Annotated in this window: 37 protein-coding genes and 3 pseudogenes; 21 read left to right on the top strand and 19 right to left on the bottom strand. The window is 72.4% G+C overall.

The window, feature by feature from the left end; all coding sequences use genetic code 11:
- Nucleotides 1–607: 607 nt before the first annotated feature.
- A complete protein-coding gene (locus tag AB0I73_RS18435) occupies nt 608–1750 on the top strand; it encodes a Vms1/Ankzf1 family peptidyl-tRNA hydrolase (protein WP_363038553.1) in 1143 nt (380 codons plus the stop codon).
- 82 nt (nt 1751–1832) lie between these two features.
- Here AB0I73_RS18435 and AB0I73_RS18430 read toward each other — a convergent pair whose 3' ends face one another.
- The 3 genes from AB0I73_RS18430 to ppk2 form a co-directional block, all read right to left on the bottom strand.
- On the bottom strand, nt 1833–2981 hold the full coding sequence (locus AB0I73_RS18430) for an aromatic ring-hydroxylating dioxygenase subunit alpha (protein ID WP_363038551.1): 1149 nt from the start codon (nt 2979–2981) through the stop codon (nt 1833–1835).
- Nucleotides 2982–3137: 156 nt separating this feature from the next.
- Nucleotides 3138–3905, bottom strand: a complete 768-nt coding sequence (locus AB0I73_RS18425; RefSeq protein WP_363038548.1) for a sulfite exporter TauE/SafE family protein — start codon at nt 3903–3905, stop codon at nt 3138–3140.
- A gap of 103 nt (nt 3906–4008) precedes the next feature.
- A complete protein-coding gene (gene ppk2, locus AB0I73_RS18420) occupies nt 4009–4812 on the bottom strand; it encodes a polyphosphate kinase 2 (RefSeq protein WP_363038546.1) in 804 nt (267 codons plus the stop codon).
- Between the two features lie 361 nt (nt 4813–5173).
- On the opposite strand from ppk2, the gene AB0I73_RS18415 reads away from it, so the two are divergent.
- Together AB0I73_RS18415 and AB0I73_RS18410 are read left to right on the top strand one after the other, a co-directional pair.
- Nucleotides 5174–5812 carry a DUF6629 family protein gene (locus tag AB0I73_RS18415; RefSeq protein WP_363038544.1) on the top strand — a complete coding sequence of 213 codons (639 nt, stop codon included), beginning with the start codon at nt 5174–5176 and terminating at the stop codon, nt 5810–5812.
- 60 nt (nt 5813–5872) lie between these two features.
- Nucleotides 5873–6850: a pyridoxal-phosphate dependent enzyme gene (locus AB0I73_RS18410; protein WP_363038542.1), complete on the top strand. Its 978-nt coding sequence runs from the start codon at nt 5873–5875 to the stop codon at nt 6848–6850.
- A 189-nt stretch (nt 6851–7039) separates the two neighbouring features.
- On the opposite strand, the gene AB0I73_RS18405 is transcribed toward AB0I73_RS18410, so the two are convergent.
- From AB0I73_RS18405 to rhaD, 5 genes and pseudogenes are all read right to left on the bottom strand, one after another.
- Entirely contained in the window at nt 7040–7678 is a 639-nt protein-coding gene (locus tag AB0I73_RS18405; RefSeq protein WP_363038540.1) for a lactate utilization protein C, read from the bottom strand.
- On the bottom strand, nt 7675–9171 hold the full coding sequence (locus tag AB0I73_RS18400) for a LutB/LldF family L-lactate oxidation iron-sulfur protein (RefSeq protein ID WP_363038538.1): 1497 nt from the start codon (nt 9169–9171) through the stop codon (nt 7675–7677). The genes AB0I73_RS18405 and AB0I73_RS18400 overlap by 4 nt, the downstream gene beginning before the upstream one ends.
- Nucleotides 9168–9923, bottom strand: coding sequence for a (Fe-S)-binding protein (locus AB0I73_RS18395; protein WP_363038536.1), 756 nt, complete (start codon nt 9921–9923; stop codon nt 9168–9170). The genes AB0I73_RS18400 and AB0I73_RS18395 overlap by 4 nt, the downstream gene beginning before the upstream one ends.
- 72 nt (nt 9924–9995) lie before the next feature.
- Nucleotides 9996–11448, bottom strand: a pseudogene (locus tag AB0I73_RS18390) (rhamnulokinase family protein).
- Nucleotides 11445–13140, bottom strand: a pseudogene (rhaD, locus tag AB0I73_RS18385) (bifunctional rhamnulose-1-phosphate aldolase/short-chain dehydrogenase); the annotation flags it as partial. The pseudogenes AB0I73_RS18390 and rhaD, both read right to left, overlap by 4 nt.
- Between rhaD and AB0I73_RS18380 the strand changes: the two are divergent.
- The 5 genes and pseudogenes from AB0I73_RS18380 to AB0I73_RS18360 form a co-directional block, all read left to right on the top strand.
- A pseudogene (locus tag AB0I73_RS18380) lies at nt 13135–13557 on the top strand (substrate-binding domain-containing protein); the annotation flags it as partial. The pseudogenes rhaD and AB0I73_RS18380 overlap by 6 nt on opposite strands.
- A gap of 111 nt (nt 13558–13668) precedes the next feature.
- Nucleotides 13669–14970, top strand: coding sequence for an alpha/beta fold hydrolase (locus tag AB0I73_RS18375; RefSeq protein ID WP_363038534.1), 1302 nt, complete (start codon nt 13669–13671; stop codon nt 14968–14970).
- 78 nt (nt 14971–15048) lie between these two features.
- Nucleotides 15049–15792: a PIG-L deacetylase family protein gene (locus AB0I73_RS18370; protein ID WP_363038532.1), complete on the top strand. Its 744-nt coding sequence runs from the start codon at nt 15049–15051 to the stop codon at nt 15790–15792.
- A gap of 11 nt (nt 15793–15803) precedes the next feature.
- Nucleotides 15804–16781, top strand: coding sequence for a sigma-70 family RNA polymerase sigma factor (locus tag AB0I73_RS18365; protein ID WP_363038530.1), 978 nt, complete (start codon nt 15804–15806; stop codon nt 16779–16781).
- A 43-nt stretch (nt 16782–16824) separates the two neighbouring features.
- Complete coding sequence (locus tag AB0I73_RS18360; protein WP_363038528.1) at nt 16825–17655, top strand: pentapeptide repeat-containing protein; 831 nt, start codon at nt 16825–16827, stop codon at nt 17653–17655.
- Here AB0I73_RS18360 and AB0I73_RS18355 read toward each other — a convergent pair.
- On the bottom strand, nt 17617–19155 hold the full coding sequence (locus AB0I73_RS18355; RefSeq protein WP_363038526.1) for a cytochrome P450: 1539 nt from the start codon (nt 19153–19155) through the stop codon (nt 17617–17619). The genes AB0I73_RS18360 and AB0I73_RS18355 overlap by 39 nt on opposite strands.
- Nucleotides 19156–19328: 173 nt before the next feature.
- Between AB0I73_RS18355 and AB0I73_RS18350 the strand changes: the two genes are divergently transcribed.
- Nucleotides 19329–19943, top strand: coding sequence for a TetR/AcrR family transcriptional regulator (locus AB0I73_RS18350; RefSeq protein WP_363038524.1), 615 nt, complete (start codon nt 19329–19331; stop codon nt 19941–19943).
- Between the two features lie 99 nt (nt 19944–20042).
- Complete coding sequence (locus tag AB0I73_RS18345) at nt 20043–20771, top strand: DUF2470 domain-containing protein (protein WP_363038522.1); 729 nt, start codon at nt 20043–20045, stop codon at nt 20769–20771.
- 20 nt (nt 20772–20791) lie between these two features.
- On the opposite strand, the gene AB0I73_RS18340 is transcribed toward AB0I73_RS18345, so the two are convergent.
- The 3 genes from AB0I73_RS18340 to AB0I73_RS18330 form a co-directional block, all read right to left on the bottom strand.
- Nucleotides 20792–21844: a hypothetical protein gene (locus tag AB0I73_RS18340; RefSeq protein WP_363038520.1), complete on the bottom strand. Its 1053-nt coding sequence runs from the start codon at nt 21842–21844 to the stop codon at nt 20792–20794.
- A 56-nt stretch (nt 21845–21900) separates the two neighbouring features.
- On the bottom strand, nt 21901–23154 hold the full coding sequence (locus tag AB0I73_RS18335) for an aromatic acid exporter family protein (protein WP_363038518.1): 1254 nt from the start codon (nt 23152–23154) through the stop codon (nt 21901–21903).
- Nucleotides 23155–23270: 116 nt separating this feature from the next.
- Nucleotides 23271–23765: an FBP domain-containing protein gene (locus AB0I73_RS18330; RefSeq protein WP_109378675.1), complete on the bottom strand. Its 495-nt coding sequence runs from the start codon at nt 23763–23765 to the stop codon at nt 23271–23273.
- A 262-nt stretch (nt 23766–24027) separates the two neighbouring features.
- Between AB0I73_RS18330 and AB0I73_RS18325 the strand changes: the two genes are divergently transcribed.
- The 3 genes from AB0I73_RS18325 (at nt 24028) to AB0I73_RS18315 (ending at nt 26396) form a co-directional block, all read left to right on the top strand.
- Nucleotides 24028–25317, top strand: a complete 1290-nt coding sequence (locus tag AB0I73_RS18325) for an ROK family protein (protein ID WP_363038516.1) — start codon at nt 24028–24030, stop codon at nt 25315–25317.
- Between the two features lie 109 nt (nt 25318–25426).
- Entirely contained in the window at nt 25427–25690 is a 264-nt protein-coding gene (locus tag AB0I73_RS18320) for a hypothetical protein (protein ID WP_363038514.1), read from the top strand.
- A gap of 466 nt (nt 25691–26156) precedes the next feature.
- Nucleotides 26157–26396, top strand: coding sequence for a hypothetical protein (locus AB0I73_RS18315; protein WP_363038512.1), 240 nt, complete (start codon nt 26157–26159; stop codon nt 26394–26396).
- 52 nt (nt 26397–26448) lie between these two features.
- Here AB0I73_RS18315 and AB0I73_RS18310 read toward each other — a convergent pair whose 3' ends face one another.
- Both AB0I73_RS18310 and AB0I73_RS18305 read right to left on the bottom strand, forming a co-directional pair.
- Nucleotides 26449–27072, bottom strand: a complete 624-nt coding sequence (locus tag AB0I73_RS18310) for a VanZ family protein (protein WP_363038510.1) — start codon at nt 27070–27072, stop codon at nt 26449–26451.
- 85 nt (nt 27073–27157) lie between these two features.
- Nucleotides 27158–27820 (bottom strand): DUF4230 domain-containing protein, encoded by a 663-nt coding sequence (locus AB0I73_RS18305; RefSeq protein WP_363038508.1) that lies wholly within the window; start codon nt 27818–27820, stop codon nt 27158–27160.
- Nucleotides 27821–28005: 185 nt separating this feature from the next.
- On the opposite strand from AB0I73_RS18305, the gene AB0I73_RS18300 reads away from it, so the two are divergent.
- Entirely contained in the window at nt 28006–28959 is a 954-nt protein-coding gene (locus tag AB0I73_RS18300) for a ribose-phosphate pyrophosphokinase (RefSeq protein WP_363038506.1), read from the top strand.
- A gap of 12 nt (nt 28960–28971) precedes the next feature.
- Here the strand turns inward: AB0I73_RS18300 and AB0I73_RS18295 are convergent, their stop codons facing one another.
- Complete coding sequence (locus AB0I73_RS18295; protein ID WP_363038557.1) at nt 28972–29352, bottom strand: anti-sigma factor antagonist; 381 nt, start codon at nt 29350–29352, stop codon at nt 28972–28974.
- 391 nt (nt 29353–29743) lie between these two features.
- On the opposite strand from AB0I73_RS18295, the gene AB0I73_RS18290 reads away from it, so the two are divergent.
- From AB0I73_RS18290 to AB0I73_RS18270, 5 genes are read left to right on the top strand one after another with little or no spacing between them, the layout of a single operon-like run.
- Nucleotides 29744–31546, top strand: coding sequence for an ATP-binding protein (locus AB0I73_RS18290; protein ID WP_363038504.1), 1803 nt, complete (start codon nt 29744–29746; stop codon nt 31544–31546).
- On the top strand, nt 31543–31953 hold the full coding sequence (locus tag AB0I73_RS18285; RefSeq protein ID WP_109378666.1) for a roadblock/LC7 domain-containing protein: 411 nt from the start codon (nt 31543–31545) through the stop codon (nt 31951–31953). Before AB0I73_RS18290 ends, AB0I73_RS18285 begins: the two co-directional genes overlap by 4 nt.
- Nucleotides 31950–32321, top strand: a complete 372-nt coding sequence (locus AB0I73_RS18280) for a DUF742 domain-containing protein (RefSeq protein WP_109378665.1) — start codon at nt 31950–31952, stop codon at nt 32319–32321. The genes AB0I73_RS18285 and AB0I73_RS18280 overlap by 4 nt, the downstream gene beginning before the upstream one ends.
- Nucleotides 32302–32907, top strand: coding sequence for an ATP/GTP-binding protein (locus AB0I73_RS18275; protein ID WP_363038501.1), 606 nt, complete (start codon nt 32302–32304; stop codon nt 32905–32907). Before AB0I73_RS18280 ends, AB0I73_RS18275 begins: the two co-directional genes overlap by 20 nt.
- A complete protein-coding gene (locus AB0I73_RS18270; protein ID WP_363038499.1) occupies nt 32904–34154 on the top strand; it encodes a cytochrome P450 in 1251 nt (416 codons plus the stop codon). Before AB0I73_RS18275 ends, AB0I73_RS18270 begins: the two co-directional genes overlap by 4 nt.
- A 96-nt stretch (nt 34155–34250) precedes the next feature.
- On the opposite strand, the gene AB0I73_RS18265 is transcribed toward AB0I73_RS18270, so the two are convergent.
- Nucleotides 34251–35282, bottom strand: coding sequence for a 7-epi-alpha-eudesmol synthase (locus AB0I73_RS18265; protein ID WP_363038497.1), 1032 nt, complete (start codon nt 35280–35282; stop codon nt 34251–34253).
- Between the two features lie 329 nt (nt 35283–35611).
- On the opposite strand from AB0I73_RS18265, the gene AB0I73_RS18260 reads away from it, so the two are divergent.
- Nucleotides 35612–36004, top strand: a complete 393-nt coding sequence (locus AB0I73_RS18260) for a VOC family protein (RefSeq protein ID WP_109378661.1) — start codon at nt 35612–35614, stop codon at nt 36002–36004.
- A gap of 96 nt (nt 36005–36100) precedes the next feature.
- Here AB0I73_RS18260 and AB0I73_RS18255 read toward each other — a convergent pair whose 3' ends face one another.
- Nucleotides 36101–36406 carry a DUF4235 domain-containing protein gene (locus tag AB0I73_RS18255; protein ID WP_363038495.1) on the bottom strand — a complete coding sequence of 102 codons (306 nt, stop codon included), beginning with the start codon at nt 36404–36406 and terminating at the stop codon, nt 36101–36103.
- A gap of 733 nt (nt 36407–37139) precedes the next feature.
- Here AB0I73_RS18255 and AB0I73_RS18250 point away from each other — a divergent pair.
- Nucleotides 37140–38969 (top strand): ricin-type beta-trefoil lectin domain protein, encoded by a 1830-nt coding sequence (locus AB0I73_RS18250; protein WP_363038493.1) that lies wholly within the window; start codon nt 37140–37142, stop codon nt 38967–38969.
- Between the two features lie 39 nt (nt 38970–39008).
- On the opposite strand, the gene AB0I73_RS18245 is transcribed toward AB0I73_RS18250, so the two are convergent.
- Together AB0I73_RS18245 and AB0I73_RS18240 are read right to left on the bottom strand one after the other, a co-directional pair.
- Nucleotides 39009–39623: a DUF4232 domain-containing protein gene (locus tag AB0I73_RS18245; protein WP_363038491.1), complete on the bottom strand. Its 615-nt coding sequence runs from the start codon at nt 39621–39623 to the stop codon at nt 39009–39011.
- A complete protein-coding gene (locus AB0I73_RS18240) occupies nt 39620–42040 on the bottom strand; it encodes a SpoIIE family protein phosphatase (RefSeq protein WP_363038489.1) in 2421 nt (806 codons plus the stop codon). Before AB0I73_RS18240 ends, AB0I73_RS18245 begins: the two co-directional genes overlap by 4 nt.
- Nucleotides 42041–42055: the final 15 nt, after the last annotated feature.

Genomic DNA, 42055 nt, shown 5'->3' with positions numbered 1-42055 from the left:
CGCATGGTTGCTCCCTCCCGCGCCGTCTCCTGTCCACCGTCGCCCTCCCGGGGCTCCCCGGCAACACGGGACGCCCGCACCGCCCCGGATCCGTCGGTCCGGCCGCGGATGCGGGACGACGGCGACGGGACAGCGGCGTGCGGGGCGGCCGACCTGGCGACGGGGCCCGGGCGAGATGCCGGAGCGCGGCGGCGCCGGCGTCGACCGACGCTCACGAGCGGTGGCAGGGATGATCGGTGGCCGAGAGCGTCGATCACGACGGCTTCGGCGGTGCTCCGGTCCCAGCACCGTGGAACCGCTCTCGACGGGCATGGGCCGAGCGGGCACCGCATCGGGCCGACCGGCCCTCAGCACCGGCACGGAGACTCCTCCTTCGGCGAAGTGGGGTGACGAACGACGCCGGTCTCGTACCGTCACGGGGCACGGTGTCCGATCGATGAGCAAAGGAGCCTGAACGCGGAGCCCCCGCGGTGCGCACGTGACGGTGGAAACGTCGCCCGAGGCCCGGGCCCGCGGTGCGCGGTGCGCGGTCCGGCGGAGCCTGCCGGGTGTCCCCGCCGGTCCTTCGGGCACCCGGTCCGAGAACAGGGACGAACGAGGAGAGAGCATGCAGTTGTCATTCCTGGGACCGCTTTTCGACCGCCCCGGCCCCTGGGCCACGGTGTACTTCGACGCCGCACAGAACGACGAAGCGGGGGCGAAGCGGCGTGAGCTGTCCGTACGGGAAGCCTGCCGGGCCCTGGAGGAGGAGGGCGCCGACGCGGCCACCGTCCAGGCGGTGCGCGAGGCCCTGACCGACATCGGGCCCGCGGAGGACCCGGCGGGCCGAGTGGTCTTCGCCGCCGGAGGGGAGGTGGTGCTCAGCCGTCGTCTCTCCCGGTCGCCGCAGAGCCAGATCGCCTGCTGGGCCGCGCTGCCCCGGCTGACGCCGCTGCTGGAGCTGGCCGGCCAGGATCCGGACTGCCTGGTGGCCTACATCGACCGGACCGGCGCCGACTTCCAGCTGCGCGGGGACACCGGAGCACAGCATGTCGGGCAGACCGAGGGGCGGCAGTGGCCGGTTCACCGTACGGCCTCCTCGGACTGGTCCGAGCGGCACTTCCAGCTCAAGGTCGAGAACACCTGGGAGCACAATGCCGGGGAGATCGCTGAAGCGCTGACCTCGGCGTACGAGGAGTGCGGCGCCGACCTGGTGGTGCTGGTCGGTGACCCCCGTGAGCGGCCCGCGGTGCACGAAAAGCTCCCTGAGGCGGTCCGCGAGGTCACGGTGGAGACGGAGCACGGCGGCAGGGCCGCCGGTTCGTCCTCCCCCGTCCTGGAGGAGGCCATCGAGCGGGCGCGGCGGCAGTACACCCGCCGTCGCCTGGACGAGGCACTCGACCGCTTCCACGCCGGACGGGTGGGCACCGACCGGCCGACGGACGCGGTCGAAGGTGTCCCGGCCCTGGTCGAAGCCGCCCGGGAGCACCGCATCGACACACTGCTGATCCGGCCCGACGGGCCGGATCTGGGCCGTGAGACGTGGGTGGGCGATGAGCCCGACCAGCTGGCGGTACGCCGGACCGACGCGCGCAGCCTGGGCGAGGACGCCCCGATCCCCGTACGCGCCGACGACGCGCTGCTGCGGTCGACCGCGGTCACGGCCGCCGACGTGCTGGTCGTCCCGCCCTCGGACGAGGACGGCCCCGACGCACCGGCAGGCGGCCTCGGCGCCCTGTTGCGCTGGACGTACGAGCCGACCCCGGCCTGACGAGAGCCGGAGTGACCCGGGCCCCGGAGGCGTCCCGCAGGGCCGGTGCCCGCCCTTTCGCCGCCGGCCGTGTCCATCCGGTTCACCCTCCCGGAGCCGGGCCGTCGTCGGGGCGGGACCCGCATGCGGCGGGCCGGGGCCGGAGCGGGACGCCGTTGGCGCGCAGCACCTCGCGGACGTCCAGGATCAGGGGGAAGACCTCGTGGTTGCGGTCCTCGCCCTGTTCGTCCCACGCCCGCTGCTCGGCTTCGACGGCCATGCGGTCCTCGGCGAAGACGCGTTCGGCGAAGCGTCTGATGAACGGCCAGGCCAGGTGGAGCGCACCGGGGATCCCGGGCTTCTCGATCATGAGCAGACCGTAGGCGTGACACGTGCGCTGCGCGGCGTCCTCGGGCACGTACGCGACCCAGAGGCGGAAGGACGGCCGCTCGGCGTCCTCCGGGACCAGGTCGAGCGTCTGGTACGGGTACTCGGTGCGGATGGTCATGAGGTCGCAGGAGTCGCGACCCGTGAAGCCCTCGGCGGCCAGCAGGTTGGCACCCCGGTTCCGCTTCCCCCCGGCGTGGCTGAACAGGTACCGGGCCTCCACCGAGCGCGCGTCGGTCCGGCGGTCCAGCAGCTCGGGGCGGAGCCTGCCGACGACTCCGCGGTGGAGGAACTGGTGGTTCATGTCGAGCAGATTCTCGTGCATGAACGAGTAGTGGCAGCGCACGGTCCGGGAGAAGGTCATGGTCCGGTACCGCGGTGAGCCGAAGGCCGGCAGCTCGGGCACCGGAGTGGCCGCCGCTTTCTCCGGGTTGCCGGGGAAGACGAACACCAGGCCGTACGCCTCGCGGACGGGGTAGCCGTGCACGCCGCGCGGCGGCCGGCCGTCACCCTTCGACAGGTACGGGATCTGCGAGATGCGGCCGTCGCCGCGATAGGCCCACGCGTGGTAGCAGCAGCGGAGTGTCTCGCCCTCCACGACGCCCATGCTCAGCGGCACCTGCCGGTGGGCGCACCGGTCCTCCAACGCGTAGACGGCACCGCTTCGCCCGCGGTAGAGCGCGATGCGCTCACCGGCGAACGAGGTCGCGGCCACCCGTCCGGCGCGTACCTTCCTGGAGAGCGCGACGGGATACCAGAAATCCGGGTTCGCCCCGACCCGCCGGAGGTCGCTCGTGCCGGAGCGTGGATCGCGGTGCCCCGCGGACCGGTCGCTCCCAGCCCTGTCGAAGCCGGTGTCGGTCATACCTCTCCCTCGGACTCGGGCCATGCCATGGGGCAGCACCTCCATCCTGGTGGCGGTCCCGCCCCCGAGCCGCGCCCGGCGCGTCCGGACGGGTGAGGAGGCCGACGGTCCCGGGAGGGGGGCGGGAGGTCGGCGAAGGCGCCGATGGCGGAGGGCTCAGCGCAGAAGCAGTTGGGCGATGGCGAAGGTGCCGACGACGACGATGAAGGTCCGCAGGGCGGGTGCGGGGAGCCGGCGCCCGACCTTCGCACCGATCTGCCCGCCGATCGCCGAGCCCACGGCGATGAGGAGGACGGCTGTCCAGTCGTAGTCGGCGACGAAGAGGAAGAACAGGGCCGCAATGCTGTTGACGACGGCGGCGAGGACGTTCTTGACGGCGTTCAGACGTTGGAGGGAGTCATCGAGCAGCATGCCCATCAAGGAGAGGTAGATGATCCCCTGAGCCGCCGTGAAGTAGCCGCCGTAGACACTGGCGAGGAGGATCCCGCCGAGGAGGACGGGACCGCCGTCGGTCTTGGTGATCGTGCCCGTGCGCGCACGGCGCCGTTGGACGGCGGCGGATATGCGGGGCTGCAGCACCACGAGGACCAGCGCCAGCGCGACGAGAACGGGGACGATCGTCTCGAAGGCGGTCGCGGGGAGGGTGAGCAGCAACACCGCTCCGGTGAACCCGCCGACCGACGCGGCGACGCCCAGCCTCAGCACGAGGCGGCGCTGGCCCTCGAGCTCCTTCCGGTAGCCTATGGCGCCGCTGATGGACCCGGGGATCAGCCCGAGGGCGTTGGACACGGTGGCGGTCACCGGTGGCAGCCCGGTGGCGAGCAGCACCGGGAACGTGATCAACGTTCCCGAGCCGACGATCGTGTTGATGGTGCCGGCGCCGACCCCGGCGACGAAGACCGCCAGTGCCTCCCAGATGGACAAGGCCGTCTCCTTCACGATCGGTGAGCCGCCTCCCCGCCCGGAAGGTCGGGGGGCCACACCGATCATGCACGAAGGGCACTCGCCCCCGGTCGACGGGGGCAGTTCAAAGGCCCGCCGCGTGATCGGGGACGTAGATCTGGAGGTCACGTGGCGGGCGTTGGTATCCGGTGGACGGCGGGCGCTCCGGCAGCTCGATGACCGGGGGCGCCACCTCCTGGTAGGGCACGGTGCTCAGCAGGTGGGCGATCATGTTCAGCCGCGCACTGCGCTTGTCGTCGCTCTCCACGATGTACCACGGCGCCTCGGCGATGTCGGTGTGCACCAGCATCGTGTCCTTGGCACGGGAATAGGCCTCCCAGCGGGTGAGCGACTCCAGGTCCATGGGAGACAGCTTCCAGCGCCGCAGCGGATCCTCCAGCCGTTTGCGGAAGCGCGCCTGCTGCTCGGTGTCGCTCACCGAGAACCAGTACTTGCGCAGCAGGATCCCGTCCTCCACCAGCATCCGCTCGAAGATCGGGCACTGGCGGAGGAAGAGCCGGTACTCCTGCTCCGTGCAGAAGCCCATGACGTGCTCGATGCCTGCGCGGTTGTACCAGGACCGGTCGAACAGAACGATCTCGCCGGCGGCCGGCAGATGTTCGACGTAGCGCTGGAAGTACCACTGGCCGCGCTGGCGTTCGGTCGGTTTGGGCAGGGCCGCGATCCGCGCCACGCGCGGGTTGAGGTGCTCCGATATCCGTTTGATGGTGCCGCCCTTGCCCGCCGCGTCCCGCCCCTCGAAGACGACGACCAGCCGGGCGCCTTCCGTCCGCACCCACTCCTGGAGCTTGACCAGTTCCGTCTGCAGCCGCAGCAGCTCGCTCTCGTACACCGCACGGGACAGCTTCACCGTCTTCTTGTCGGCCATGCCGCCTCCACCGTCCGGTGACCCGTGCCGTCGACGGTCAGGTCACCTCGTCCAGGTCGAGCACCGGAGAACCAGAGCACCAGAGCGCCACCGTACTGACCGTCGGCGGAGCGTGCATCCGGCAGGTCGGCCCGGCTGTGGGCCGCGCCCCGTCCGACCCGGCGTTCCCGCGCACGCGACCCGCAAGGGCTCCCGCGCTCGCGGTCCTCAGCACCGAACAGCGGCCCTCGGCACCCGCACACCACGCCGGGGGTGGACACCGGGTCGGCACGGGGAGCGCGTACCGATCCGTGTCGTTGCCCTCCGGTCGTTCCGGGCCCGCGAAGATGGTTCTTCCGGCGGGTGACGCGAGGGCGGAGCGATGTGCTGGAGTGCGGAGGCCGACCTCGTGGCGGGCGTCGGTGTCGCGGCGGTCGGCGCGGCCTGCGTGGCGCGGGCGGACCGCGGCCTCGACCTTCCGCTGGCCGCGCTGCCGCTGCTGCTGGGTGCGCACCAGATGATCGAGGCGGCGGTCTGGGCCTCGGACGGAGGGACGGGTCCGGCCGTCCTGCTCTGGGCGGTCGTCGCCCTGCCGCTCCTGGCGCTCTGGGTACCGGTGGGCGTGTGGTGCGCCGCCCCGCGCCCCGCGCGGCGCGCACTGATCGTGCCGCTCGCCGCCGGTGCGGTGACGGCGCCGGCCCTCGGGTACGTACTCGCCACGCGTCCGGTGCGGGCGGAGGTCCGCGGGCACACCATCGGATACGTCCTGGACCTGCCGCACGCTCCACTGGCGGCCGCGGGCTACCTGGTGGCCACGGTCGGCGCGCTGCTGCTGTCCGGCGACCGCGGTCTGCGGATGCTGGGCGCCCTGGCCGCCGCGGGCGCGCTCGTCTGCTGGGCCCTGTGGCGGCTGGAGTTCGTCTCGACCTGGTGCGCGTTCGCCGCCCTGTGCTCGTTGGCCCTCTTCGGCTGGGTACGCGGACGCCACCCGGCGCGGACCGGCCCGGGTGAGCCCCGGTGAAGCCCACCGCGCCCAGCCCGCCCCCTCCCGTTCGACGGCGGCGGGACGTACAGTCACCGCGTGACGACCACCACCCCGCCGGTCACCCTCGACGACGTCCGTGCCGCCGCCGAACGGCTCGAAGGCGTCGCCCACCGCACGCCGGTCCTGCGCTCCCGCACCCTGGACGCGCTCGTCGGTGCCGAGGTCCACCTGAAGTGCGAGAACTTCCAGCGGGTGGGCGCCTTCAAGTTCCGCGGCGCCTACAACGCGGCCTCCCGCCTCACCCCCGAGCAGCTGTCCCGGGGCATCGCCGCCTACTCCTCGGGCAACCACGCCCAGGCCGTCGCCCTGGCCGCCAGGGAACTCGGCACCACCGCCGTCATCGTCATGCCCGAGGACGCCCCGCCCTCGAAGCGGGCGGCCACCGAGGCGTACGGCGCTCGGATCGTCACCTACGACCGGTACACCGGTGACCGGGTCGCCGTCGCCGAGGCCCTGGCCGCGGAGCGCGGCCTGGCGATCGTCCCGCCCTACGACCACCCGCACGTCATCGCGGGACAGGGCACGGCTGCGCTCGAACTCTTGGAAGAAGTGGGGGAGTTGGATGTGCTGCTCGCGCCGGTCGGTGGCGGTGGGCTGATCGCCGGAAGCGCCACCGCGGTCAAGGGCCTGTACCCCGGGGCGCGGGTGATCGGTGTGGAGCCGGAGGCCGGGGACGACACCAAGCGGTCCCTGGAGGCGGGACATCGCGTGAGCGTCCCGGTACCGCGCACCATCGCCGACGGCCAGGCGCTGCACACACCGGGTGAACTGACGTTCTCCGTCAACCGGCGGCTCCTCGACGGAATCGTCCTGGTCGGTGACGACGAGATCAGGGACGCCATGCGGTTCGCCTTCGAGCGGCTGAAGATCGTCCTTGAGCCGAGCGGCGCCACCCCCCTGGCCGCACTGCTCACCGGCCGCGCGGGTTCCCTCCCGCACCGGGTCGGCCTGATCCTCTCCGGCGGCAACGTCGACACCGCGCGCTTCGCCCGGCTCTGCGGCTCTCACTCCTGACCCCCGGCGCCCGAACGGCGTCCCCGGGGGGGCCGTGTTCGAGCCGAGGTGGCGCCGGTCCAAGTCCGTCGGCACGACCGGGGAACGGTCGGGAGCCGTCTGGTCATGGCATGGGAGTACCTGCTGTACACCGCGCGCCGCGCAGCCGCCTGAGCACGAGGGCGTCACCCGAGCCGTGTCCCACCGGCGTCAGTCGACCAGGACGACCTCCAGGGTGCGTGGGCCGTGGACGCCCTCCACCCGGTCGAGTTCGATGTCGCTGGTCGCCGACGGGCCGGAGATCCAGGTGAGCGGGCGGGTCGGGTCGAGGCGTTCGAGGGCGTACGGGACGGAGGGGACGACCTGGGCGGCGCGGACGACACAGATGTGGTGGTCGGGAACGAGGGTGATACGGCGGCGGCCCTGGTCGGGCGAGCCGTCCAGCACGATCGTGCCGGTCTCGGCGACGGCGACCGCGCAGGCGGTGATCACGCTGTCGACCCGGTCCAGCTCGTGCGGGGTGCTCTCCGCCCGGTCCGCGACCCGCGTCACGCCGGTCCGCGCGAGCCAGGCCTCGTCCAGTCCCGGCGGGACGAGGACCGACGACGCGCCGCGCGAGGACAGGAGCCCGGCGACGACCCCGGCCAGACCGGCGGCGTCGGTGCGGTGCACGACCGCCCGGTAGTCGGCCAGGTTCTCGGCGAGGAGGTCCAGCGTCTCCGCGACGGTCCGCTGCCCGTGCTCGCGCAGATACTCCCGGGCGACCGCCTGCTCGTACGGGGTGTCGTCCTTCGGTACGTCCGCCAGGGCGCGCCGCACCCGGCCCAGAATCCGCTCCCTGCTGCTCATTCGGCGGCTCCCTTCACGTCGTTCCCGCCCCGCGTACGCTGCCACCAGTCCCGGAACGGCTCGGCGGGGACCGGTGGCAGGTCCCGGGTCCCGCTCCACGCCCGGCCGGGGCCCGGCAGGGTGCGCGGGTGGAGGCGGCGGGTGCGGGAGGCGAGGCGCTGGCCGGTGCGCAGCGCACCCGGATACGTGAACGCCCAGCGCGCCGCGCGCATCGCCGCACGCTCGGCGGCGTGCCCCTTCGCGGGCCTGAGCACCACCTTGTTGCCGCCCCGGGTGACCTCGCCGCCCTCCACGACCCGTTCCCGCAGGTGCACCAGCACCTCGGGGATGTCGATGGCGACCGGGCACACCTCGTAGCAGGCCCCGCACAGCGACGAGGCGTACGGCAGGGACGCGTCGATCTCGCTCGCCGTGCCCCGCAGTTGGGGGCTGAGGATGGCACCGATCGGACCCGGATAGACGGAGCCGTAGGCGTGGCCGCCGGCCCGCTCGTAGACCGGGCAGACGTTGAGGCAGGCCGAGCAGCGGATGCAGCGCAGGGCCTGGCGGCCGACCTCGTCGGCGAGGGCGTCGGTGCGGCCGTTGTCCAGCAGCACGAGGTGGAAGGCGCGCGGGCCGTCCGCGTCGCTGGTACCGGTCCACATGGACGTGTACGGGTTCATCCGCTCGGCCGTCGAGGAGCGCGGGAGGGTCTGCAGGAACACCTCCAGGTCCCGCCAGGTCGGCACGACCTTCTCGATGCCGACGACCGAGATCAGGGTCTCGGGCAGGGTCAGGCACATCCGCCCGTTGCCCTCGGACTCCACCACCACCAGCGTGCCGGTCTCGGCGACCATGAAGTTGGCTCCGGAGATGCCCACCTTGGCGCGCAGGAACTTCTCCCGCAGGTGCAGCCGCGCGGCTTCGGCGAGTTCGGCGGGTGTGTCCGTCAGGCCCTCGGGCGCGGGACGGCCCCATGCACCCATCTCGGAGCGGAAGACGTCCCGGATCTCACCGCGATTGCGGTGGATCGCCGGGACGAGGATGTGCGAGGGCCGGTCCCCGCCCAACTGCACGATCAGCTCGGCCAGGTCGGTCTCGTAGGCGCGGATGCCCGCGGCCTCGAGGGCCTCGTTGAGCTCGATCTCCTGGGTGGCCATCGACTTGACCTTGACGACCTCCGACTCGCCCGTCTCCTTGACGAGTCCGGTCACGATCCGGTTGGCCTCGTCGGCGTCGGCGGCCCAGTGGATGGTGCCGCCCGCGGCGGTCACCGACTCCTCCAACCGCACGAGATGGCGGTCGAGGTGACGGAGCGTGTGGTCCTTGATCCGCTTGCCGGCCTCCCGCAGCTCCGCCCAGTCGGACACCTCCGCGACGGCCTTGGCCCGCTTGGCGCGGATGGTGTGCGTGGCGTGCCGGAGATTGCCGCGCAGGGTGGTGTCGCGCACGGCCTTTCGGGCGGCGCTCGGAAACGCGGGAAACGCAGGCATTCCGACGAACGTTCCACTCATACGGCCGGTTCCTCCTCCGTGCTCGCCAGGATCTCCGCGAGGTGCACCGGCCGCATACCGGTGCGCAGCCTGGTCATCGTCCCCCCGATGTGCATCAGGCAGGAGTTGTCCGCCGCGCACAGCACCTCGGCGCCCGTCGACTCGGCGTTGCGCACCTTGTCGGCGCCCATCGCCGCGGAGACGTCGGGGTTCTTCAGCGCGAACGTGCCGCCGAAGCCGCAGCACTCCTCCGCTGCCGGCAGCTCGACCAGCTCCAGCCCCCGTACGGCCTCCAGGAGGCGCCGGGGCCGCTCGCCGAGCCCCAGGGAGCGCAGCCCGTGGCAGGTGGGGTGATAGGTCACCGTGTGCGGGTAGTACGCGCCGACATCCGTCACACCCAGCACGTCCACGAGGAATTCCGTGAGTTCGTACGTCTTCGGCACCACGGGCGCCAGCGTGGCCGCGAGGGCGTCCCCGCGTCCCTGGGCACGGGCCCGCTCACCCATCCGCGGATACAGCTCCCGCACCATCGCCCCGCACGACCCGGACGGCGTCACGATCGCCTCGTAGTCCCGGAAGACGTCGGAGAAGTGCTCGGCGAGGGGTTCCGCATCGTGCCGGTATCCGGTGTTGTAGTGCGCCTGCCCGCAGCAGGTCTGCGCCATCGGGAAGTCGACCTCGACGCCCAGCCTGGTCAGCAGCTTCACGACGGCGCGCCCGGTGTCCGGATACAGCGTGTCGTTGACGCAGGTCAGGAACAGGGCGACACGCATCGCGGCTCCTTGTGGATCGATCATCGGGTGGATGCAGGGTAGTGCGCGGGCGCCGCTCGGGGGAGACCCCGGTCAGCCCCGGGCGAGCCGGGCGCGAGCGGCCTCCCACCGCCGCGTTCCGCCGCGCGGTTCGTACCGCGTCAGCAGCTGGGTGCGGGTGAGCAGGCGCCGCATCCCGGCCAGGGCGCCGGCCGGTCCGCGCACACCGGCCTGGACGAGGACGTTGCCCAGCGCGGCCGCCTCGGTCGGGCCGGCCACCACCGGCAGCCCACAGGCGTCGGCGGTCAGCTGGCACAGCAGGGCGTTGCGGGTCCCGCCGCCCACGATGTGCACGACGTCGACCGACCGCCCGGCGAGCCGCTGGGCGTCCTCGACCGCGCCGCGGTGCGCGAGGGCGAGCGAGTCGAGGATGCAACGGGTGATCTCGGCGGGGGAGCCGGGCACCGGCTGCCCCGAGACACGGCAGGCCCCGGCGATCCGCTCCGGCATCCGGCCCGGCGCCAGGAACGCCGCGTCCCCCGCGTCCACCACGGACCGCAGCGCCGGCACCTTCGCCGCCTCCGGGAGCAGCGCCCCCAGGTCCGGATCGCCCCAGGCCCGTACGCACTCCTGGAGCAGCCACAGGCCCATGATGTTGCGCAGGTACCGGACGGTGCCGTCCAGTCCCAGCTCGTTGGTGAAGTTGGCGGCGCGGCTCTCCTCGGTCAGGACCGGCGCGTCCAGTTCGAGACCGGCCAGCGACCAGGTGCCCGTGCAGATGTAGGCGAACCGCTCACCGGTGGCGGGCACGGCGGCCACCGCGGAGGCGGTGTCGTGCGAGCCGACCGCCGTCACCGGGACGGGGCCGGCCAGCCCGGTCTCCTCCAGTACCTCGGGCCGCAGCGCTCCTGCTGGATCGCCGGGGTGACGCAGCGGGGCGAACAGGGAGAGATCGACGCCCAGCCGCTGTGCGACTCCGTGGGACCAGTCGCGGGTGCGCGGGTCGATCAGCTGCGTGGTCGAGGCGTTGGTCAGCTCCGTTCCCTGCTCACCGGTGAGCCAGTACGTCAGCAGGTCCGGGATCAGCAGCAGCCGTCTGGCCTGTGCCAGTTGGGCCGTACCGCGGGCCGCCGTCAGCTGGTACAGGGTGTTGAACGGCGCGTACTGCAGACCGGTCGCCGCGTACAGCTCCTCGGCGGGCACGCTCGCCCACACCTTCTCCGCGACCCCCTCCGTACGGCGGTCGCGGTAGTGCACCGGGTTGCCCAGCAGCGCCCCGTCCGCGTCGAGCAGGCCGTAGTCCACGGCCCAGCTGTCGATGCCGACGGACGCCGGCCCGTCGCCCGCCGCCCGCAGCCCGTCCAGCACTCCGGCGTACAGCCCGAGGATGTCCCAGCGCAGCCCCTCGGGCATCCGCACGGGCCGGTTGGGGGAAGCGGTGGACCTCGGTCAGCTCCAGGCTGTCGGGGCCGACGCGGCCGACCATGACACGCCCGCTGGACGCGCCGAGGTCGACCGCCGCGTACGGCCGCACGGCGGCGCTCACCGCAGGAACGCGGCGGCGACGCCGGCGTCGACCGGGACGTGCAGGCCCGTGGTGTGCGTGAGGTCCCCGCCGGTCAACGCGAAGACGGCGGCCGCGACATGCTCGGGCAGCACCTCCCGCTTCAACAGTGTGCGCTGTGCGTAGAACTCGCCCAGCTTCTCCTCGGGCACCCCGTACACGGCCGCCCGCTGCGCGCCCCAGCCGCCGGCGAAGATGCCCGAGCCGCGCACCACACCGTCCGGGTTGACCCCGTTGACGCGGATGCCGTGCTCACCCAACTCGGCGGCGAGGAGCCGTACCTGATGGGCCTGGTCGGCCTTGGTGGCCGCATAGGCGATGTTGTTCGGACCGGCGAACACGGCGTTCTTGGACGCGATGTAGACGATGTCCCCGCCCAGCCCCTGCGCGATCATCACCCGGGCCGCCTCACGGGAGACGAGGAAGGAACCGCGGGCCATGATGTCGTGCTGGAGGTCCCAGTCGCTCGCGGACGTCTCCAGCAGCGGTTTGGAGATGGAGATCCCGGCGTTGTTCACCACCAGGTCGACCCCGCCGAAGGCGAGCACCGCCGCCCGGAAGGCCTCGGCGATCCGCTCCTCCGAGGTGACGTCGACGGTCACGGCGACGGCCTTGTCGGATCCGCCCAACTCCTCTGCCACCGCGGCCGCGTTGTCCCCGTTCAGGTCCGCCACGACGACACAGGCGCCCTCGGCCGCCAGGCGTCGCGCGATCGCCTTCCCGATGCCGCTGCCGGCGCCGGTCACCAGCGCCACCCGGGTGGCGAGCGGCTTCGGCTCCGGCATCCGCCGCAACTTGGCCTCCTCCAGGGCCCAGTACTCGATGCGGAACTTCTCCGACTCCTCGATCGGTGCGTAGGTGGAGACCGCCTCGGCGCCGCGCATCACGTTGATCGCGTTGACGTAGAACTCGCCGGCCACGCGCGCGGTCTGCTTGTCCTTGCCGAAGCTGAACATGCCCACGCCGGGGACCAGCACGATCGCCGGGTCGGCCCCGCGCATGGCGGGGGAGTCGGGCAGGGCGTGGCGCTCGTAGGAGGCGGCGTACTCCTCGCGGTAGGCGGCGTGCAGTTCCGCCAGTCGGGCCACGGCCTCGTCGAGGGGGGCCGCCGGCGGCAGGTCGAGGACGAGCGGCCGGACCTTGGTGCGCAGGAAGTGGTCGGGGCAGGAGGTGCCCAGCGCGGCCAGCCGCGGGTGCTCGGCACGGGCCAGGAAGTCCAGTACGGCCTCGGAGTCGTCGAAGTACCCGACCTGCGGCCGGGTCCTGCGAGGCGACGGCACGGACGTGCGGCGCGAGGGCGGCGGCCCGCTCCCGCCGTTCACCCTCGGGCAGGGCCTCGTACCCGTCGAGCACCGGTCCGAACGGCTCCGGTCCGCCACGCTCGGCGAGGAACCGTTCGGCGGTGCGGATGATGTGCAGCGAGTTGCGCTCGCACTCCTCGGAGGAGTCGCCCCACGCGGTGATCCCGTGTCCGCCGAGCACGCATCCGACGGCCTGCGGGTTGGCCTCCTTCACGGCGGCGATGTCCAGCCCGAGCTGGAAACCGGGCCGCCGCCACGGCACCCATACGACGGTGTCGCCGAAGCACTCGGCGGTCAGCTCCTCCCCGTCGGCGGCGCAGGCGAGCGCGATCCCGGAGTCGGGATGCAGATGGTCCACGTGGGCGGCGTCGACGCCCTCGCCGAGGCCGGACTCGGCCCGGAGCGGCTGCGCGAGCTGCCCACCGACCGCCTCGACGTCGCCGCCGGACGGGACGCGGGCGCCAGGCTGCTCGGCCTCGCCGACCGCCCCACCGCCGTGTTCTGCGCCAACGACCTGCTCGCCCTCGGCGTGCTCCAGGCCATGTACGCGGCCGGCGTCGGCGTCCCGGACGACCTGGCGATCGTGGGCTACGACGACATCGAGTTCGCCGCCGCCGCGGCCGTCCCCCTCACCTCGGTACGGCAGCCCGCCGTCACCATGGGCGCCCTGGCGGCGGAGCTGCTGCTGGAGGAGACGGAGGCCGGGACCGCGGCCGCGCCCCACGAGCACCGGAGGGTCGTCCTGCGCCCGGAACTCGTGGTCCGGCGTTCCAGCCTGTCGGCGCGTTGACCGATGCACGGAAAGACGCGGAAAGAACTGCCTGGTCCCGGGCTCGAAGGCCGGACGGACATGTGTTGGACTGGGTCGCGAACCGACCATCCGTTCGTCCCGGGAGTCCCGTTGACCGTCAGCTACCGCCAGCCCGGCGTCGTCCTCACCGACCGCTGCTTCACCGTGCCCCTCGACCACGACGCCCCCTCCGGGGAGACGATCGAGCTGTACGCGCGTGAGGCCGTCGCCGCGGACAAGGCGGGCCAGGACCTGCCGTGGCTGATCTACCTCCAGGGCGGCCCCGGCTTCGGGGCGAACCGTTTCATCGGGCAGCAGGCCTGGCTCGGCCGGGCCCTGAAGGACTACCGGGTCCTGCTGCTCGACCAGCGCGGCACCGGCCGCTCCACCCCCGCCAACCGGCAGACGCTCCCGCTGCGCGGCGGACCGGCCGAGCAGGCCGACTACCTGGCCCGTTTCCGCGCCGACTCGATCGTCCGCGACTGCGAGGCGATCCGCCCCCAGGTCACCGGCGGCGCCCCCTGGACCGTCCTCGGCCAGAGCTTCGGCGGCTTCTGCACGGTCGCCTACCTGTCCACCGCTCCCGAGGGCCTCGCCACCGCCGTGATCACCGGCGGCCTGCCCTCCCTGGACGCCCGTCCCGAGGACGTCTACCGGGCCGCCTACCCGCGCGTCGAGCGCAAGGTCACCGCCCATTACGCCCGCTACCCGCAGGACGTCGAGCGCGCCCGCCGGATCGCCGACCACCTCCTCACCCACGAGGTCGTCCTCCCGAACGGCTACCGGCTCACCGTCGAGGCGTTCCAGTCCCTCGGCATCCTCCTCGGCAGCGGCGACGGCAGCCACCGACTGCACTACCTCCTGGAGGACGCCTTCGTCCGCACCCCGGCGGGCCCCGCGCTCTCCGACGCGTTCCAGGAGCAGGTGCAGGGCCTGCTGTCGTACGCGGGGCACCCGCTGTACGCGCTCGTCCACGAGTCGATCTACGGTCAGGACGGCCGGGCCACCGCCTGGTCGGCCGATCGGGTGCGGGCCGAGTTCCCGCAGTTCGACGCGGCGAAGGCACTCGCGGGCGACGGACCGCTGCTGTTCACCGGCGAGACCGTCCACCCCTGGATGTTCGACTGCGACCCCGCGCTGCGCCCGCTGCGCGAGACCGCCGAACTGCTCGCCGCCCGCACCGGCTGGACGCAGCTGTACGACCCGGCCCGCCTCGCCGCCAACGAGGTCCCGGTCGCGGCGGCCGTCTACCACGACGACATGTACGTCGACACGGACCACTCCCTGCGCACCGCGCGGGCGATCCGCGGCCTGCGCACCTGGGTCACCGACGAGTTCGAGCACGACGGCGTACGCGCGGGCGGCCCCCGCGTGCTGGACCGGCTCCTGGCGCTGGCCCGGGGCGAGGTGTGAGCGCGGGGTGAGGCGCGACCCCGGTGCTCCCGCGTGGGCCCCGGGAGCGATGTCGGTGGTACGGGTTAGTCTGCGGACATGACCGAGGTGACGTTCGCTCAACTCGAGCCCATGCCCGACGACTGGCGGCGCGCGCTGGCCGTGGTCGCCCACCCCGACGATCTCGAGTACGGCTGCGCCGCCGCGATCGCGACCTGGACCGACGCCGGCCGCGAAGTCGCCTATGTGCTGGCGACCCGCGGCGAGGCGGGCATCGAGACCCTGGAGCCCGCCGAGGCCGGCCCGATCCGGGAGCGGGAGCAGAGGGCGAGCGCGGCCGTGGTCGGCGTGTCGACCGTGGAGTTCCTGGACCACCGGGACGGCGTCATCGAGTACGGCACCGCCCTGCGCCGGGACATCGCCGCCGCCATTCGCCGCCACCGCCCCGAGCTGGTGATCACCCTGAACCACCGGGAGACCTGGGGCGAGACGTTCTGGAACACCCCGGACCACGTGGCGGTCGGCCGCGCGGTGCTCGACGCGGCCGGAGACGCCGGCAACCGGTGGATCTTCCCGGAACTGACCGAGCAGGGCCTCGAACCCTGGAACGGGGTCCGCTGGGTCGCCGTGGCAGGCTCCAGCATGCCCACCCATGCCGTGGACATGGCCGCCGGCCGGGAGCGGGCGGTGCGCTCCCTGCTCGAACACCGCACCTACCTCGAGGCGCTGACCGACGAGGACCCCGAGGCATACGTACGCGGCTTCCTGACGGGGGACGCCCGGGAGTCGGGCAAGCGGTTCGGGGGCCGGCCGGCGGTCACCTTCGAACTGTTCCCCCGGTGACGGGCGGCGGCATGGACGACGGAAACGCCGGGAGAGAGAAGGACAAGAAGGACGCGAAGGACGAGAAGGACGCGAAGGACGCCGAGAAGGGCGGGTTCGCCCCGGACGCGCTGGCCGGGCGCTTCGAGGCGCACCGCGGACACCTCAAGGCGGTCGCCTACCGGATGCTCGGCTCGCAGACCGAGGCGGACGACGCGGTCCAGGAGACCTGGCTGAGGCTGAGCCGGACGGAGGACGCCGCCGCCATCGGCAACCTCGGCGGTTGGCTGACCACCGTGACCGGCCGGATCTGCCTGGACCTGCTGCGGTCCCGCACCGCCCGCCGCGAGCAGCCCATCGACGAGACCTTCGTCCCGGACCCGGTGGTCAGGCCCGTCGCACCGACCGACCCGGAGCAGGAGGCGCTGCGGGCCGACTCCGTCGGTGTGGCCCTGCTGGTGGTGCTCGAGTACCTGGAACCCGACGAACGCCTCACGTTCGTGCTGCACGACATGTTCGCCGTGCCCTTCGACGACATCGCCCCGGTGGTGGAGCGCAGTCCGGCCGCCACCCGGCAGCTCGCCAGCCGCGCCCGCCGCCGGGTGCGGGACGCCGCCCCGTCGTCCGAGCCCGACCTCGGCCGGCAGAAGCAGGTGCTCGACGCCTTCATGGCGGCGGCACGCGGCGGTGACTTCGAGGCACTCGTCGCCGTCCTGCACCCGGAGGTGACCCTCAGGGCGGACGCGGGCGCCCTGGTCCGTGGCGCCGCGGGCTCGAAGGCCCTCCGAGGCGCGCGGACGGTGGCCGAGTCGGCGCTGCTGTTCGCCCGGCACACCGCGGCGGCGCGTCAGGTCATGGTCAACGACTCCCTGGGCCTGATCAGCGTCGTCGACGGCATACCCCGGTCGGTCATGGCCGTCACCATCACCGACGGTCGCATCACCGGCATGTACATCCTGGCCGACCCGGAGCGGCTCGACCGACTGGAGGTGCCCGGTCCCGGAGGGTGACCGCCGCACCGGCGCCGCTCTCCCGTTCCGTATGCTGAACGGCATGCCAGAGGAGAAGACCGGCCCGCCGGGACTGCGCGGCGACTGCGGGGAGTGTTTCGGGCTGTGCTGTGTCGCCCTGCCGTTCACCGCGTCCGCCGGCTTCGCGGTGGACAAGCAGGCCGGCGAGCCCTGCCGGAACCTGCGTGCGGACCACCGCTGCGGCATCCACGCGCGGCTGCGGCAGGAGGGATTCAGCGGCTGCACGGTCTACGACTGCTTCGGCGCCGGGCAGAAGGTCTCGCAGATCACCTTCGGCGGACAGGACTGGCGCACCGGGCCGCCGGAGCGGGCCCGCCGCATGTTCGACGTGTTCCCGGTCGTCCGGCAGCTGCACGAGCTGCTCTGGTACCTGACCGAGGCGCTCACCCTGCCCGCGGCGCGTCCGGTCCACGCCGAGCTGCGCCGGGCGCTGGAGGAGACCGAGCGGCTCACCCGCGGGACCCCTGACGAACTGGGCGCGCTGGACGTGGGCGCCCACCGGCAGGACGTCAACGTGCTGCTGCTGAGGGCGAGCGAACTGGCGCGGGCCGGGACGCGCGGGCGCAGGAAGGACCGCCGGGGCGCGGATCTGATGGGTGCCCGTCTCAAGGGGGCCGATCTGCGCGGAATCAGTCTGCGGGGCGCCTACCTCATCGCCGCCGACCTCACCGGCGCCGATCTGCGGGACGCGGACCTGATCGGCGCCGACCTGCGCGACACCGACCTCACGGACGCCGATCTGACCGGGGCGTTCTTCCTCACCCAGCCCCAGCTGAACGCGGCCCGGGGGAGCGCCGGCACCAGACTGCCCGGGTCACTCACCCGTCCCGCGCACTGGACGGCGGTGCGCTGACGGCGCGCCGGCGGGGCCGGGCGTCCCTGCCGCGTTCGACGCCCCGGACGGCCGCGCCGTCCGCCGCTCCGGGCGCAGCCGCAGTCCCTCCGGCATCAGCGTGAGCCGCTCGGTCACGCGCAGCCGGTAGTCCGGATCGGGCCGCAGTTCGTAGCGGCGCAGCAGCAGTCCGAGCACCAGCGTCGCCTCGTGCAGCGCGAACTGCCGCCCGATGCAGGCCCGCGCCCCCGTGCCGAACGGCTTGAAGGTGTGCGGGGGCCGGGACCGTACGGCCGGTGCGTCGAACCGGTCCGGGTCGAACCGCTCGGCGTCGGGTCCCCACACCCCGGGGTCCCGGTGCAGCATCGGGGTCAGCACCAGCGTCCACGCTCCTTGCCGCATCGGGTGTTCCCCGGCCAGCACCGTGTCCGCGCGGGCCTCCCGGGCGAAGGCGGGCGCGGTGGGCCACAGCCGCAGCGACTCGTCGAGCACCCGGCGGACGTACCGCAGCCTGGCCACCTGCTCGTAGTCCGGCGCGGCCGCGGAGCCCCAGACACGGTCCACCTCGGCGCGGGCACGGGCCGCGACGTCGGGGTGCCGGGAGAGGTGGTGCAGGGCGAAGGAGAGCGCGCCCGAGGTGGTCTCGTGACCGGCGATCAGGAAGGTGATGACCTGACGGCGGACGTTCTCGGGCGACAGCCGCTCGCCGGACTCGGGGTGCGCGGTGTCCAGCATCCGGTCGAGCAGATCGCCCTCCCCGCTGCCGCCGGCGGCGCGCCTGGCCCGCACCACGTCGTCGACGATGCGGTTGAGGTGGACGATGTCGGCGGCGTTGCGCCGGCTCGCGCCCCGCAGCAGCAGCGGGGCCAGCGGCGCGGGCACGGAGTTCTGCCGCTGCGCGTAGGCGAGCGTGCCGACCATCGCGGTGACGAAGGGGTGGGGACGGGACCGTTCGAACGAGCCGAAGTCGTGCCCGAACCCGGTGCGCGCGATCGTCTCCAGCGTCAGCCTGGTCATGTTGCCGGGCACGTCCACGGTCCGGCCCGCACCGGCCGCGCGGTCCCAGTGGTCGGTCAGCCGCTCCGCCACGGCCAGCATCATCGTGTGATAGCGCGCCATGGCCTCGCGGTTGAACCCGGGGGCGAGTACGTCATGGGCGAGTTGCCAGTTGGGTTCGTGGTTGTACGCGGTGAACAGGCCGTCGCCCGCGACCGGCCGCAGATTGGCCACGCCCAGCCCCACGTGCTTGGCGAAGCGCGCCTCGTCGGCCAGATCGGCCACCAGGTCCGCGCCCCACACGAACACGAACTCCTTGCCGAAGGCGTTCCGCCGGAAGATCGGTCCCAGCCGGCGGGCGTGGCGCATCGAGTCCTGCAGAGGAGTCCGCCGGTTCGAGCCGAGGACGTCCCCGAGGAGGGGGACCCGGTGGGGAGGACGGGGGATGCGGTGCAGTTCGGGCCAGCCCTGCTCGGCACTGCGAAACCCCTTCGGCAGTCCGGTCGGTGTCGTCGTTTCCGCCATGCGGTCTCCTTCGATCCGGCGAGCGCCTGCGACGCGGCGTGGCGCGTCGTCCGTGGGACGGCGTGGTGCGGTGCGCCGGGAGGTGCGGGAAGCACGAGACGTGTTGTACGCGGGTTCAATAGGGCGTCCCAGTCTGGTCCGGCGGTTGAACCGGCGTCAAGTAAGGTGCGGGGATGGCCGCGAACGAGGGCGGGGGCGGGCGCACGCGCCGCCGGCTCAGTACCGAGGAGCGCCGCGAGCAGCTTCTGTCGGTCGGGGCGCGGCTGTTCTCGGAGAGTCCGTACGACGACGTGTGGATCGAGCAGGTGGCCGAGATCGCCGGGGTGTCGCGAGGGCTGCTGTACCACTACTTCCCCACCAAGCGGGACTTCTTCGCGGCGGTCGTCGAGCGCGAGAGCGAGCGGATGCTGCGCATGACGGCGGCGGTGCCCGGCGCCCCGGTGCGCGGGCAGCTCGCCTCGGGGCTCGACACATACCTGGAGTACGTCCAGGAGCACGCGCACGGCTACCGCGCCTTCCATCGTGCCGACGCGGCGGGGGACCAGGCGGTACGCCGGGTCTACCGGCGCGCTCTGGCCGCGCAGGAGCGGCAGATCCTTCAGGCGCTGGCGGGGGACCCCGAGTTCGGTCCGCTGCTGAGAGGGCGGCCGGACACGCGCCTGGCCGTGCGCGGCTGGCTGGCCTTCACCACGGCGGTGTGCCTGGAGTGGCTGCGCGGTTCCGAGTTGAGCCGCGAGGAGGTGCGCGATCTGTGTGCCCGCGCGCTGCTCGGTGTCCTCACGTCCTGAGGAGGTGCTGAAAGGTCTCGCACAGGTCACGCCACCCGGTTGGCGTGCGCCCCGATCTTCGCTAGGTTAGGCAAGGCTTGCCTAATGGGAGGTTCGAGGATGGGTGACGACACGCACGTCTGGACGGCCGAGCCCGGCGCGGCGGAGCGGGCCCGCTCCGTGCTCGCCGCCGCATGGTCCTGCGCGGTGACCGCGGAGGGCTTCCGGGAGGAGTTCGTCGGTGCGCGCGGGGTGAGCGACGACGGCCGCGTCCTGCTGGAGGTGCCCGAGGAGAGCGCACTGCTCACCGCCGTGATCTGCGCGCCCCGCGGCGAACCGTCCGCCGTGCTGGAGTTCGCCGACGTCGCACCCGTCCCGGTTCGGAAGAGGATCCGTGCCAGGCTGTGGCTCGCGGGCCGGTTCACCGCCGAGGACGGCCGGCTCGCCTTCCGGGCCACGCGTGTGGTGCTGCGGCAGGCGTCCGGAGCCGTCGTCGTCGACCCGGACGAGTTCGCCGCGGCACGCCCCGACCCGCTCGCCACCGCCGAGGCCCGGCTGCTGACCCACCTCGCCGACTGCCACGGCGACGCGGTCGAACGGCTCACCCGTCTGGTCGACCCGGACAGCCTGCACGGCGCGGTCCGCGTGCAGCCGCTCGCCGTCGACCGGCACGGACTCACGCTGCGCATCGAGCGCGTCCGCACCGGCGGCGACGTACGGCTGCCGTTCCACCGGCCCGCCGACGACCTCGGTCGGCTCACCGAGCGCATGCGGGTACTCCTCTCCCAGGCGAACGCGGTGTCCTGCCCCCGTCCGCTGCAACGACGGCGTGCCGACGGGGACGGCTGAGGAGGGCCCCGGCCCGGCGCCTACCAGTCGCCGTCCTCGACCGGCTCGCCCTGCGCGTCCCCGAGCGGTTTCACCTGGTGCGGCGACGGGGGCTGCCAGGGCTCGTGGTCGTCCCCGAGCCAGTCGCCGACCGGTTTCACCGACTGGAGCGTGTCGGTCGGCTCGAGGTCCCGTCCGTCCTCGTCGTAGTAGTCGAACCAGGGCAGCCCCGCCCGGGTGTAGGCGGCCCGGTCCACCGGGGACGGCGGCGGTGCCTCACCCGTGATGCTCCGCCACTGAGGGGGCGTCACCAGGTGGACGAACACCCGGCCGGCGGGCCGCTCGGACCAGTCCGACAGCGGCCGGTCGTCCTGGTAGACCTCCTGCCGCATCGAACCGCCGACGCCGAGCCCCATGGCTGCGGCGGCCCGGGGCGCGCCGCCGGACGCCGCGGGTGCCGCGCCCGGCGCGGGCGGCGCCGCCATCGCCGGCGCGGCACCGAAGCCGGCGGTGTGGGCCGAGGACCGCGCCCGCTCCGCCCGCAGGCGCTCCCGCTCCTCCTCGCGCCACCGGGCCAGCGCCTGAGGGTTCAGCGGGAAGGACTGCAACTGGACACCGCCCCACACCTCCTCGCCGGTGACCTGGCCCTCGACGGTCGCGCCCAGACCCAGCGGCACGGCCACGAACTGGCGCACCGTGCCCTTTCCGGAGTTGATGCCGTCCAGCCAGGGCTGCCGGGGCAGCACCAGGTAGTTCTGCGGGGCGCGAACCGGCCGGTCGTTCCACGGGCGGCCGGAGACCGCGCACACCTTGCCGACCCCCACCTGCAGCGCGGCCGGCTCCTTGGTGCCCGCGAAGCTCAGCCACATGGCTTCCCGCAGATACACCGGGAGCATCACGCCTCCGCGCGCCCGCCAGGCCTCCGGCACCGACTCCGCGTAGTCCGCGACCCGCCGTACCGGGAACTCGCCCAGGCCCGGCGGCAGGGCGTGTGTTCCGGTCTCCGGCAGCCGCAGCGTACGGATGAACCGCACCGCCGTACCGCCAGGCAGCCGCAAGGTGTTCCCGTCGATCCGCACGGTGGTGTCGGTCATCCGCGCGCCCCCTTCGTCGCCGTGGCCGACGGCACGCACACCGTCGGCCGGTCCCGTCACGGAGAACGCCCGGCGGTACCCCGTTGGTTCCGGCGCAGCCGGTTCGGCACGCGCAGCCGCTCCCGCATCCGGGTGAGCCGCGGCAGGCGTTCACGCTGCTCGCGTGCGTGCCGGTCCAGCTCCTCCAGCAGCCGTTTCGAACGGTGCTCGATGTCCATCTCGTCGAGGATGCGGTTGACCTCGGTCAGCAGCGCGCCGTGCAACTGCCACTGACGGGCGTCCCGCCGCACCTCCTCCAGCAGCAGTCGGGCCAGCCGGTCGCGGGTCGTGGCGGCCTGGCGCAGTCCCGCGATGAGCCGCTCCTCCGCGGACTCCGCGCTCTCGCTGACGCTCGAGGTGACCAGCACCGAGAAGCTGACCACCGCGTCGGAGATCTCGGCCAGCAGCTGTTCGACAGCGGCACCCGTCTCCGGTGGGAACAGGGGGTCCGGCTCGCGTTCCTTCGCGAGGTCGGTGAAGGTGCGCGCCAGTACCCGCAGGACGACCGTGCAGATCTCCAGGGTGTCCAGGCCGGTGCGCAGCACGACCCGGTGCAGCAGACCCTCCCGCACCCGCGGGTTCAGCCGCAGGCTGTCCTCGGCCTGCCGGAGGTCCGCGTCCACCTCGGAGATGTCGTGATCGAGCCGGCGGGCCTCGTGCAGCCGGGCCGCCGCGCGGTGGTGGGGGGTGTGCTCGGAGGCCTGCTCGCCCAGGCGCAGCATCAGCTGCCGCACCCGCCGGGCCAACGACTCGATCGACTCACCGGCCTCCTCCACCCACACCGGAGGGGCCAGGAGGAGGTTGAAGGCGAGCCCGACGACGGCGCCGATCAGCGTCTCCACGATCCGCGCCCACGCGGTGTCCCCGTGGTGGGTCACCCCGAGCACCAGCATCGCGCTGATCGCCACCTCGGGTACGAACTCGTCCACGCGTACGAAGTGGCCGACGATCAGTGCCGCCAGGATGAGCAGGCCCAGACTCCACCAGCTCAGCCCCACCAGCAGACTGAAGAGGATGGCGACCACCACCCCGGTCACCACGGCGTTCACCCGGCGTACGCCGGTGGTGAGCGTGGAGAACAGGGTGACCTGGACCACGAGCAGAGCCGTCAGGGGAGCGGTGAGCGGGGCGGCTTCCGGGCTCAGCCGCAGCGCGATGACGTAGGCGATCGTCGCCGCCGCCGCCGAACGCAGCGTCTGCACGGCCACGGGATCGCGCCGCTGCTTGACGAACTGCCTGGCCGGCGACACCCACTCACGAACCACTCGCATCCTCCGACGGTTCCCCTTACCCGGACGCATCGAACGTGTTCAGGGAGGACCGCAGTCGGCAGGGTGATGAACCGGGGCGTTCGCCGACCGGTGCCGGCCGGTGCCGCGACCGGCTGTCACACCTTGTCGAGGAAGGCGTGGAGGTTGCCCAGCGTGCGGGCGATCTGCTCCTCCAGGGTGAGGGTCTCCTCGAAGCGGGGGCCCGTCTCCGGGACCTTCTTGCCCCGCAGGTAGAGGGAGCAGGCGAGGTCGGTGCACATGTAGGCGCCGACCGAGTTGCCCTCGCGCCCGGCCGTGCCCGCCCTGCGCGCGGTCATCAGGGAGACGCCTCCGCGCGGATGGGTCGTCAGGCACAGCGAGCACATGCTGCGGTGCAGGAACCCGCGCCGGGCGGGCTGGAAGCGCAGCGCCACCCCCACCAGGCGGCCCTGGTCCGCACGCTCGGTGACGAGGTAGCCGCGGTCGGGCGCACCCGGGTCCCGCCAGCCCAGGAAGTCCAGTTCGTCCCAGGTCCGCTCCCCGAGATCGTGGGGGACGAACAGGCGCTTGGCCTCACCCTTCGAACAGTTGACAAAGGAACCGCGGATGTCTTGTTCGGTGAGTGATCTCATGGGGCTCTCCCAGCCTGGCCTTTCTGAACCTGGAGGCTCTGGTTTTCCGGCCCAGGGTAAGGATCCCGAAGGAGCGCGAGCCAGTGCTTTTCCCCGAGGAGGCCTCGCCCGCGGGCCCGCGCGGGGCGGAGTGCGTGGGCTGTGGCACGGTGACGGAAGCCGGCAGCGTTAGTTCACGGCATTAAATAAGGGTGGGGGGAAGTCGCGCCGTCCCGTCCCCGACGGTATGTTGCAGGTCGGGCAGGGTTTCGGGAGGAGCCACATGGCGGGGCGGAACGGGCGCACGGTACGCGACCTCAGACGGGCCAACCGTACGGCCGTGCTGCAGCGGCTCTACTTCGACGGCCCGCTCAGTCGCTTCGAGCTCGGCCCGGCGACCGGGCTCAGTTCCGGATCGGTGAGCAATGTCGTCGCCGACCTGATCGGTGACGGCCTGGTCGAGGAGGCAGGCAGCGTCGACTCCGACGGCGGCCGCCCGCGCACCCTGCTGCGGGTGGCACCGGTCAGCGGCCACATGATCGGCGTCGATGTCGGCGAGACCCGGGTGCGGATCGAACTGTTCGACCTGACCCTCACCGAACTCGCCCGGGCCGAGCGCCCGCTGGAGCAGCAGCGCTACGAGGTCGAGGTCATCGTCGACCACATCCGCGCCGGGATCACCGAGGTGCTCGCCACCGCCGGCCTCGACCCCGAGCGGCTCCTCGGTGTCGGCATCGGCGTCCCCGGCATCGTCGAGCACACTCCCGACCGGGGTGCCGTCGTGCACGGGCAGACCATCGGCTGGGACGCCATCGAGCTGGAGTCCCTGCTGCGCGGCGGTTCGCCCCTGCCCGAGGGCGTCCGTTACTTCATCGACAACGGGGCCAAGACCCTCGGGCAGGCCGAGATGTGGTTCGGAGCCGGACGCGGCGCCCGCAACGCCCTCGTCGTCCTCTTCGGCTCCGGCGTCGGCGCCTGCCTCGTCACGCCCGAGGTGGAGCACGGCCGCGCGGTCGAGTGGGGGCACCTGACCGTACGGGTGCGGGGACGCCGCTGCCGCTGCGGCGCGCTCGGCTGCCTGGAGGCCTATGCGGGCGCCGAGTCGCTGCTCGCCCGGTGGCGGGAGGAGGGCGGCCGGGGCCCCGGCGGAACCGACGAGGAGACGGCGCTGACCACGATGCTCGCCGCCGCCTATCCCGCCGACGGAACCGCCGCCGACCCGGTCGCCCTCGCGGTGCTGGAGGAGACCGCCGAGTACCTGGGTGCCGGCCTCTCCGACCTGATCAACCTCTTCCAGCCGGAGCGCATCCTGATGGGCGGCTGGGCCGGCCTTCAGCTCGGCTCCCGCTTCCTGCCCGCCGTGCGCAGGCACGCCCTGTCGTACGCGCTGCGCCACCCCGCCGAGAACGTGACGATCGAGCTGGGCAGCCTCGGCCCCGACGCCGTCACCGTCGGCGCCGCGATCCTGCCGCTCGCCGACTTCTTCACCCGCGGCGGACGGCGCCCCGACCCGGGCCCGCAGTCCCCGCCGCCCGCCTGGCGCAGAGCGCTGCAGGAACGGACGCCGCGCTGAGGTTTCGCAGCTCACAGCGCAGGTACCCGCGCGGCAGCCGGACCGACGGCGTACGGACGCCCGTACGCACCGGCCGTACGTGACGGCGTGCGGAGGAAGGGAGAGGACCATGACCGACCACCGCGACGAGGGGCCGGGCGAGAGCGGCCAGGGCGTACCCCGGGACCCGCCCGACCAGCAGGCCGGTGAGGGCGAGGACCCCTGGGAGGTCGCACCCGCCGCCGTTGAGGAGGAGTCCGCCGGACCGGACGCGCCCGGTGGGCGGCAGCCCGACGTCCCCGACACGGACGAGGCCGGGACCGGCCGCCGGGGCGCGCCGCACTCGGCCTCCGCCAACCCGGACCAGCCGGTACCGGACGAGCCCTCCGCATGACGCGCGGCAGGTCTGCGCGGCGAACGCCGTGCGGCACGGACCGCACGGGGAAATACGAGAAGAATGGAAGCCCCGGCCGTGACGGGGGAATCACGGCCGGGGCGGTCAGGCGGTGGGCACGGACGGCGGTCGCCTCTCGGCGGACGGCTCCACAGGGCTTCAGCCGAACGATCGTCCCTGCGGGCGGAAGGTGAGGCCCGGGGACACTGTTCCCTCCGCACCCACGCCTCCTTCAACGGGGAACGGCCTTCGGGTGTTCCGTCCGCATGCCCGGTTTGGGGTGATGTGTATCACCTCGGACCGGGCTCCCGGGTGCGGACGCGACCGAGGATCTGCCGGTCGAGCCGCCCCGGCGCGCGCGTCGGTGTCGACACTCCGGAATTCCCGGGCCCGGCTGTCGGATTCCCGTCTGCCGGGTGCTTCTCCGAGGCCGCATTCGTCCGGTTTGCGGCCTACCCTTTGAGGCATGACGGAAAGCTGGAGCCTGTACATGACCCATCCACGGATCATGGTGCTCGGCGTACAGCCCGGTACGCCGCCGTTCCGGATCGTGGAGATCGACGGAGAAGTGATCGGTGAGGCAAGGACGATCACGGACGTCCTGCAGGCCGCCGCCGCGTTCGGGATCACGGTCCATGATCTCGACGACCCGGACACGGTGCGCTGGGTGGGCGGGGACAAGTTCACCTGGACCGTTCGCCAGTAGGCGTGAGGGGAGCGATGTCCTGCGACCCGAGGCTGTGGTGGCACCGCCCGGGTCAGGCATGTTTCTTGCTCCTCGGCTCGGCCTTGGACTTCGGCTTCTCCTCGGCGCTCGGCCTCGCGTCGGCCTTCGGCCTCCGTGCGTGCACGGCGCGGCTGAGCCGCCGTCCGAGCAGCAGGTACCCGATCAGTGCACCGCTGGTGTTCAGGATGACGTCGTCGATGTCGAAGGCGCGTCCGGTGATCATGGCTCCCTGCGCGAACTCCACCATGAGCATCACGCTCCCGGTCAGCAGCAGCACGCGCAGGAACCCGCGGGTGCGCGGGGCCACCACCGGCGCGAGGACACCGAAGGGCATGCCCAGGAGGATGTTGCCGCCGACCTGGCGCACGGCGTCGCGCAGCGCGGGCTGGTCGAGATAGGCCCGCAGGGAACGGCCGGGACGCAGATTGGTGTGGATCAGTGCCTCCGAGGCGGGGGAGGGCTGCAGGGTGAGCCGGGCCAGCAGCATCGCGAAGACGACCATGAAGGTGAAGGCGCACAGCATCGCGAGCAGCCGGATCGGCAGGGGCAGCGGTCGCGGCCCGCTGTTCCCGCCCCCGGCGCCGCGCGCGGGCCCAGGACCGCTGCCCGGTGTGTGGCGCCACCCGAAGAACCGGCGTGAGGCAGTACGGGGCATTCCGTCCTCCTGTGGTCAACTGCTGTGTTGGATCGGTCAGTTACCCGGTGATGCGACCATCACGCCGACCCTGTGCCGGTACGGCTCAGTCGCCGTAGGCGACTTCCACCTTCTTGAACCCCAGGGAACGCAGCAGTCCTTCGAGCATCCCCGTGGTGTTGCTCTCGGCGCGGGCGGTCAGCCCGCTCTCCTTCGCCGCGTCACCGATGTGCCGTACCGCGAGCTTCTGGACGGCCTGCTCGCTGTTGGGGTTGTCCGAGAAGAGGTCACCGAGGCGGTCGAGCAGCCCACGCTGTTTGGAGACGGCGTAGGAGCGCTCGGGGTCGAGTGCCGGAGTGCCCAGGCGGGCGTGCGGCAGCCGCAGGGTGGCGGACGTGCGGTCCTCATCGACCTGTACGTCGTCCTTGCCGAGCTTTCCGAGGTCGACATAGGCGTCGACGGTGCCCGCGCCCACGTACAGGGTGCGGCTGCCGCGGACCGCGTCGGGCAGGAACCTGGCGTCCTTCTCCAGATCCACCACGACCTGGAAGTTGCCGGTCGCCGCGTCGTACCGGCTGATGTCCTGGATGGACTCCAGGAGCGCGGGGCCGGAGCGGTCCTGGGTCTCCGTGCCGAACAGGTCCTTCAGGCCCGGCAGTACGCTCAGCCGGACACCGGCGAACAGCACGGCGAGCACCACCACCACCGCGGTCAGTGCCTTCACCCAGCCCGGTATGCGCCCGGGGAGGCGCCTGATGGGAGTCGTCATGGTGATGGCCCTCCTTCCTACTGACCGAATGCCCCCCACTTCCCCTGACAGACAGGGGAGTTGAGGTGTGGAGGGCATTGCCGGGAGCACGTGGGGCGCACGCCGTGGCGGCACGGCGGGCCGGGTGAGGGGTCGTGGCCAGTAGCATGAGGCTCCCGGCCGACAGATCATTCGAGGAGCCGACCGTGCGAGACATCGCCGTGTTCAGCGGCAGTGCCCATCCGGAACTGGCGGCGGAGGTGTGCGCGCATCTCGGCGTACCGATCAGCCCGGTCCGGGCCAGCCGGTTCGCCAACGACTGCCTGGAGGTGCAGCTGCTGGCCAACTGCCGTGAGCGGGACGTGTTCCTGATCCAGCCACTGGTCAAGCCGGTCCAGGAACACCTCGTGGAGCTCCTTCTGATGTGTGACGCGGCCCGCGGGGCGTCCGCCTCCCGGATCACCGTCGTGATGCCGCACTACTCCTACGCCCGCTCCGACAAGAAGGACGCCCCGCGCATCTCCATGGGCGGACGCCTGGTCGCGGATCTCCTGGTGGCGGCAGGCGCGAGCCGCGTCCTGGCGATGACCCTGCACGCACCACAGGTGCACGGCTTCTTCTCGGTGCCCGTGGACCACCTGCACGCACTGCGTGAACTGGCCGCGCACTTCCGCCAGTACGATCTGAGCCGCACCACCGTCGTCTCGCCCGACCTGGGCAACGCCAAGGAGGCGGCGGCGTTCGCCCGGCTGATCGGGGCGCAGGTGGCGGCCGGGGCGAAGCAGCGGTTCGCCGACGACCGGGTGCGGATCAGTTCCGTCATCGGTGAGGTGGCCGGGCGGGACGTCATCGTCCTGGACGACGAGATCGCCAAGGGCAGCACGGTGCTCGAACTGCTCGACAGGCTGAGGGAGCTGGGCCCGCGCTCCGTTCGCGTGGCCTGTACGCACGGTCTGTTCGCAGCCGGCGCGCTCAAACGCCTGAGCGAGCAGCCCGAAGTGCTGGAGATCGTGTGCACCAACACCGTTCCGGTGCCCGCCGACGAGCACACGGACAAGCTGCGGGTCCTGTCCATCGCCCCGGCGCTCGCCGAGGCGGTGCGTCGCATCCACAACGGCGAGTCGGTCAGCGCCCTGTTCGACGCCCCGGCGACCGAATAGCGGCCCGGACACTCACCCCGGGCCGGGTGCGGCCCCGGGGTGTTCCAAAGCCGCGTCCAGGGTGGGCCGAGGGGGCAGCAGCCCGGTCAGGCCGGTGATCCGTAACAGGCGCAGGGTCAGCGCGTGGGTGCACACGAGGTGCAGTCGGCCGTGCTGGTCCAGCACCCGCTGCCGGGCGCGGTACAGCAGGCGCAGACCTGAGGCGTCCAGGAACTCGACCCGGGTCAGATCGAGCACGATGCGGCACCCGGGCTCCGAGGTCGCCGCATCGAGGTGCGGGACGACCTCCGCCTCCGCGGCTATGTCGATCTCGCCGCGGAACTCCAGCACGGTGTGTCCCCGGTCCCGGTGGACGCGGAGATACCGGGTAGGCGATGCAGGTTGGTGCCGCACCACGCCATCGCCTCCAGCCTGCTCCATGTGCAGTCGGATCGGCCCAACGCCGTTCCCTGCCTTGCAAGTTACCCTTGGGCGGTTGGATGTGGGCATGTTTGAATGTCATATGTCTTCGAATTGCGGCCAAGTTCTTCGGGGCGACGACTGCTGTCAGGCCCAACTGCCAAGTAACTAAAGGCACTTGAGCACCCTCGTCTCTCCTCCGGAGCGTGACGGAACCCTCACCTCCGTCACCCCTCGAACTTGATCCTTTTACGGTGGGAACCGATAAGCTCCTTGACAGCGCTGCGAGTTGAAGCGATCACGCCGCGCCCGTTCGCGGTCCGTATCCCTGAGTGCGATCCCTTGCACACCCCCCTGTTCGATCGTGTTGCTTCGAAGGATGCAGATGGAACTCGCCACTCCGCCACCGGCGGTGCGGCCCCCTGTCGCCTGGTACAGCTGGTGGTTGATGCCGCTGGGCCTGGGCGGCGGGACGGTTGCCGCCACGTTCATGAGCTCGGAGCGAATGACGACGGCCGTCGCCGGCGCCGCCGTCACGGCGGCCGGTGCGCTATGCGTACGGCTGTTGCTCCGCACCCGGACCCGACTGGCCCGTACGGAGCACACCCTCCGTGCCGCACGGGCCGACCACGAGGAGCGGTTCGCCGAGCAGAACGCCGCACACGAACGGCTCCTCGCCGACCGGAACACGGCACACGAGGACCAACTCACGGCACAGGAACGGTCCTTCGAGGCGCGGATCGCCGAGCAGACCGCGGACCACGACGCCCGGCTGGCCGAACAGGCCGCCGGTCACGAAGTGCGGATCGCCGAGCAGCGTGAGGCTCTGCGGGAGCAGTCGGCGCACCAACTGGCCGCGGTGACCCGGCTCGCCGACGAGCAGTTGCCGGAGGCGATCGAGCGGCTGCGTGCCGGTGACGCCATCGACGACGTGCTGCCGAGCGTCAACCGGAGCGCCGAGGCCGGTGCAGAGCTCCAGACCGAACTGCGCAGGACCCTGCGGATCGCCCTGATGGCGCTCGAGGAGGAGTTCGACCGCTCCACCTCCGCCGAACAGGCCGTCATCAGCATCGGCAACCGCATCCACGTACTGACCAGCAAACTCCGGGGCCGGCTGCACGAGCTGCAGGGCGAGCACGGCCGCCTCGCGGCCGTCGCCCGAGGCCTGATGGAGCTCGACCAGGAGATCGGCCCCGCCGACTGTCTCGCCGCCAGTGTCGGCGTGCTCGGCGGTTCGGACCGGCCCGGCCGGCAGTGGCAGGAGCCGCAGCGGCTGCTGAGCGTGATGCGCGGCGGCATCGGCCGGATCAAGGACTTCCACCGCGTCCAGCTGCGTCGGCTGCCCGAACTCGGCGTCGACGGCGGCCTGGTGGACCACCTCACGCTGATCTTCGCGCATCTGCTGGACAACGCGGCGCGCTACTCGCCGCCCACCGAGCCCGTGATCGTCTCCGGCAAGGAGGTCCCGAACGGCGTCGGCATCGAGATCCAGGACTCCGGCAAGGGCCTGAGCGAGGAGAAGAAGCGCGAGGCCGAACACGCCCTCGCGGGCACCGCGCCCGGCGCGGGAATCGGCGGCATCACCGAGGACGCGAACATCGGCCTCAGGGTCGTCGGCGTCCTCGCCCGCCGCTACGGCATCCGCGTCACCTTCGCGGACTCGCCGTGGCTCGGCACCTCGGTGGTGGTCGTCGTACCGCACAAGTACTTCAGCCCGCTGCCCACGGCCGCCGCGGCGCCGACCGCTTCCGTACCGAAGGCCCCCGTCGTCCCGTCCGTCCTGCCCTGGACCGCGGTCACCGACGACGGGGAGGCCGACCGATGGCCGACCGACTCCGCCGTGCCCCCGGAGTCCGACGGAGCACCGGACACCACGCCCGGCGGACTGCCCCGCCGCCGCAGCGCCAGGCGGGCCGAGGCGCAGCCGCAGCCGACGGGACGGCCCGAGCACGGCGGGCCGAGCACCGTCACCCCCGTACCACCGGACGCGTCCTTCGCCGGCCTCGCCGCCTTCGCCACCGCCGGACGCGACATCGCCGGACGTGACAGCGCGGCGCACGACGCGGGGGCGCACGATTCCCAAGAACGCGACACCGGCGCGGCGCCCGAAGAGGCCACCACCGGTGACACCCCCGCAGGACGCGAGTCCACCGAGCACCGCACCGAGGAGAGCGACCACACCCCATGACACAACAGGGAAACGACGTGAGCTGGGCGCTCCGCGATCTCGTCGAGAGCATCCAGGAGATCCGCTTCGCCCTCGTGGCCTCCAGCGACGGCAAGGCCATCACCTCCTTCGGGGCGGACGACCCCGACGACGTGGACCGCTTCGCGGCCGTGGTGGCCGGCCTGCAGGCGCTGGCCCAGCCGGTCGCCGAACAGTTCCCCTCCTACGCGGGGCAGCTGCGGCTGGCGATGATCGAGGTCGACGGCGGCCACCTCTTCGTGGTCCGCGCCGGCGTGGAGACCTACCTCGGCGTCCTCGCCCGGGAGGGCCTCGACCAGGGCCTGCTCGGACACCAGATGAGAGACCTCGCCCGCAGAATGGGAGAGCTCCTCGGCACCACTCCGCGCCTGGAGGAGCACTCTGGATGAGTGCTCCCCGCCGGCCGTCGGATCCGTCCGGTCTCGAGCGTTACTACGTCCTCACCGGAGGGCGCAGCGGACCGGGCGGTTCGGCGTCGAGTCTCGACGTGGCGACCCTCGTCGTCTCCCGCTCGGCTCCCCTCCCGGGGATGCAGCACGAGCACGAGGAGATCGTCCGGCACTGCCGCGATCCGCTCTCGGTCGCCGAACTCGGCGCCCACCTCGGACTGCCGTTCAACATTCTCGCCGTGCTGCTGTCGGACCTGCTGGACGAAGGCCACGTCGAAGCCCGTGACCCTATGCCGGCCCACGACGCCGGCCGCGGGCCCGACCTCGCGCTCCTTGAGGAGGTACTCAGTGGACTTGAAAGGCTTTGAGCAGCCCGGTCGGCATACGGCCGGGGACACCCGCTCGGTGAAGGTGATGATCGCCGGCGGCTTCGGTACCGGAAAGACCACGATGGTCCGGTCGGTCAGCGACATCAAGCCGCTCACCACCGAGGAGACCCTCACCCAGGCCAGCGCCGCCGTCGACCACCTCATCGGTGTGGCCGACAAGGAGGAGACCACCGTCAGCCTGGACTTCGGCAAGATCGGCATCAATGACAGCCTGGTCCTGTACCTGTTCGGCACGCCCGGCCAGGAGCGGTTCTGGTTTTTGTGGAACGGGCTGTTCAAGGGCGCGCTCGGCGCCGTCGTCCTGGTCGACACCCGGCGGCTGGCCTCCAGTTTCCGGGCGATCGAGGAGATGGAACGGCAGAAGGTGCCCTTCGTCATCGCCCTCAACGTCTTCCCCGACTCCAAGCACTATCCGGTGGACGAGATCCGGGACGCCCTGGACATCCCCGAACACATCCCGGTCGTGGCCTTCGACGCACGGGACCGGGCCGCCAGCCGCGATGTGCTCGTCACCCTCATCCAACACCTGCGGGAACGCTCGGCCGTGGCCGTGGAGTCCCGATGAGCGCCCCGACCGGGAACGCCCCCGACGCGGCCCGCGGCTGCCCCGTCGCCCACCACGGCGCGGACATCGCCCGGCTGTACGGGCAGGAGGCTGCCGGTGACCCGGGCGGCATCCACGAGCGGCTGCGCAAGGAACACGGGTCGGTCGCGCCGGTGCTCCTGGAGGGCGACGTGCCGGCCTGGCTGGTGCTCGGCTACCGGGACAACCGCCGGGTGCTCGACAACCCCCGCCAGTTCACCCGGGACGCCCGGATCTGGCGGGACCGGCGCGACGGGCGCGTAGCGGACACCTCGCCGCTGGTCCCGATGCTCGGCTGGCGCCCCGACTGCGTCTCCCAGGATGGTGAGCCGCACCGCAGGCTGCGCGGAGCCGTCACCGACGGACTCCAGGCCGCGGCCGGCCGCGGCGTCCGACGGCACGCCACGCACTTCGCGAACAAGGAGATCGATGCCTTCGCGGATTCGGGCAGCGCCGATCTGGTGAGCGACTACGCCGACTACCTGCCGATGCTGGTACTCACCCGCGTCCTGGGACTGCCCGAGGCGGAGGGGCGCGACCTGGTCGAGTCCTGCGCCCAGGTCCTCAAGGGCGGCGAGGACGCCGTCAAGCACGACAGCCGCATCCAGGAGATCCTCGGGGCGCTCGTCGTGCGCAAGCGGTCCGAACCCGGCAGCGACCTCACCACCGCCCTGCTGGCCCACCACGCCGGGCTCGACGAGGACGAGGTGGTCAGCCATCTGCGGCTGGTGCTGATCGCCGGCCACACCACCACCAGCAACCTGCTGGCCAGGGTGCTCCAACTGGTTCTCACGGATCCCGCACGGCTCTCCGGGCTGATCAGCGGCCGGCTGAACGTCTCCGCGGTCGTCGAGGAGGTCATGTGGAACAGCCCGCCGCTGGCCGTCCTGCCGGGCCGGTTCGCCACCAGCGACCTGGAACTCGGCGGTCACCGCGTCCGCGAGGGCGACCTGCTGGTGCTGGGCCTCGCGGCGGGCAACCAGGACCCCGAGATCCGTCCGGACGCCGGGGTGTCCGTGCAGGGCAACCAGTCGCACCTGGCGTTCAGCGGCGGACCGCACGAGTGCCCGGGCCAGAACATCGGCCTGGCCGTCATCGAGATCGCCGTGGACGTCCTGCTGCACCGGCTGCGGGACCTGCGCCTGGCGGTGCCGCCGGGGGAGCTGTCCTCGACCGCCTCCACCTGGGAGACCCGGCTGGACCGCCTGCCCGTCGAGTTCGGTGTGTGACGTCGGCGCCGTCGACGTCGCGACCGCCGACCGGGCCGGCCACCGTGCTCGGCGGTGCTGCGCGGCCCCGCCACGGGGTCGCGCAGCACCGCCGGCTCACACGGGCAACAGGTCGTCGACCGAGCCGCGGCCCGCCTGTTCGGCCGTGGCCACCGCCCCCTCCTTCGCCGCCGCGTAGCGGCCGCTGGTCAGGGCCCACTCGTAGTTGCCCTCGATCCAGTGCTGAATGGCCTGTACACCCTTGTCCACCCGGTCGCGTTCCTCCGTGTCGAGCCCCAGCTCGTCGCACATGTCGGGCACCCGTGACTCGAGGAGGAGGTACTCGTCCAGGCAGGCGGTCGTCATGCGGTACGCCTCGGCGGCGGCTTCCTCCCAGGAGCAACCGCGCTCCCGGTGCAGTACCGCGATCAGGTTGTGACCGTCGCCGCGGCGCCGCTCCCGCTTGAAGGAGTGGATGTCGTTCATGAACCCGATGGTGTCCGCGGCCAGATCGCGCATCCGCTCCATCAGCGGATGCGCCATCGCCCGTGCCGGCACCTCGAAGCCGCGGCTGCGCTCACCGGCGTCGATGCTGTGGTGGATGCCGACGGTACGGCGCCGGAACACGGTGTACTCGTCGAGGCCGAGCGTCCCGGCCAGCCCGCGGGCCGCCAGGTCGACCTCCTCGCAGTGGGCCACCAGGAACCGCCCCCAGGACGCCGCGAACCGGGTCTGCCAGGTCAGGGACATGCCATCCGAGAGGCGTTCCCAGACCTGCGCCCAGGCCACCGTGATCGGACAGACCACCCGAGGAGTGCTTCCCGCCGGCCGCAGCGGGGTGACGATCAGCTCCCGCGCCACGTCCGCTATCAGGTCCGCACGATCCGGCCGACCGGAGTCGAACTGGTCGTCGAAGAGGAAGGCCAGGGAGAACCAGTTCATCAGAACGACCATGTCCTCGGCAGAGGCGTACGGATAGGTGCGGGCGGCGGCCTGCGGCAGGTCCCAGGAGCGGTACTCGTCGAATCCGTCCCGGCTGCGGACCAGGCCCATCTCCCACACCCAGCGCAGATGGCGCGCGCGGGCGTACTCCAGATGCTCGCTGACAGGGGTGTCGAAGGGGAGGTCGAACCGGACGTCCTGAGACATGTGCTTCCTTTCGGGAGGCGGAACGCAGAGTCCCCCAGCCCTGCGGGCGGGCCGTCTTCGCGACCGCCCGCACACTTGAACTCGGCTTCGCGGAACGAAAGTTGAACCGGGAAGCGGTACGAAGCTGCCCAGATCCCAGATGATCTACACCGGGAGCCCCTCGTGATGTCTGTTACCTCACAGGTCACTTGAGGTGCTTGCCAGACCAAACTCCCCTGAAGTCGATGGACTTGGTGCGCAGATTGAAACCGCCGAGCGGGGACAGGTGCCAGGTACGGGCCGGGGTGCCGCCCCGAGCCCGGACGGACCCGGATCCCGTGGAGGAAGACATGGCACTGGTACACGCCGGAGTGGTGGTGCTCGACTGCGCCGAGCCCGAGAAACTCGCCGAGTTCTACCGGGAGCTGCTGGAGGCCGAGGTGGCCGACGCCAACGCCAACCGGGTGGAGATCCGGGCCGCCGACGGCTTCCGGCTGGCGCTGCGCCGCGACGTCAACACCACCGCCCCGAGCTGGCCGCGCCCCGAGAACTCGCTCCAGGCGCACCTGGAGTTCGTGGTCGAGGACATGGATGCCACGGAGCGCCTGATCGTGGGCCTCGGCGGGCGTGCGGTGGAGACGAAGGACGTCACCGGTTCCCGGGAGGAACGCGGCTACGCCGACCCGGCCGGGCACTCCTTCACCCTGCGCCGCGGGGTACCGGTGGGGCCGAAACAGGGCTGACGGGCACCTCACCCACCAAGACCCCTGCGGTCCCGGCCCCGGACGCGCCGGGCGCCGGGACCGGGGCGGGGGAGTGGAGACAGGGCGCCGCCCCGGTCAGTCACGTCCGCCCTTGTCCGGGACCGGCCAGTAGCCCGTCGAGCGCTCGATGGCCTTGGCGCCCGCACGGTCCACGGCGCTGCGTACCGCCGCGAAGATGGCGCCCTGGATCGCGGCGGCCAGCAGGATCTCGCCCCAGCGGCGGTCCCGGTCCAGCGCGTCAGGTGCGTTGTCCTCGTGCCGGATCAGCTTCCATGTCTTCTGGAAGGCGAGCCCCGCGAGGGTGCCGCTCGTCCAGCCCAGTGCGAACCCGATGGGCTTGTACGCCAGGGGCAGCTTCTTCTTCTTGGTCTTCTTCGCCACGTGGATCTCCCAGGTCGGTTCCAGCGTTCAAGAGTCCCTGTGACCACGTTCCCCGTTTTGCGCCGTGGGCACGGCCCCACCGCACCCGACCGGGTGCCTCGGGAGTGCGAGGGGCGTGGGAGGCGGGGCGGAGTGCCCCGCCGCGACGGGGGAACGCAGCGGGGCCCGGCCTGCGGGTGCCCGTCGACCGGGCCGTCATGCGCAACGGAGCGAGGAAAATTCCGGAGCCCCGGGGTGGGGAGCGGCCCGAAGGCCGTGCGGTGCGGCGGACCGGACGAGTGACCAGGGCTCCGAGTGACCGAACAGTCCGGGAAACCCTTCCTGCACGTCGCCGTCCGCGCCGCCGCGGCCCGGGCACAGACCGGCCGACCGTGTCCCTTTCGGGACACCGGACATCGAACCGGATGATCGGGCACGTGAAAACAAGTACCTCGAATTCCATTGACACTTTGTCAAAAGCCGGTTTCCGCGAGAGAAATGCGCGAAACCGCGGAGTCCCTTGTTCCTGCTCGTTGACCTGTGCAAAAGTGGGTCGTACCGGCGTGCGGACAATGTCTTTTGTCCTGGCGTGCGCGTGGCCGCTCCCGCAGGCCGATCGGCTCCGAAAGGGCTGCTCCGGACGGACGTTCGAGATGTCGAATCCCGTACGGACGGGCTCCCGTCGTATCGTCGGTGAGGTTGCGGGCCCGCTGGTACGGACTTTATTCCGCGCATCCTCGAGAGGACTGCATCCGTGAAGGACACCGGTCTGTCACATTCCCGGGTTCCGGCCCGTTCGTCCGATGTGCCGGACGAGCAGCTGGCCGCCGAGCTGCGGAAGTGGACGGGCGCCACACCGGCGCTGCACCCCGCCGGTGAACTGCTGGACCGGCACTGGGAGTCGGTCTTCGGCTACGCCCGACTGTGCACCGACGGCCCGCGGTCCGCCGGGATGCTCACCACCGCCGCGTTCACCCGGCTCTTCGGCGAGACCCTGAAGCACAACGGGCCGGGTTCCGCGTGGCGACCCCAACTCCTCGTCACGGTTCGCAGGATCGCCGCCGAGTGGAGCGGCGATCACCGGCGCGACATGCTCCGTCCCGATCTCACCGCCGAGTCCGGTGACGCCCGGCGGCCGGCCGCCCGGCTGCTACCGCTGCCCGAACGGCGCCTGCTGGCAGGGGCGTTCCAGCGACTGCCGCAGTCGGCGCGCTGTCTGCTGTGGCACGTGGAGGTCGAGTCCGAACCGCTCCGCGTCCCTGCCGGGCTGCTCGCGCTGGACGAGGAGGGCGCCCGCATCGAACTGCGCCGCGCCCAGGACCGGTTGCGCGACGAAGTCCTCCAGCTCCACGGTGAACTGGCCCCCGACCAGGAGTGCCGACGCTACCTCCGCCTGCTCGAGGTGACCTACCGGCGAGCGGGCACCGAACTCGACCCGGACCTGCGCACACACCTGGACAGCTGCGTCCACTGCCGGCACGCCGCGGACCAACTCGCCCGCTTCACCACCGGACTCGGCACGGCCCTGGCGGAGGCGGTCCTCGGCTGGAGCGCACGGGAGTACGCGGAGAGCCGGGCACGGGCGGCCGACGCCACCGACGAGCCGGCGCCCGGGTCCACGGACGGCGGCTCGACGGCCGAGGAACGACCGTCGCCCGAGGGCCTCGTCGGCGCGGCCTTCCCCGGCCCCGCAGACGGGCCCTCGGGCACGGCGGACGAGCCGTTCACCAACGCGGCGCCGATCCCGCCCCTTCCCACCGAGGAACCCCGCACCGCCCCCGCCGTGCCCCCGGTCCCGAACACCGCCCCGTTTCCCGCCACGCACCCGGCCCCTCGTCCCGCCTCCCGCCCCGGGCGACGTGCGGCACCCCGCACCGGTCCTCGAGGTGCCGTGCTCCGCGCCGGTTCCCGCGTCGCCCGGAAGGCCGCCCGCCGGGCCGCGCGCCGGCGCAACCTCGCCGCGGGCATCCTCACGGTCAGCGGGCTGATCGTCCTTCCGCTGGTGCTGTGGACCTCGGGCGGCTCCGACGCCTCCGCGCGGGGCGACGACCGTCCCTCCGGAACCCCCGGTACCGAGGAGGGCACCTCGCCGGAGCCCGGCGACCCCTCGCCCGGCTCCGGCGAGGTGGTGAAGGGTGCCCTGCGCGGGCGGCTGCACAACACCGCCTCCGGCCTGTGCGTCGGCGTGGTCGGCGACCGTGCCGTCGCGGGAGCCGAGACCGAGCTCACCGCCTGCTCGACGGGCAAGGTCCAGCAGTGGACGTACGAGACGGACGGGCTGCTGCGCAACGTCGCGGAACCGGACCTGTGCCTCGACTCCCGTCTCGGTTACTCGGTGCGGCTGGCCCGGTGCGCGGGCCCGGCGCGGGCGAACGCCGACAGCGCGCGCTACGACTTCACCGTTCAAGGCAGCCTGGTGCCCCGCTCCGGCCAGGACCTGGGGCTGGCACCCGCAGCGACCGACGGCTCGGGCGCCCTCGTCCTCAAGACCCGCGACGATTCGGACACCCAGCGCTGGGCGATCCACGCCTCGGAGTCCGACCCGCGGAAGAAGGTCGTCAACTGGGGCGCCGACGGACCGTGACGGTGAGGCGTCCACCGCGGGCGGACGCACACACCCGTGTCAGGGGCCGGTGCCCTCGCCCAGTACCGTGACGAACACCGAGGAGAAGTCACCGGCGACGGGCACGGCACCGGCCGTCCACGGCACCTTCAGGGAGTCCCGCTCGTCCGGCGGGGTCACCAGCAGCGCCGCAGGGGTGGCCGTGCGCGCTCCGCTGATGCCGGGCGCGGAGTACCGCAGCCCCGCCCACGCGCTCTCGCCGGGCTCCAGTGCGACGCGCACGGCGTCACCGGGGGAGCGCTTCGGGTCGGGGCCGACCTGCCTGCCGGACGCGTCCACGAAGGCGGCGCCGGGATAGCCGTACAGGGTGCAGGCGTGGGAGGAGACGTTGGTCAGTACGACGGGGAAGTTGCGCTGACCCGCGCCCGGATCCACGCCGCCGACCCGGGCGCGCAACTCGGAGGTGTGGCAGCGGGCCGTGGCGAGCTCGGCCGTCCTCCCGGAGGCGGTGACGGCGGAGGCGTCACCGGCATCCGAGGCCGTGGTGACGCCGGAGGCCGCGGTGCTGGTACCGGTGCCGCAGGACGCCACCGTGCCGAGTACCGCCAGTGCACTCGCGAGTACAGCCGCCCGACGCACGAAGGCCCTGCCCGTGGTGGTTCGGAAAGCGCTCACAGCTCCTCCTGCTCCAGCAGTCCCAGTTCGGCCCAGATGGTCTTGCCCTCGAAGGTGTGCCTGCTGCCCCACCGCTGGGTGAGCTGGGCGACCAGGAGCAGCCCCCGTCCGCCCTCGTCCCAGGTCTTGGCGCGCCGCAGGTGCGGGGCGGTGTGGCTGGTGTCGGACACCTCGCAGATCAGCGTCGCCGCGTCGCAGATGAGCCGGAGCCGGATGGGCGGGGCGCCGTAACGGATCGCGTTGGTGACCAGCTCGCTCACCACCAGCTCGGCGGTGAACGACGCCTCGGTCAGGGACCAGATGCCCAGCTGGTCCAGGACCTGTTTGCGGATCGGTGCGACCAGCGCCGGGTCGGCCGGGATGTCCCAGGTGGCGACCTGGGAGGACGGCAGCCCGCGGGTACGGGTCAGCAGCAGGGCCGCGTCCTCCGTCCTGCTGCCCGGACCGAGCAGGGTGTCCAGGACACGGTCGCAGGCCTCGTCGAGCGACCCCGAGGCCGCGTTCGACAGGGCGTCGGTGAGCGTCAGCCGGCCGGTCTCCGTGTCGCCCGCCGGGCCTTCGGTCAGCCCGTCGGTGTAGAACGCCAGCACGGAGCCCTCGGACAACTCCAGCTCCACGGACTCGAAGGGCAGGCCGCCCAGGCCCAGCGGCGGTCCGGACGGCAGGTCGAGCACGCGGGCCGGCCCGTCCGGCGGAACCAGGACGGGCGGCGGATGCCCCGCCCGTGCCAGGGTGCAGCGCCGGGACACCGGGTCGTACACCGCGTACAGGCAGGTCGCGCCGACCTCGCCGTGACCGCTGTCGGCGGCCTCGCCACGACCGTCGTCACCGTCGCCGGCCGCCTCGTGGGCGAGGTGCAGGACCAGGTCGTCGACGTGGGTGAGGAGTTCGTCGGGGGCCAGGTCGATGTCGGCGAGGGTACGGACGGCCGTGCGCAGCCGGCTCATCGTCGCGGAGGCCTGGATGCCGCGGCCGGCGACGTCCCCCACCACGATGGCCACCCGCATCCCGGACAGCGGGATCACGTCGAACCAGTCGCCGCCCACGCCGGAGCGCGCGGCCGGCAGATACCGGGAGGCGGAGTCCACCGCGGCCGTCCGGGGCAGGCCGCGGGGGAGCAGGCTGCGCCGGAGCGTGCGGGTGGTCTCGCGTTCACGGGAGTAGCGGCGGGCGTTGTCGATGCAGACGGCGGCCCGTGCCGTGACCTCCTCGGCCAGCAGCACGTCGTCGTGGGTGAAGGACTCGGGGTGCCGGAACCGGGTGAACACCGCGACGCCGAGAGTGGTACCGCGGGCCTGGAGGGGGACGGACAGTATCGAGTGGACGCCGAGCTCCCGGACCTGCCGGGCACGGGTCTCGTCGGCCGCGAGCCACGGATGGAGATCGCCCGAGGGCACCGAGGCGACGACGCTGTGGCCGGCGAGCAGCGAATCGGCCTGGGGTGCGGCGGCCGGGTAGACGACCACCTCGTCCGTGTCGGCGATCAACTCGAAACCACCCGGGTTGCGGGACCGGTGTGCCACCCGGCGCAGCGTGACCGGCAGGGCCGGCGGACCGGTGGCGTCGGCACCCGGGTCGCTCTGCTCGAGCAGGTCGACGCTGACGAAATCGGCGAGCGCGGGCACACAGACCTCCGTCAGCTCCTGCGCCGTCCGGGTGACGTCGAGGGTGGTGCCGATGCGTATGCTGGCCTCGTTGACGAGTTGCAGCCGTGCCCGCGCGCTGTACTGCTCGGTGAAGTCGTGGGCCGTCACGCATACGCCGGCGACCCGGCCGCCGTCGTCGGTGAGGGGCGCGATCCGGGCCAGCCAGGCCTGTCCACGGCCCTCCCCGGCGGCACGTACGCGGGTCTGCATGTCGTGGCCCCGGCCGCTTCGCAGCACCTGGCTCATGTGCCGCTCCAACTCGAAGTGCCGGGGCTGGCTGCCCAGCTCGGTGGGCCTGAGCCCGCGCAGCTGGCGGGCAGGCAGCCCGAGGAGGGCCGCCATCGCGTCGTTGACACCGCGCAGGCGCAGGTCCCGGTCGAAGACCGCGGTGGCGCACGGGGACTGGAACATGGCCGCCCGGAGCAGCGGATCCTCGGACGGATCGGTTTCCCCGGACCCCAGCGGTGTGACGACCAGCCAGTCGCCGGTGCCGCCGTCCTCCCGCCGGACGCGGTGGGCGAGCACCCACACGGTGACGGTGCCACCGTCTTGGTGCCGAAGCGCGAGTGTGCCGCTCCAGAGTGTGCCCGACGGCGGTGGGGGCGGTTCCGCGCCGGTGGCGAGCAGGTCGGCCGCGGCGCGGCCGACCACCTGCTCGGCGCTGTGGCCCAGCAGCAGCCGGGCACCTTCGTTCCACCGCACGAGGGTGCCGTCGGCGGCGATGACGGCGCGGGCCGTCACCGGATCGTCGAACGGGTCGTCCGGCCTCATCGTCGCCACTCCATC

This window comes from Streptomyces sp. NPDC050388, assembly GCF_040655635.1.
Classification (GTDB): Bacteria; Actinomycetota; Actinomycetes; order Streptomycetales; family Streptomycetaceae; genus Streptomyces.
The sequence above is the reverse complement of the archived record's forward strand: the minus strand, read 5'-3'. Positions and strand labels throughout refer to the sequence as shown.

Bases quoted from the DNA above. Each gene is read 5' to 3' on its own strand.
- AB0I73_RS18270 (WP_363038499.1), top strand. From the start codon at position 32,904: ATGAGCGCCCCGACCGGGAACGCCCCCGACGCGGCCCGCGGCTGCCCC.
- AB0I73_RS18370 (WP_363038532.1), top strand. From the start codon at position 15,049: ATGACCGAGGTGACGTTCGCTCAACTCGAGCCCATGCCCGACGACTGG.
- AB0I73_RS18330 (WP_109378675.1), bottom strand. From the start codon at position 23,765: ATGAGATCACTCACCGAACAAGACATCCGCGGTTCCTTTGTCAACTGT.
- AB0I73_RS18310 (WP_363038510.1), bottom strand. From the start codon at position 27,072: ATGCCCCGTACTGCCTCACGCCGGTTCTTCGGGTGGCGCCACACACCG.
- AB0I73_RS18285 (WP_109378666.1), top strand. From the start codon at position 31,543: ATGACACAACAGGGAAACGACGTGAGCTGGGCGCTCCGCGATCTCGTC.
- AB0I73_RS18290 (WP_363038504.1), top strand. From the start codon at position 29,744: ATGGAACTCGCCACTCCGCCACCGGCGGTGCGGCCCCCTGTCGCCTGG.
- AB0I73_RS18265 (WP_363038497.1), bottom strand. From the start codon at position 35,282: ATGTCTCAGGACGTCCGGTTCGACCTCCCCTTCGACACCCCTGTCAGC.
- ppk2 (WP_363038546.1), bottom strand. From the start codon at position 4,812: ATGGCCGACAAGAAGACGGTGAAGCTGTCCCGTGCGGTGTACGAGAGC.
- AB0I73_RS18350 (WP_363038524.1), top strand. From the start codon at position 19,329: ATGGCCGCGAACGAGGGCGGGGGCGGGCGCACGCGCCGCCGGCTCAGT.
- AB0I73_RS18400 (WP_363038538.1), bottom strand. From the start codon at position 9,171: ATGAGTGGAACGTTCGTCGGAATGCCTGCGTTTCCCGCGTTTCCGAGC.
- AB0I73_RS18365 (WP_363038530.1), top strand. From the start codon at position 15,804: ATGGACGACGGAAACGCCGGGAGAGAGAAGGACAAGAAGGACGCGAAG.
- AB0I73_RS18320 (WP_363038514.1), top strand. From the start codon at position 25,427: ATGACCGACCACCGCGACGAGGGGCCGGGCGAGAGCGGCCAGGGCGTA.
- AB0I73_RS18415 (WP_363038544.1), top strand. From the start codon at position 5,174: ATGTGCTGGAGTGCGGAGGCCGACCTCGTGGCGGGCGTCGGTGTCGCG.
- AB0I73_RS18325 (WP_363038516.1), top strand. From the start codon at position 24,028: ATGGCGGGGCGGAACGGGCGCACGGTACGCGACCTCAGACGGGCCAAC.
- AB0I73_RS18360 (WP_363038528.1), top strand. From the start codon at position 16,825: ATGCCAGAGGAGAAGACCGGCCCGCCGGGACTGCGCGGCGACTGCGGG.
- AB0I73_RS18405 (WP_363038540.1), bottom strand. From the start codon at position 7,678: ATGAGCAGCAGGGAGCGGATTCTGGGCCGGGTGCGGCGCGCCCTGGCG.
- AB0I73_RS18315 (WP_363038512.1), top strand. From the start codon at position 26,157: ATGACGGAAAGCTGGAGCCTGTACATGACCCATCCACGGATCATGGTG.
- AB0I73_RS18280 (WP_109378665.1), top strand. From the start codon at position 31,950: ATGAGTGCTCCCCGCCGGCCGTCGGATCCGTCCGGTCTCGAGCGTTAC.
- AB0I73_RS18240 (WP_363038489.1), bottom strand. From the start codon at position 42,040: ATGAGGCCGGACGACCCGTTCGACGATCCGGTGACGGCCCGCGCCGTC.
- AB0I73_RS18305 (WP_363038508.1), bottom strand. From the start codon at position 27,820: ATGACGACTCCCATCAGGCGCCTCCCCGGGCGCATACCGGGCTGGGTG.
- AB0I73_RS18345 (WP_363038522.1), top strand. From the start codon at position 20,043: ATGGGTGACGACACGCACGTCTGGACGGCCGAGCCCGGCGCGGCGGAG.
- AB0I73_RS18395 (WP_363038536.1), bottom strand. From the start codon at position 9,923: ATGCGTGTCGCCCTGTTCCTGACCTGCGTCAACGACACGCTGTATCCG.
- AB0I73_RS18430 (WP_363038551.1), bottom strand. From the start codon at position 2,981: ATGACCGACACCGGCTTCGACAGGGCTGGGAGCGACCGGTCCGCGGGG.
- AB0I73_RS18340 (WP_363038520.1), bottom strand. From the start codon at position 21,844: ATGACCGACACCACCGTGCGGATCGACGGGAACACCTTGCGGCTGCCT.
- AB0I73_RS18260 (WP_109378661.1), top strand. From the start codon at position 35,612: ATGGCACTGGTACACGCCGGAGTGGTGGTGCTCGACTGCGCCGAGCCC.
- AB0I73_RS18355 (WP_363038526.1), bottom strand. From the start codon at position 19,155: ATGGCGGAAACGACGACACCGACCGGACTGCCGAAGGGGTTTCGCAGT.
- AB0I73_RS18335 (WP_363038518.1), bottom strand. From the start codon at position 23,154: ATGCGAGTGGTTCGTGAGTGGGTGTCGCCGGCCAGGCAGTTCGTCAAG.
- AB0I73_RS18435 (WP_363038553.1), top strand. From the start codon at position 608: ATGCAGTTGTCATTCCTGGGACCGCTTTTCGACCGCCCCGGCCCCTGG.